This is a genomic window from Pseudomonas anuradhapurensis, assembly GCF_014269225.2.
Taxonomy (GTDB): domain Bacteria; phylum Pseudomonadota; class Gammaproteobacteria; order Pseudomonadales; family Pseudomonadaceae; genus Aquipseudomonas; species Aquipseudomonas anuradhapurensis.
Window position 1 is genome coordinate 2,557,593 of the sequence record NZ_CP077097.1, and the last position, 55,594, is coordinate 2,613,186.

At 64.6% G+C, this 55,594-nt stretch carries 52 protein-coding genes and 1 pseudogene (1 of these 53 running past the window's edge); 30 read left to right on the forward strand and 23 right to left on the reverse strand.

The annotated features are described in order from the left end of the window. Both HU763_RS11920 and HU763_RS11925 read left to right on the forward strand, forming a co-directional pair. On the forward strand, window positions 1–346 hold the final stretch of the coding sequence (locus tag HU763_RS11920; RefSeq protein WP_186685075.1) for a lipopolysaccharide biosynthesis protein. Its footprint begins 455 nt before the window's first position; 346 of the gene's 801 nt are visible here — the last part of the coding sequence; the start codon falls outside the window, past its left edge; it ends in the stop codon at window positions 344–346. A 71-nt stretch (window positions 347–417) separates the two neighbouring features. Further along, window positions 418–918, forward strand: a complete 501-nt coding sequence (locus HU763_RS11925; protein ID WP_186685035.1) for a methylated-DNA--[protein]-cysteine S-methyltransferase — start codon at window positions 418–420, stop codon at window positions 916–918. Window positions 919–922: 4 nt separating this feature from the next. Here the strand turns inward: HU763_RS11925 and HU763_RS11930 are convergent, their stop codons facing one another. Together HU763_RS11930 and HU763_RS11935 are read right to left on the reverse strand one after the other, a co-directional pair. Beyond that, window positions 923–1,162 (reverse strand): hypothetical protein, encoded by a 240-nt coding sequence (locus HU763_RS11930; protein WP_170030077.1) that lies wholly within the window; start codon window positions 1,160–1,162, stop codon window positions 923–925. After that, a complete protein-coding gene (locus HU763_RS11935; protein WP_186685037.1) occupies window positions 1,159–1,902 on the reverse strand; it encodes a carbon-nitrogen hydrolase family protein in 744 nt (247 codons plus the stop codon). The genes HU763_RS11930 and HU763_RS11935 overlap by 4 nt, the downstream gene beginning before the upstream one ends. Before the next feature lie 281 nt (window positions 1,903–2,183). On the opposite strand from HU763_RS11935, the gene HU763_RS11940 reads away from it, so the two are divergent. Next, the gene (locus HU763_RS11940) at window positions 2,184–2,909 is read left to right on the forward strand and encodes a metallophosphoesterase (protein WP_186685039.1); all 726 of its coding nucleotides are present in this window, start codon (window positions 2,184–2,186) and stop codon (window positions 2,907–2,909) included. Here the strand turns inward: HU763_RS11940 and HU763_RS11945 are convergent. Together HU763_RS11945 and HU763_RS11950 are read right to left on the reverse strand one after the other, a co-directional pair. Continuing rightward, window positions 2,857–3,471 (reverse strand): LysE family translocator, encoded by a 615-nt coding sequence (locus tag HU763_RS11945; RefSeq protein ID WP_186685041.1) that lies wholly within the window; start codon window positions 3,469–3,471, stop codon window positions 2,857–2,859. The two genes, HU763_RS11940 and HU763_RS11945, sit on opposite strands and share 53 nt — an antisense overlap. Before the next feature lie 99 nt (window positions 3,472–3,570). Further along, entirely contained in the window at window positions 3,571–4,395 is an 825-nt protein-coding gene (locus tag HU763_RS11950) for an AraC family transcriptional regulator (RefSeq protein WP_186685077.1), read from the reverse strand. Between the two features lie 130 nt (window positions 4,396–4,525). Here HU763_RS11950 and HU763_RS11955 point away from each other — a divergent pair, with 130 nt between their 5' ends. After that, window positions 4,526–5,149, forward strand: coding sequence for a LysE family translocator (locus tag HU763_RS11955; RefSeq protein WP_186685043.1), 624 nt, complete (start codon window positions 4,526–4,528; stop codon window positions 5,147–5,149). A gap of 7 nt (window positions 5,150–5,156) precedes the next feature. Here HU763_RS11955 and HU763_RS11960 read toward each other — a convergent pair whose 3' ends face one another. The 13 genes from HU763_RS11960 to HU763_RS12020 all read right to left on the reverse strand — a co-directional run bounded on the left by HU763_RS11960 (window position 5,157) and on the right by HU763_RS12020 (window position 19,985). Next, the gene (locus tag HU763_RS11960) at window positions 5,157–5,432 is read right to left on the reverse strand and encodes a peptidylprolyl isomerase (RefSeq protein WP_013972552.1); all 276 of its coding nucleotides are present in this window, start codon (window positions 5,430–5,432) and stop codon (window positions 5,157–5,159) included. A gap of 215 nt (window positions 5,433–5,647) precedes the next feature. Beyond that, on the reverse strand, window positions 5,648–7,600 hold the full coding sequence (locus HU763_RS11965; protein ID WP_186690775.1) for an acetoacetate--CoA ligase: 1,953 nt from the start codon (window positions 7,598–7,600) through the stop codon (window positions 5,648–5,650). Window positions 7,601–7,764: 164 nt separating this feature from the next. Then, window positions 7,765–8,244 (reverse strand): serine protease inhibitor ecotin, encoded by a 480-nt coding sequence (eco, locus tag HU763_RS11970; protein ID WP_186690378.1) that lies wholly within the window; start codon window positions 8,242–8,244, stop codon window positions 7,765–7,767. Between the two features lie 55 nt (window positions 8,245–8,299). Then, the gene (hbdH, locus tag HU763_RS11975) at window positions 8,300–9,070 is read right to left on the reverse strand and encodes a 3-hydroxybutyrate dehydrogenase (protein ID WP_186690377.1); all 771 of its coding nucleotides are present in this window, start codon (window positions 9,068–9,070) and stop codon (window positions 8,300–8,302) included. Between the two features lie 10 nt (window positions 9,071–9,080). Further along, the gene (locus HU763_RS11980) at window positions 9,081–10,472 is read right to left on the reverse strand and encodes a GntP family permease (protein WP_186690376.1); all 1,392 of its coding nucleotides are present in this window, start codon (window positions 10,470–10,472) and stop codon (window positions 9,081–9,083) included. A 269-nt stretch (window positions 10,473–10,741) separates the two neighbouring features. Beyond that, window positions 10,742–12,124 (reverse strand): sigma-54 interaction domain-containing protein, encoded by a 1,383-nt coding sequence (locus tag HU763_RS11985; protein WP_186690374.1) that lies wholly within the window; start codon window positions 12,122–12,124, stop codon window positions 10,742–10,744. Window positions 12,125–12,263: 139 nt separating this feature from the next. Beyond that, window positions 12,264–13,280 (reverse strand): ABC transporter permease, encoded by a 1,017-nt coding sequence (locus HU763_RS11990; RefSeq protein WP_186690372.1) that lies wholly within the window; start codon window positions 13,278–13,280, stop codon window positions 12,264–12,266. Continuing rightward, on the reverse strand, window positions 13,280–14,338 hold the full coding sequence (locus HU763_RS11995) for a microcin C ABC transporter permease YejB (RefSeq protein ID WP_186690370.1): 1,059 nt from the start codon (window positions 14,336–14,338) through the stop codon (window positions 13,280–13,282). Before HU763_RS11995 ends, HU763_RS11990 begins: the two co-directional genes overlap by 1 nt. Further along, the gene (locus HU763_RS12000; protein ID WP_186690368.1) at window positions 14,335–16,260 is read right to left on the reverse strand and encodes an extracellular solute-binding protein; all 1,926 of its coding nucleotides are present in this window, start codon (window positions 16,258–16,260) and stop codon (window positions 14,335–14,337) included. Before HU763_RS12000 ends, HU763_RS11995 begins: the two co-directional genes overlap by 4 nt. A gap of 13 nt (window positions 16,261–16,273) precedes the next feature. After that, on the reverse strand, window positions 16,274–16,555 hold the full coding sequence (locus tag HU763_RS12005) for a peptidylprolyl isomerase (protein WP_003258780.1): 282 nt from the start codon (window positions 16,553–16,555) through the stop codon (window positions 16,274–16,276). 78 nt (window positions 16,556–16,633) lie between these two features. Further along, the gene (locus HU763_RS12010; RefSeq protein ID WP_186690366.1) at window positions 16,634–17,698 is read right to left on the reverse strand and encodes a 3-deoxy-7-phosphoheptulonate synthase; all 1,065 of its coding nucleotides are present in this window, start codon (window positions 17,696–17,698) and stop codon (window positions 16,634–16,636) included. A 572-nt stretch (window positions 17,699–18,270) separates the two neighbouring features. Further along, complete coding sequence (locus HU763_RS12015; protein ID WP_186690364.1) at window positions 18,271–18,582, reverse strand: hypothetical protein; 312 nt, start codon at window positions 18,580–18,582, stop codon at window positions 18,271–18,273. A 107-nt stretch (window positions 18,583–18,689) separates the two neighbouring features. Beyond that, entirely contained in the window at window positions 18,690–19,985 is a 1,296-nt protein-coding gene (locus HU763_RS12020; RefSeq protein ID WP_186690362.1) for an MFS transporter, read from the reverse strand. 156 nt (window positions 19,986–20,141) lie between these two features. Here HU763_RS12020 and HU763_RS12025 point away from each other — a divergent pair, with 156 nt between their 5' ends. Next, window positions 20,142–21,017 carry an AEC family transporter gene (locus tag HU763_RS12025; protein WP_186690360.1) on the forward strand — a complete coding sequence of 292 codons (876 nt, stop codon included), beginning with the start codon at window positions 20,142–20,144 and terminating at the stop codon, window positions 21,015–21,017. Between the two features lie 130 nt (window positions 21,018–21,147). On the opposite strand, the gene HU763_RS12030 is transcribed toward HU763_RS12025, so the two are convergent. Next, window positions 21,148–21,804, reverse strand: coding sequence for an HAD family hydrolase (locus tag HU763_RS12030; RefSeq protein ID WP_186690358.1), 657 nt, complete (start codon window positions 21,802–21,804; stop codon window positions 21,148–21,150). Window positions 21,805–21,904: 100 nt separating this feature from the next. On the opposite strand from HU763_RS12030, the gene lexA reads away from it, so the two are divergent. The 4 genes from lexA to HU763_RS12050 are packed head-to-tail and all read left to right on the forward strand — an operon-like array spanning window position 21,905 to window position 27,635. Beyond that, window positions 21,905–22,513 (forward strand): transcriptional repressor LexA, encoded by a 609-nt coding sequence (lexA, locus tag HU763_RS12035; RefSeq protein ID WP_200625972.1) that lies wholly within the window; start codon window positions 21,905–21,907, stop codon window positions 22,511–22,513. After that, entirely contained in the window at window positions 22,513–23,133 is a 621-nt protein-coding gene (gene imuA / locus HU763_RS12040; protein WP_186690356.1) for a translesion DNA synthesis-associated protein ImuA, read from the forward strand. Before lexA ends, imuA begins: the two co-directional genes overlap by 1 nt. Window positions 23,134–23,139: 6 nt before the next feature. Beyond that, the gene (locus tag HU763_RS12045; RefSeq protein WP_186690354.1) at window positions 23,140–24,558 is read left to right on the forward strand and encodes a Y-family DNA polymerase; all 1,419 of its coding nucleotides are present in this window, start codon (window positions 23,140–23,142) and stop codon (window positions 24,556–24,558) included. After that, window positions 24,555–27,635 (forward strand): error-prone DNA polymerase, encoded by a 3,081-nt coding sequence (locus tag HU763_RS12050; RefSeq protein ID WP_186690352.1) that lies wholly within the window; start codon window positions 24,555–24,557, stop codon window positions 27,633–27,635. The genes HU763_RS12045 and HU763_RS12050 overlap by 4 nt, the downstream gene beginning before the upstream one ends. A 171-nt stretch (window positions 27,636–27,806) precedes the next feature. Here HU763_RS12050 and HU763_RS12055 read toward each other — a convergent pair whose 3' ends face one another. Then, window positions 27,807–28,628, reverse strand: a complete 822-nt coding sequence (locus HU763_RS12055) for an aldo/keto reductase (protein WP_186690350.1) — start codon at window positions 28,626–28,628, stop codon at window positions 27,807–27,809. Next, window positions 28,616–29,521: a LysR family transcriptional regulator gene (locus tag HU763_RS12060; RefSeq protein ID WP_186690348.1), complete on the reverse strand. Its 906-nt coding sequence runs from the start codon at window positions 29,519–29,521 to the stop codon at window positions 28,616–28,618. The genes HU763_RS12055 and HU763_RS12060 overlap by 13 nt, the downstream gene beginning before the upstream one ends. Window positions 29,522–29,662: 141 nt before the next feature. On the opposite strand from HU763_RS12060, the gene HU763_RS12065 reads away from it, so the two are divergent. The 9 genes from HU763_RS12065 (at window position 29,663) to HU763_RS12105 (ending at window position 38,063) form a co-directional block, all read left to right on the forward strand. Continuing rightward, window positions 29,663–30,361 carry a CoA transferase subunit A gene (locus HU763_RS12065; protein ID WP_170030045.1) on the forward strand — a complete coding sequence of 233 codons (699 nt, stop codon included), beginning with the start codon at window positions 29,663–29,665 and terminating at the stop codon, window positions 30,359–30,361. Between the two features lie 35 nt (window positions 30,362–30,396). Then, on the forward strand, window positions 30,397–31,053 hold the full coding sequence (locus HU763_RS12070) for a CoA transferase subunit B (protein ID WP_186690346.1): 657 nt from the start codon (window positions 30,397–30,399) through the stop codon (window positions 31,051–31,053). A 112-nt stretch (window positions 31,054–31,165) separates the two neighbouring features. Continuing rightward, window positions 31,166–32,584: a short-chain fatty acid transporter gene (locus HU763_RS12075; RefSeq protein WP_186690344.1), complete on the forward strand. Its 1,419-nt coding sequence runs from the start codon at window positions 31,166–31,168 to the stop codon at window positions 32,582–32,584. 184 nt (window positions 32,585–32,768) lie between these two features. Continuing rightward, the gene (locus HU763_RS12080; RefSeq protein ID WP_186690342.1) at window positions 32,769–33,311 is read left to right on the forward strand and encodes a helix-turn-helix domain-containing protein; all 543 of its coding nucleotides are present in this window, start codon (window positions 32,769–32,771) and stop codon (window positions 33,309–33,311) included. Window positions 33,312–33,561: 250 nt separating this feature from the next. Then, window positions 33,562–33,738 carry an EPS-associated small membrane protein EppA gene (gene eppA / locus HU763_RS12085; protein ID WP_186690340.1) on the forward strand — a complete coding sequence of 59 codons (177 nt, stop codon included), beginning with the start codon at window positions 33,562–33,564 and terminating at the stop codon, window positions 33,736–33,738. Window positions 33,739–33,968: 230 nt separating this feature from the next. Further along, entirely contained in the window at window positions 33,969–34,523 is a 555-nt protein-coding gene (locus HU763_RS12090) for a polysaccharide biosynthesis/export family protein (protein WP_186690339.1), read from the forward strand. A gap of 24 nt (window positions 34,524–34,547) precedes the next feature. After that, window positions 34,548–35,663: a hypothetical protein gene (locus HU763_RS12095; protein WP_186690337.1), complete on the forward strand. Its 1,116-nt coding sequence runs from the start codon at window positions 34,548–34,550 to the stop codon at window positions 35,661–35,663. 19 nt (window positions 35,664–35,682) lie between these two features. Beyond that, a complete protein-coding gene (locus HU763_RS12100) occupies window positions 35,683–37,245 on the forward strand; it encodes a GumC family protein (protein WP_186690335.1) in 1,563 nt (520 codons plus the stop codon). 11 nt (window positions 37,246–37,256) lie between these two features. Further along, window positions 37,257–38,063, forward strand: coding sequence for a CpsD/CapB family tyrosine-protein kinase (locus tag HU763_RS12105; RefSeq protein WP_186690333.1), 807 nt, complete (start codon window positions 37,257–37,259; stop codon window positions 38,061–38,063). A 60-nt stretch (window positions 38,064–38,123) separates the two neighbouring features. Here the strand turns inward: HU763_RS12105 and galE are convergent, their stop codons facing one another. The 3 genes from galE to HU763_RS12120 all read right to left on the reverse strand — a co-directional run bounded on the left by galE (window position 38,124) and on the right by HU763_RS12120 (window position 43,351). Next, window positions 38,124–39,098: a UDP-glucose 4-epimerase GalE gene (gene galE, locus HU763_RS12110; RefSeq protein WP_186690331.1), complete on the reverse strand. Its 975-nt coding sequence runs from the start codon at window positions 39,096–39,098 to the stop codon at window positions 38,124–38,126. 108 nt (window positions 39,099–39,206) lie between these two features. After that, a complete protein-coding gene (locus HU763_RS12115; RefSeq protein WP_420831044.1) occupies window positions 39,207–41,819 on the reverse strand; it encodes a cellulase family glycosylhydrolase in 2,613 nt (870 codons plus the stop codon). Window positions 41,820–41,824: 5 nt separating this feature from the next. Further along, on the reverse strand, window positions 41,825–43,351 hold the full coding sequence (locus HU763_RS12120; protein WP_186690326.1) for an O-antigen ligase family protein: 1,527 nt from the start codon (window positions 43,349–43,351) through the stop codon (window positions 41,825–41,827). A 92-nt stretch (window positions 43,352–43,443) separates the two neighbouring features. Between HU763_RS12120 and HU763_RS12125 the strand changes: the two genes are divergently transcribed. The 12 genes and pseudogenes from HU763_RS12125 to HU763_RS12180 all read left to right on the forward strand — a co-directional run bounded on the left by HU763_RS12125 (window position 43,444) and on the right by HU763_RS12180 (window position 55,520). Next, window positions 43,444–44,820 (forward strand): oligosaccharide flippase family protein, encoded by a 1,377-nt coding sequence (locus HU763_RS12125; protein WP_186690324.1) that lies wholly within the window; start codon window positions 43,444–43,446, stop codon window positions 44,818–44,820. Window positions 44,821–44,862: 42 nt separating this feature from the next. Continuing rightward, window positions 44,863–45,057 carry a hypothetical protein gene (locus HU763_RS12130; RefSeq protein WP_170030022.1) on the forward strand — a complete coding sequence of 65 codons (195 nt, stop codon included), beginning with the start codon at window positions 44,863–44,865 and terminating at the stop codon, window positions 45,055–45,057. Continuing rightward, window positions 45,054–46,520 carry an FAD-dependent oxidoreductase gene (locus HU763_RS12135; RefSeq protein WP_186690322.1) on the forward strand — a complete coding sequence of 489 codons (1,467 nt, stop codon included), beginning with the start codon at window positions 45,054–45,056 and terminating at the stop codon, window positions 46,518–46,520. Before HU763_RS12130 ends, HU763_RS12135 begins: the two co-directional genes overlap by 4 nt. A 105-nt stretch (window positions 46,521–46,625) precedes the next feature. Then, window positions 46,626–47,243: an acyltransferase gene (locus HU763_RS12140; protein ID WP_186690320.1), complete on the forward strand. Its 618-nt coding sequence runs from the start codon at window positions 46,626–46,628 to the stop codon at window positions 47,241–47,243. After that, on the forward strand, window positions 47,236–48,192 hold the full coding sequence (locus HU763_RS12145) for a glycosyltransferase family 2 protein (RefSeq protein ID WP_186690319.1): 957 nt from the start codon (window positions 47,236–47,238) through the stop codon (window positions 48,190–48,192). Before HU763_RS12140 ends, HU763_RS12145 begins: the two co-directional genes overlap by 8 nt. Before the next feature lie 8 nt (window positions 48,193–48,200). Next, window positions 48,201–48,725: a serine O-acetyltransferase gene (locus HU763_RS12150; RefSeq protein ID WP_186690317.1), complete on the forward strand. Its 525-nt coding sequence runs from the start codon at window positions 48,201–48,203 to the stop codon at window positions 48,723–48,725. A gap of 5 nt (window positions 48,726–48,730) precedes the next feature. Further along, window positions 48,731–49,705, forward strand: a pseudogene (locus HU763_RS12155) (glycosyltransferase family 2 protein); the annotation flags it as partial. A gap of 15 nt (window positions 49,706–49,720) precedes the next feature. Then, window positions 49,721–50,722, forward strand: a complete 1,002-nt coding sequence (locus HU763_RS12160; protein ID WP_186690379.1) for a VirK/YbjX family protein — start codon at window positions 49,721–49,723, stop codon at window positions 50,720–50,722. Between the two features lie 60 nt (window positions 50,723–50,782). Further along, window positions 50,783–51,985 (forward strand): glycosyltransferase family 4 protein, encoded by a 1,203-nt coding sequence (locus HU763_RS12165; protein ID WP_170034182.1) that lies wholly within the window; start codon window positions 50,783–50,785, stop codon window positions 51,983–51,985. Beyond that, the gene (locus HU763_RS12170) at window positions 51,982–53,169 is read left to right on the forward strand and encodes a glycosyltransferase family 2 protein (protein WP_186690315.1); all 1,188 of its coding nucleotides are present in this window, start codon (window positions 51,982–51,984) and stop codon (window positions 53,167–53,169) included. Before HU763_RS12165 ends, HU763_RS12170 begins: the two co-directional genes overlap by 4 nt. Then, entirely contained in the window at window positions 53,169–53,921 is a 753-nt protein-coding gene (locus HU763_RS12175; RefSeq protein WP_170030010.1) for a WecB/TagA/CpsF family glycosyltransferase, read from the forward strand. The genes HU763_RS12170 and HU763_RS12175 overlap by 1 nt, the downstream gene beginning before the upstream one ends. A gap of 177 nt (window positions 53,922–54,098) precedes the next feature. Then, entirely contained in the window at window positions 54,099–55,520 is a 1,422-nt protein-coding gene (locus HU763_RS12180; RefSeq protein WP_186690313.1) for an undecaprenyl-phosphate glucose phosphotransferase, read from the forward strand. Window positions 55,521–55,594 lie beyond the last annotated feature (74 nt).

Below are 55,594 nucleotides of genomic sequence, written 5' to 3' on the forward strand. Positions count from 1 at the left end.
CAGCAAGGACCTGGCCCAGGGCTTCTACGATGCCCGCACGGTGGCCTACGTCGCCTTGCAACTGGCCTATCACCTGGGCTTCGACAAGGTGCTGCTGGTCGGGGTGGACCTCGACCAGACCGCTGGCCGCTTCTATGAGAGCGGCCAGGGCCAGCGTTCGCCGTGCGGGCTGGACCAGCACTGGGACAGCCGCATCCTGCCGTCGCTGACGTTGATGGCCAGGGAGGTGGTCAACGAACACTTCCAGGTCTACAACCTGTCGGCAACTTCGCGCATTCCAGCCGAGCTGATCCCCAAGGTCGATCTCGAGCAGGCACGGCGCATCGCCGGCTGCGCGATTGCCTGAGCAAGAAAGCGGATGCAGGCAAGGCTGTGGATGCGTACAGTGAGCTGATCGCACCCTGGCAGGAGCCCGTCATGTCCAGCGCCTTCACCTTCATGCAATCTCCCGTCGGCACCTTGACCCTGGTGGCCCGTGGCGAGTGCCTGGCAGCCGTACTGTGGGAGGCGGAGCGGGAAAACCGTGTGCGTCTCGGCGCCTTGCACCGCGACGACCAGTGCCCGGTATTGCTGGAAACCGCCCGCCAGCTCGGTGAATACTTTGCCGGCAAGCGCCAGCGTTTCGACCTGGCGCTGGATTTTGCCGGCACCGAATTCCAGCGCCAGGTATGGGCCGCGCTGCTGGAGATACCCTTTGGTGAAACGCGCAGCTACAGCGACATTGCCCGGCACATCGGCAACCCTGCCGCGGTGCGTGCGGTCGGTGCTGCCAATGGCCGCAACCCGATCTCGATCATCGCCCCATGCCACCGCGTGATCGGCGCCTCGGGCAGCCTGACCGGGTTTGCCGGCGGCCTGGCGGCCAAGCAGTACCTGTTGGCGCTGGAGGGGCGGCAAAGCCTGGCGCTGGACCTGTAGCGGTTTAGAACCAGCTGGCGACCAGGCAGGCCAACACCGCCAGCAGCGAACCGGCCATCATGGTGTAGCGCCGCTGGGCCCGACGTGCATGGGACCTGACGGCGCGCAGGTATTCGCCAGGTGGCGGCGCATCGGGGCGCTGGCGCAAGCCCTCGGCAATATCGGCCAACTGTCCCTGGATCAGCAGGCCGGTCAGGTAATAGGTGCAGGCATAGCTCAGCACGGCCAGAAACACATAGCTCATGGCGAGTGCCGGCTCAGGGGTACAGCCATGGCACTGGCGGTGCTGGTGTCCAGCACTATCAACCCTTCGTTACGATCATCCAGGTTGGCCAGCAGGCGCCCTTGGCTGTCCCAGGCCGCCGAACCACCCGCGCCGATGAATGTGTCGGCCGGCCCTACGCAGTTGGCCAGCAACACCGGCATAGCCAGTTGCCGAGCCAGTTTGGGGTAGTGTGCGTAGCCCTCGCGAATGCCTTTGGCGGTTTTCGCCACGCTGACCAGGTAAAGGTCGGCACCTTGCTCCCGCGCGCTGGCCGCATGGGCCATGAACATCGATTCGTAACAGATTGCTGGCGCTATCCGGTGTGCCCCCAGTTGCAGCAGCAAGGCCTGGTCGCCCGGGGTGAACCAGGGCAGTTCATCGTCATGCAGCCGCTGCTTGGCATAAGCCTGGCGCGGTACACCGGGGCTGAAGATCGGCATGCCGATGCGGATACCCTCGGCTGCCGGCAGCGGCAGGCCCACGGCTACGCTGATGCCAAGCCGGTCACAGGCGGCCTGCAGCGGGTCGAGTTGCGCAGCATTGACGGCCAACGCGGTCTGTTGCGCAAGGGTTGGCTCATAGCCGCTCAGCGACAGTTCAGGGAACACTACCAGTTGCGCGCCAAGGGCGGCAGCCTGGTCGATGCAGGCCAGGTGGCGTTCGAGGTTGGCTGGCACATCGCCCTTGAGCGATGCCAGTTGTACGGCGCACAGCTTCATCAAACACCCTCCCTGGTCCAGGCCGAAACGCTGAGGATACGCTGCTCGGCAGAGTGCGATCCAGTGAAGTGTTTTTCAGGTAAGCGGGGGCGTGGCAAAGCGCGCAAACCCGTCGCCGGGCCGGGCCGTTGGGCGATCGAAGCGCACTTCATCTGCGCGGCCGGGGCGGCTTGTGCCATGCTGTGGCTTAACAGGGCCATGCGCATGGCCCTTCAGGGCGGTACGCAGGTGTTGGTGCCAGCAGTGGCTCGGGCGTGCCGCAGCAACAGAGGACGAGTGTAATGGAACGCTTTCGGCGGGTGGCTGCCAATACCCGCGGGCGGGACCTGGCGGTGGGCGATATCCACGGTCACTTCCAGCGCCTGCAGGCATGCCTTGAGGCGGTCGGGTTCGACCCGGCGGTGGACCGCCTGTTCAGTGTCGGTGACCTGGTCGACCGCGGGCCGCACAGCGAGGCAGTGCTGGACTGGCTGGCGCAGCCCTGGCTGCATGCGGTGCAGGGTAACCACGAAGCCTTGGCGATCACCCGCCTGCGCGGTGGGCGGCTCGACCTGGACATGTATCGCGCGGCCGGCGGCGGCTGGTTTCTCGACCTGCCGCCGGGGGAGCAGTTGCGTTTCGTCGAACGCTTCGAGCAACTGCCGATCGCCCTGGAGGTGGAAACCGCCAACGGCCCGGTTGGCCTGCTGCATGCCGACAGTCCGTTTGCCGACTGGGAGCTGTTGCGTACCTGGCTGGAGCTGGATGACGACCCCGAGGTGCTGGAGGTGTGCCAGTGGTCGCGGCGGCGCTTGAAGGAAGGCGACACCCGGCCGGTGAAGGGCTTGCGGGCCTTGCTGGTCGGCCACACGCCGGTATTGCGGGCGAAACAGCTGGGGAATGTCTGGCACCTGGATACCGGGGGTTGGGCCAGCGGCCATTTCAGCCTCATGGACCTGGCCACGCTGCAGCTGCTCAGCGCTGCGCCAGGTGCAGCAACAGCGCCATGGCCAACACCACCAGCATGACCCCCGAGGCCCGTTCCAGCCACGGCAGGCTGCGGGCGAAACGGCGCAACACCAAGGGGTTGCCGATGGCCACGGCCACCAGCAGGTCCCACAGCAGCACGATGCTGAACATCCACACGGCGCAGGCTGCTTTCCAGCCGGCACTGGCGCTGCTGAACATGCTGGCCAGGCTGGCATAGAACAACCCGTTCTTGGGGTTGAGCACGCCCGACAGAAAACCCGTGCCCAGGCTGCGCCACCAGCCTGCCACGGCCTGGTTACCGGCCACGCTGCCCAGGCTGGGTTGCCCGGCGTGGCGCAGGAACAGCACGCCGAGGTACAACAGGTAGCCGGCACCGGCCAGTTGCAGGGTGCTGAACAGCAGGCTGCCTTGCTGGAGCACCGACAGGCCGGTGAAGGCCACGACGATGAACATGCCATTGGCCAGGGCGATACCCAGGCAGGCGCCGCTGGCAACCCGCCAGCCACTGTTGATCGAGGTGCGCGCGACCAGGAAGAAGTCCGGGCCGGGGGAAAGCAGGGCGAGGAAGTGGGCGAGGGCGACGATCAGGAACGGCTGCATGGGTGGGCTGCTCTGGTGGAAAAGCCGAACTCTGCCCTGCGCCAGCCACCCCGTATTGAACAATATTGCAAACCCGATCAGCAGCGGCTGTCCGTATCGCTATTCAGCCCCTCGATATTGCCCTGGGGTCACCCCCACATGGGCCTTGAACACCCGCTGGAAATGGCTCTGGTCGGCAAAGCCCAGCCGGTAGGCGACCTCTGCCAGCGCCTGCCCTTCACCCAGCAGCGCCCGGCCACGGTTGACCCGTGCATTGACCAGGTAGGCATGCGGGGTAAAGCCAGTGGCCGCGCGAAAGGCGCGGATCAACTGATATCGGCCAACCCCGGCTTTTCGGGCCAGTGCATCGAGATTCAACTGTGCCGGGTCAAGGCCCTCTATAGCTGCGATCAACCCGCTCAAAGCATTCGCCCCCAGGGCGGGTGCCGGTGCCAGCGGTGGATGCGCGGTAAAATCCAGGTCACCCAGGAAGGCAACCAGCGCGGCATCCTTTTCGCCACTGCTGGCGCTGGAAAACAGTAACCGGTTCAGCTCGCAGAACTGTCGGTATACCTCAGGGTCGCGACAGATGCGTGCCGGTCCACCGGGGCCTTCACCGGGTTCTTCACCGGTCAGCGCCGACTCCTGGCGCAAACGGGCCAGCCAGTCGGCCGCTACATGCAGCATCTGGTAGCTCCAGGCCTGCCCGGGCTCGGGGTTGCAGGCATGCACACAGCGGGCCGGGACCATGACCAGCGTTCCGGGCGTAAGGCGTTCCTGCCCGTTACCAGCGCCGGTAAAGTGACTGACGCCAGCATCCACCGCACCGATGGAGAACGTCGGGTGGCTATGGGCCTTGTAGCAGGCCCGGCTATGGCAGGCGCGGCGGCTTTCGACATGCGGCAGGGCCGGGTCGCGCCACAGCGTGGCATGGGAACGGGGCATCATGGTAATCCTCGGCATGGCCGGCAGCTTATCAGGCGCGGCGCACCCATACAGTTTTTTCCGCTGGCTGTAACTTGACCGTCAGGCCCGTATCCGCCGCAATAGACGCCTGTTCGCCAGAGGAAAGACAATGGACCTTTCAAGCCTGCTGCTGTTCATCCCCGCCTGCTTTGCCTTGAACATGGCACCGGGGCCGAACAACCTGCTGTCGCTGCACAACGCCAGCCGCTACGGCCTGCGCACGGCATGTGTGGCCGGTGGCGGGCGCATCGTCGCCTTCAGCGGCATGATCGCCCTGGCTGCCATGGGCCTGGCCGTGGTGCTGCATACCAGCGAGTACCTGTTTCTGGCCATCAAGGTGCTCGGGGCAGGGTACCTGTTCTACATCGCCTGGCAGCTGTGGCGGGCGCCGGTGGGCGAAGCGCTGGTGGCCGCAGATCACCCGCGCGGCACCTGGCGCCTGGCGCGCCAGGAGTTCTGGGTAGCAGCCGGCAACCCCAAGGCGATTCTGATCTTCACCGCCTTCCTGCCGCAGTTCGTCTCGGTCGGCAGTGCCACGCCGGTGAGCGAGCAGTTCCTCTGGCTGGGGGTATTGTTCCTGCTGTTGGAGTGGGCCGCCATCGCCATCTACGCCGGCCTCGGTGCCTACCTGCAGCGCTGGTTCAGCCAGCCCGGCCCACGCCGGCTGTTCAACCGGATCAGCGCCTCCCTGCTGGGCTGTGCCGGCCTCGGCCTGCTGGCTGCGCGCCACTAGGCGGCCATCAGTCGCGATAGAAGGTTTGCACCAGGTGATAGCCGAACTTGCTCTTGATCGGCCCGTGGACCACGCGCAGGGGCTTCTTGAAAATCACCTGGTCGATGGCGCCGACCATCTGCCCTGGGCGGATCTCGCCCAGGTCACCGCCGCGCTTGCCTGAGGGGCAGGTCGAGAATTTTTTTGCCAGGACGTCGAAAGCCTCGCCATTGGCGATGCGCTGCTTGAGCTTTTCGGCTTCGTCAGCGGTCTTGACCAGGATGTGGCGGGCTTGGGCTTTCATGGCAGTACAGTACCTGTGCTTCGCGAGTGCAAAAGGCGCACATTATGCCCGACTTACCCCGCTTGAAGCCATTACGCATGCCCTGTAGGAGCGGCCTTGCGTCGCGATGGGCTGCGCAGCGGCCCCAGGTTTTCAGCTCCGCGGCACAGATTGACGGGGCTGCTGCGCAGCCCATCGCGACGCAAGGCCGCTCCTACAATTGCCAGGCATAAACGTCAGCTTTGCAATTCCTTGCGTCCGCGAAACTGCTCCAGTGCCTCCGGGTTGGCCAGGGCGTCGGTATTCTTCACTGGCAGGCCATGCACCACATTGCGCACCGCCAGCTCCACCACCTTGCCGCTGATGGTCCGCGGGATGTCATCGACCTGGGCGATCACCGCCGGCACATGGCGCGGCGTGGTGTACTGACGGATCACCTGACGGATCTGCTGGCGCAGGGCATCGTCCAGCTGCAGGCCGTCACGCAGGCGCACGAACAGCACCACCCGCACATCGCCGTTCCAGTCCTGGCCGATGGCCACGCTTTCCAGTACCTGCTCGACCTTTTCCACCTGGCGGTAGATCTCCGCCGTGCCAATGCGCACGCCACCGGGGTTGAGCACGGCATCGGAGCGGCCATGGATCACCAACCCACCGTCGGCGCGCTGTTCGGCGTAGTCGCCCTGGGCCCACACCCCGGGGAACTGGCTGAAATAGGCGTCGTGATAACGGCTGCCGTCCGGGTCATGCCAGAACCCCAGCGGCATTGACGGGAAATGGTGCGTGCACACCAGTTCGCCTTTTTCGCCCAGTACCGGCTGACCGTGCTCGTTCCACACTTCCACTGCCATGCCCAGGCCCTTGCACTGGATTTCGCCACGGCGCACCGGCAGGGTCGGGTTGCCCAGCACGAAGCAGGAGACAATGTCGGTGCCGCCGGACATGGACGCCAGGCACAGGTCGGCCTTGACCTTGCGGTACACGTAATCGTAGCTGTGTGGCGACAACGGCGAGCCGGTGGACAGCAACAGCCGCAAGCTGGTCAGGCGATGGCTTGCCGCCGGTTCCAGGCCTGCCTGCTCCAGCGCCGCCAGGTACTTGGCACTGGTACCGAAGGCCTGGATGCCCTCGGCGTCGATCAGGTCGAGCAGCCGTTCGGGGCCCGGGTGAAACGGCGAGCCGTCATACAGCACCAGCGTTGCACCCACGGCCAGGCCGCTGGCCAGCCAGTTCCACATCATCCAGCCGCAGGTGGTGTAGTAGAACAGCACATCATCGGCCTTCAGGTCGTTGTGCAGGCCGTGTTCCTTGAGGTGTTGCAACAACACCCCGCCCGCGCGGTGGACGATGCACTTGGGCGCGCCAGTGGTGCCGCTGGAATACAGGATGTACAGCGGATGATCGAACGGCAGTGGGGTGAAGCAGGGTTCGCCGCCAGGCTGGAAGTACTCGTCCCACAAGCTGACGTTGGCAGCCTGGAACTCGTCGCCACGCGTACCGCTGCGGGTATGGGGGACCACGATCAGCTGTTGCAGCCCGGGCAACTGCGCGCACACCTGGTTGACCTTGTCTACCTGGTCGATGTCCTTGCCGGCGTATTGGTAACCGGCACAGGCGATCAGCAGCCTGGGTTCGATCTGGCCGAAGCGATCGATGATGCCGTGTACACCGAACTCGGGCGACGAACTGGACCAGACGGCGCCGAGGCCAGTGCAGGCCAGCATGGCGACCAGAGTTTGCCAGGTATTGGGCATGATCGCGGCGACCCGGTCGCCGGGGCCGATGCCGGCTGCCTTGAAGGCTTTTTGCAACCCGCCCACCTGAGCTGCCAGCTGGGCATGGGTCAGTACCTGGCGTTGCCCGTCTTCACGCACGCTGACCAGGGCCGGGCGGTCATCACGGCGGCGCAGCAGGTGTTCGGCGAAGTTCAGTGTGGCCTGGTTGAACCAGCGGGCATCGGGCATTTGCGCACCTTCGCTGAGCACCTGGCTCGGCGGGGTATGCCAGTGAACGTGGAAATAGTCGGCGAGGGTTTGCCAGAAGGCCGGGCGCTGTTCGATGCTCCAGCGGTGCAGCGCGTGGTAGTCGTCGAGCTGCAGGTTGTAGCGCAGGTTGACCCAGCGGCGGAAAGCGTCCATCCGGCTGGCCGCGATCTGCGCCGTGGAGGGGCGCCAGAGCACATCGTTCATGCCGTACCTCCTGCTACTGCCAGATGTGGGCCTGAACCTGTAGGAGCGGCCTTGCGTCGCGATGGGCTGCGAAGCAGCCCCGACAATTTGTGCTGCGAAGCTGAAAATCCGGGCCTGCTTCGCAGCCCATCGCGACGCAAGGCCGCTCCTACAAGGAACGGTGTTTACTCTACTTTAGCCCTTTGCACGTCCTGCGATGCGCTCCAGATGCGGTAGCGCACTTCGACATCCTTGGGCACATACACCACCACCGGCAGTTTGCTGTTGTAGCGCAGCATGAAGCCTTCACCGACCACCGGCACGAAGGCCTCGGTGTGCTTGCCATCCGGGCAGGCCATCAGGGTGCTGGCCGGGCCGCTGACCTTGTCCAGGCGGTAGTAGCTGTAACCCCAGCCTTCCAGGGTACGTTCTTCCAGGCTGCCGCCCAGGCGTTGACGGTTGCAGTCCACCTGCAGGGTCTTGCCGGCGAGGATTTCCAGTTGGTAGGCCGATTCATCGGCCTGAGCCGGCAGGTGAATGACTTGCCGGGTGAAGCCTTTTTCCGCCTCGGGGTAGGGCGCGACATCTTTCAGGCTGGTAGCTGACGCTTGCGTGGCAGCCGCCAGGGTCAGGGTCAGGATTGCGGTCATCGGGGTTGGGCGCATAGGGCCTCCTTGCAGATAGACGAATGCCAGGCCAGCGCCAGGACCAGGCCGCCCGTCACTGGGCCAACCAGCCACCATCGACGTTCCACGCGGCACCGCGAACCTGGCTTGCGGCCTCGCTGCACAGGAATAGTACCAGCTCGCCCAGGTGCTCGGGGGTAACGAAGGCCAGTGAGGGTTGCTTTTCAGCCAGCAGATCATGTTGCGCTTGTAGCGGATCGCCGCCGTTGGCGGCACGATCGTCGATCTGCTTCTGCACCAGCGGGGTCAGCACCCAGCCTGGGCAGATGGCATTGCAGGTGACGTTGCTGGTGGCGGTTTCCAGGCCCACCACCTTGGTCAGGCCGACCACGCCGTGCTTGGCCGCCACATAGGCCGCCTTGCCGGTCGAGCCGACCAGGCCATGCACCGAAGCGATGTTGATGATGCGTCCCCAGTTGCGGGTGCGCATGCCAGGCAAGGCCAGCCGTGTACCGTGAAACACGGCTGACAGGTTGAGGGCGATGATCTTGTCCCAGCTTTCTGGCGGAAACTGCTCCACCGGCGCCACATGCTGGATCCCGGCGTTGTTGACGAGGATGTCGACGCCGCCGAACGCCTGCTCGGCCTGGGTGAACAGCGCCTCGATCTGGGCCACGTCCGACAGGTCGGCCGGGTGATGGACCCCCTTCACCCCGTACCGGGCGATCTCGGCCAGCGCCGCCGTCGGGTCGCCAAAGCCATTGAGCACGATGTTGGCGCCCGCGCGGGCCAGCACCTGGGCAATGCCCAGGCCGATGCCGCTGGTCGAACCGGTCACGAGTGCAGTCTTGCCGTTGAGGGTCATGCAATGCTCCTTAGACGATACCAGTGGCATAGAACGTGGCGATGACCACGAACACCGCCAGGGTCTTGATCAGGGTAATACCGAAAATATCCTTGTAAGCCTCGCGGTGGGTCAGCCCGGTCACCGCCAGCAAGGTGATGACTGCGCCATTGTGCGGCAGGGTGTCCATGCCGCCGCTGGCCATGGCCGCTACCCGGTGCAGCACTTCCAGCGGAATGTTGGCGGCATTGGCCGCGGCGATGAAACTGTCGCCCATGGCCGCCAGGGCGATGCTCATGCCGCCCGAGGCAGACCCGGTGATACCGGCCAGCAAGGTCACGGTGATGGCCTCGTTGACCAGCGGGTTGGGGATGCCGCGCAGGGCGTCGGCCAGTACCAGGAAGCCCGGCAGCGAGGCGATCACCGCACCAAAACCGTATTCCGAGGCGGTGTTCATGGCTGCCAGCAAGGCGCCGGCCACGGCACTCTTGCTGCCTTCGGCCAGGCGTGTGCGAATGGCGCCGAAGGCACACACCAAAACCATCAGGATGCCCACCAGCAAGGCCGCCTGCACCGCCCAGATCGCCGTCAGCTTGGCCACGTCGCTTTGCACCGGCGCGCTCATGCCGGGCAGCTGCAGGCTGTGGCTGGGGCCGTACCATTGCGGGATCCAGTGGGTGAAGAGCAGGTTCATAACGCCCACCAGCAGCAGCGGCGACAAGGCCAGCCAGGGGTTGGGCAAGGCCAGGTCGGCGGCGGTTTCCGGTTCGTTGCGCAAGTTGCTGCCGTAGCCTTCACCGGCACGTTGCGCCTTGTTGCGCTGGCGCTGCAGGTAGGCCATGCCCGCACAGAACACGAACAGCGTGCCGATCAGGCCCAGCCAGGGCGCGGCCCAGGCAGTGGTGTTGAAGAAGGTGCTGGGGATGATGTTCTGGATCTGCGGGGTGCCGGGCAGGGCGTCCATGGTGAACGAGAATGCGCCCAGGGCGATGGTGGCCGGAATCAGTCGTTTGGGGATGTTGCTCTGGCGGAACATCTCGGCGGCGAACGGGTACACCGCGAACACCACCACGAATAGCGAAACACCGCCGTAGGTGAGCAGGGCGCAGACCAGCACGATCACCAGCATCGCCTGGCGGGTGCCGAGCACGCGGATGGCCGCGGCGACGATCGAGCGGGAGAAGCCCGACAGCTCGATCAGCTTGCCGAACACCGCCCCCAGCAGGAACACCGGGAAGTAGAGTTTGATGAAACCGACCATTTTTTCCATGAACACCCCGGTGAAAGCAGGCGCTACGGCAGACGGGTCGGTGAGCAGCACGGCGCCGAGGGCGGCGATCGGGGCGAAGAGGATTACGCTGTAGCCACGGTAGGCGGCGAGCATCAGCAGGGCCAAGGCGGCGAGGGCGATGAGCACGGTCATCGGGGTGGGTCTCCTGGGTGAGTCTTGTTTTTATCGGTGCCCAGGCATTAGCGGGAATCGTGCCAGTTTCTAAGTTATTGAATTTTATGGTTAATTTGTTTTTAACTTGGTTTTTGTCTCTGATTTGAGATTTTTCTGACCGCTTTGCGGCCATCGCGACGCAAGGCCGCTCCTACACAGACACCGCGATAACCTGTAGGGGCGGCCTCATGTCGCGATCGTGGGCGCAGCTTTCGCAGCAATCTCCAGATAGAAAAGAAAGTCTCAAATTAGAGACCAAGCGCTACCATCTTCTTGTACAAGGTCGATCGACCCAGCCCCAACGCGGCTGCAGCCTCTGGCACATTTCCTTCATGCTCGGCCAGTGCCCTGGCAATCAACTCGCGCTCGAACTGCGCACAGGCCTCACGATAGCTCTGGCGCACGGGCGCCTCCGCCGCCGGGCACAACGGCCCCAACGCCGTACGCAGGTCGCCAGCCCCGAGCCGCGGCTGGTCTGCCAGCAAGGCGGCCCGCTCCAGCACATTGCGCAATTCGCGGATATTCCCCGGCCAGGCATGTCGCGCCAGCAGTTGCTGCGCTTCAGGCTCCAGCTCGTACTGGCTGCCGAGCTCGCTGAGGATGGCCTCGCACAGTGCCGGCAGGTCCTCCAGCCGTTGTCGCAGCGGTGGCACCTCGATCGGTAGCACGTTGAGCCGGTAATACAGGTCGGCACGGAACGCGCCGCGGGCGATGGCGGCCTGCAGGTCGATCGAGGTGGCGGCTATGATGCGCACGTCGCTGCGCAGCATCTGGTTGGAACCAACCGGTTCGTATTCCTTCTCCTGCAGCACGCGCAACAGCTTGCTTTGCAGCGCCAGCGGCATGTCACCGATCTCGTCGAGAAACAGCGTGCCGCCTTCGGCCAGTTGCAGCTTGCCACTGCGGCCCTTGCGGTCGGCGCCAGTGAAGGCGCCGGGGGCGGTACCGAAGAATTCGGCCTCCAGCAGCGTTTCCGGGATCGCTGCGCTGTTGATGCTGACAAAGGCCTTGTGCGCGCGCGCCGATGCTGCGTGGATGGCGTGGGCCAGCAGCTCCTTGCCGGTGCCGGTTTCGCCCAGCAGCAACACCGGCGAATCACTGCTGGCGCCACGCCGGGCGCGGCGCTTGGCCTCCAGGCTGGCAGCGCTGCTGCCAACGAACTGGGCGAAGCTGTATTTGGCCTGGCGGGCGCGTAGCTGCGAGCGGGTCGAGGCCAGTTCCTGCTGCATGCTGGAGTAGCGTTTGAGCAGGGGCGACAAGCTGCGCAGTTGATCGAACAGGGCAAAGCCGATGGCACCGATCAGCGTGCCCTGGTCATCGTGGATGGGCAGGCGCATGACCACCAGCGGCTCGTTGGAGGTATCGAGCATGTCGAGCAGGATCGGCCGGCCATTGTTCACCACCTCGCGCATCAGGCTACCCGGTATCACTGCCTCGCACGGCTGGCCGATGGCGCCGGCGGCATCGGCCAGGCCAAAACGCCGGGCATAGCGTTCGTTCATCCACACGATGCGTGCCTGGCGGTCGACGATCACCGTGCCTTCGCTGGACTGTTCGATGATCTCGAACAGCGAGCGGATCGCCAGTTGCCGTACCTGGGGGTAGTCCTTGAGGCTGTCGCTGTCGTGCATGGGTCAAGTTCCGAATCATGTAAAAGCAGTGCCGGCCTGTTCACGGGTAAACCCGTTCCCGCCGGCTCAACGTGAAGGCTGAATTCCGTGGGATACCTGTGGCAGCGGGTTTACCCGCGAACAGGCCAGGCTTGAAAGCCTACCCTCTGGGGTCGAACGCCTCGCGCAAGGCATCGCCGATAAACACCAGCAACGACAGGATCACCGCCAGTGCAAAGAACGCGGTAAAGCCCAGCCACGGCGCCTCCAGGTGTTGCTTGCCCTGGGTCACCAGCTCACCCAGCGAAGCGCTCCCGGCCGGCATGCCGAAGCCGAGAAAATCCAGTGCCGTCAGGGTCGTGATCGCCCCGGTCAGCATGAACGGTACATAGGTGAGCGTGGCGTTCATCGCATTGGGCAGTATGTGCCGCAGCATCACCTGGTTGTCCGGCAACCCCAGCGCCCGAGCCGCCTTGACGTATTCCAGGTTGCGCCCGCGCAGGAACTCGGCGCGCACCACATCGACCAGGGTCAGCCAGGAAAACAGCGCCATGATCCCCAGCAACCACCAGAAGTCCGGTTCGACAAAGCCGCTGAGGATGATCAGCAGGTACAGCACCGGCAGCCCCGACCATACCTCCAGCAGGCGCTGCCCGAGCAGGTCGACCCAGCCGCCGTGGTAGCCCTGCAGGGCGCCGGCCGCCACGCCGATGAGGACGCTGACCACGGTCAGGGCAAAGGCGAACAGCAACGATACCCGAGTGCCATACAACACACGGGCCAGCACGTCGCGGCCCTGGTCGTCGGTGCCCAGCCAGTTGCTGGGGCTGGGCGGGCTGGGCGTGGGTACCTGCAAGTCGTAGTTGGGCGTATCGGCACTGAACGGGATGGGCGCGAACAGCATCCAGCCGCCCTGGTCGGCGATCAGTTGGCGCACGTAGGCGCTGCGGTAATCCGGCTGGAACGGCAGCTGGCCGCCGAACTGCTGTTCGCTGTAGCGCTTGAGCGCCGGCACGTACAATTCACCCTTGTAGCCCAGCAGCAGCGGCTTGTCGTTGGCCACCAGTTCGGCACCCAGGCTCAGTAGCAGCAGGCAGGCGAACAGCCACAGCGAGACCCAGCCAAGGCGGTTGCGGCGAAAGCGTTGCAGGCGACGGCGCGATACCGGTGAAAGCATCAGTGCGCCCTCGTGTCGAAGTCGATACGCGGGTCGAGCAAGGTATACGACAGGTCGCCGATCAGGCGGATCAACAGGCCCGCCAGGGTAAAGATGAACAGCGTGCCGAACACCACCGGGTAATCGCGCGATAGCGCCGCGTCATAGCTCATGCGGCCCAGGCCATCGAGCGAGAAGATCACCTCGATCAGCAACGAGCCGGCGAAGAACACCGTGATCAACGCCTGCGGCAACCCGGCCACTACCAGCAGCATGGCATTGCGCAGCACATGGCCATACAGCACCCGGCGCTCGCTCAGGCCCTTGGCGCGGGCGGTGACCACGTATTGCCGGGCAATCTCGTCGAGGAAGGCGTTCTTGGTCAGCAGGGTCAGGGTGGCGAAGCCGCCGATGACCAAGGCGCCGACCGGTAGCACCAGGTGCCAGAAGTAGTCTGCCACCTGGCCCAGCAGGCTGAGTTCGTCGAAGTTGTCCGAAACCAGGCCGCGCACCGGGAACCAGTTGAGCGAGGTGCCGCCGGCGAACACCACGATCAGCAGCAGGGCGAACAGGAACGAGGGCAGGGCGTAGCCGACCACGATCAGCGCGCTGCTCCAGGCATCGAAGCGGCTGCCATGGCGTACCGCCTTGCGGATGCCCAGCGGGATCGAGACCAGGTAGGTGATCAGCGTGGCCCACAAGCCCAGCGACAGGGTAACCGGCAGCTTGTCGAGGATCAGCTGGGTGACCTTGGCGCCGCGGAAGAAGCTGTTGCCGAAGTCCAGCCGGGCGTATTGGCCGAGCATCAGCCACAGGCGCTCGGGGGCGCTCTTGTCGAAGCCGTATTGGCGCTTGATCTCTTCGATCAGTTTCGGGTCCAGGCCGCGGCTGGCGCGGGACTCGCCATGCACCACCTCGGCGCGGGCAGCGGGCGCACCGGCGCCAAGGCCTTGCAGGCGCGCCACCGCCTGTTCCACCGGGCCGCCCGGTGCCGCCTGGACGATGGCGAAGTTGACCAGCAGGATCGCCAACAACGTCGGGATGATCAGCAACAGGCGCCGCAGAATGTAGCTGGTCATGGCGAAGCCTTCAGGCGCTCGGCCATCTGCGCATTGGTCAGCGCGCTGGGGCTGACCTCCCACCAGGTGTCCAGGCCTTCGTCATAGGCCGCCTGGACCTTGGGCCGGCCGAAGCGGTTCCACCACACGGTGGAGCTGCCCGGCGGGTAATAGTTGGGGATCCAGTAGTAGTTCCATTGCAGCACCCGGTCCAGGGCGCGGGCATGCTGCAGCATGTCGGCCTGGCTGGCGGCGCGCACCAGGCCGTCGACCAGGCGGTCCACGGCAGGGTCCTGAAGCACCATCAGGTTGTTGGAACCGGGGTCATGGGCCGCTGCCGAGCCAAAGTAGTTGTACAGCTCGGCGCCAGGCGACAGGGTGACCGGGTAGCCGGTGACGATCATGTCGTAATCGCGGGCCATCAGGCGGTTGACGTACTGGGCCGAGTCGACATTGCGGATGTTCAGGGTGATGCCGATCTGCGCCAGGTTGCGCTTCCACGGCAGCAGCAGGCGCTCCATGCCCGCCTGGCCATTGAGAAAGGTGAACGCCAACGGCGTGCCTTGGCGGTCGACCAGGCGGTCGCCCTGCGGGTGCCAGCCGGCCTGCTCGAGCAGGGCCAGGGCCTGCAACTGCTGCTGGCGAATGATCCCTGAGCCATCGGTGACCGGCGCGCTGAATACCTTGCTGAAGACCTCGTCCGGCACCTGGCCACGCAGCGGCTCGAGCAGTTGCAGCTCACCGGCATCGGGTAACTGGCGGGCGGCCAGCGGGGTGTTGGAAAACACGCTTTGCTGGCGAATGTACAGGTTGCGCATCATCTGCCGGTTGCTCCATTCGAAATCCCACAGCATGCCCAGCGCCTGGCGCACGCGGCGGTCCTTGAACGGCGGCTGGTCGAGATTGAACACGAAGCCCTGGGCAACCTGCGGCTTGGCCGGGCCCAGGTGAGCGCGCTGCAGACGCCCGTCATCCAGTTGCGCGCCGGCGTAGCCCAGTGTGTAGGCGGTGGCGGAGAATTCGCGATTGTAGTCGTAGCCCCCGCCCTTGAGCACCTGCCGCGCCACTTCGGTGTCGCCGAAGTACTCGATGCGCAACTTGTCGAAATTGTAGCGGCCACGGCTGACCGGCAGGTCCCGCGCCCACCAGTTGGGGTCACGCTCGAAGGTGATGCTGCGGCCATTGTCGATGCGCCCGATACGGTACGGCCCGCTGCCCACCGGCTTGTCGAAGCCGGCGCCGTTGGCGAAATCGCGCTGTTGCCAATCGTGCTCGGGCAGCACCGGCAGGCTGGCGAGGTCCAGTGCCAGGGTGCGGCCATGCCCGGGCTTGAGGTCGAAACGCACACGCTGCGGGCCTTCCACGGTTACCCCGGCCACATCGGCGAACTGGGTGCGGTACTTGAGGCTGCCCTTGTTCATCAGCAGCTCGAAGGTGAAGCGTACGTCTGCGGCACGTACCGGCTGGCCATCGGCGAAGGTTGCGCGCGGGTCGATCTCGAAACGCAGCCAGGCGTCATCCGGGCCGCGCTCCATGCGCCGGGCAATCAGGCCATAGACGGTATAGGGTTCATCGAACGAACGCATGGCCAAGGGTGCATAGAGCAGGCCATCGACCTCGCTGACGCCGATGCCTTTGTCGATGTACGGCAGGATATGGTCGAACTGGCCGATCTCGATCGCCGAGCGGCGCAGGATGCCGCCCTTGGGAGCGTCGGGGTTGACGTAGTCGAAGTGCTGGAAGCTGGCGGCGTAGCGGGGGGCTTCGCCGTAGACGGTGAGGGCGTGGGTGGGGGTGGCGTGGGCGTTGAAGGCAAGACCAAGCAGGAGCAGACAACGCAACCACCGTGGCAGCGGGTTCACCCGCGAATGCGCCCGTGCAGGCAATCTTGTTGCCTGAACTGACACATTCGCGGGTGAACCCGCTGCTACCGGGGCCTTCATCGCCTGCGAGGGCTTAGTCCTGGCGGCTGGTCACTTCCAGCAGGTGGTAGCCGAACTGGGTCTTCACCGGGCCTTGCACGGTGTTGACCGGGGCGCTGAAGACCACGGTGTCGAACTCCTTGACCATCTGGCCCGGGCCGAACGAGCCCAGGTCACCGCCCTGGCGGCTGGACGGGCAGGTGGAGTTGGCCTTGGCGATTTCAGCGAAGTCGGCACCGGCTTCGATCTGCGCTTTCAGTTCGTTGCATTTCTCTTCGCTGCTGACCAGGATGTGGCGGGCGGTTGCACGGGCCATGGGTACTGCTCCTTGGGGGTAAAAAAGGCAAGCCTAGCGCACTTGTCCGGGGTATGTCTCGCCAGGCTTGCAAGCGGCCTACCGGAGTTTTTCCGCCGCCTGGCGCAACAGGGTCTCGGTCGACGCCCAGCCCAGGCAGCCGTCGGTGATCGACACGCCGTATGCCAGTGGGCCCTTGCCCAGCGCCTGGCAGCCATCGAACAGGTGGCCCTCGAGCATGACCCCGACGATCGAGCGGTCGCCGGTCAGGCGCTGGGCCAGCACGTTGTCGAACACGGCAGGTTGGCGCGCGGGGTCCTTGCCGCTGTTGGCGTGGCTGCAGTCGACCATGATGCGCGCCTGCAACCCGGCCTTGGCCAATGCCTGGCGGGCCATGGCGATGCTCTCGGCATCGTGGTTCGGGCCGGTGTGGCCGCCACGCAGCACCAGGTGGGTATCCGGGTTGCCCAGGGTTTCGATGATGGCCGGGTAGCCCTGCGCATCCATGCCGAAGTGGCGGTGCGGATGGGCGGCGCTGCGCATCGCGTCGCTGGCGATGGCGATGCCGCCGTCGGTACCGTTCTTGAAGCCTACCGGCAGCTCCAGGCCACTGACCAGTTCGCGGTGGATCTGCGATTCGGTGGTACGCGCGCCAATCGCGGCCCAGGCCAGCAGGTCATCGAAGTAGCCGGCGGCCATCGGTTGCAGCAACTCGGTGGCAATCGGCAGGCCGCGTTCGAGCATGTTCAGCATCAACCCGCGGGACAGGGCGATGCCGGCATGCATGTCGTCGCTACCGTCGAGGTGCGGGTCGTAGGCCAGGCCTTTCCAGCCGACCGTGGTACGGGGTTTTTCGACGTAGGCGCGCATCACCAGCAGCAGCTGGTCGTCGACTTCGCGGCTGAGGGCGGCAAGGCGATCGGCGTATTCCAGGGCCGAGCGTGGGTCGTGGATCGAGCATGGGCCGACGATCACCAGCAGGCGCTGGTCGTGGCCGTCGAGGATATCGCGGATGGCCTGGCGGTGGGCATGGACTTGCTGGGCCAGTGCGCTGGACAGCGGCATTTGCTGCTTGAGCAGGTGCGGGCTGGGCAGGCGCTGGCTGACGCTGGTATTGGCCGCTTGCGGCTGGGTCAGGGGCAGGGCGAGGCTGGAAGCTTGCATGGCGTTTTTCCCTGGGCGGACGGCGGGTTGTGGCCCGCGCTGTCGGCCCTATCGAGGTGTTCGACAGATCGTTGAATTGCTATTGGCTGTTGCATTGCCACCTGTGCAAGACCGAACGGAGGCGGCAGGCTGGCCCGAACGGGATTGGCTAAATCGCCAGGCGTAGGTGTTGGCGGAGTAATAAGTGGCGTAGTTCATGAATCGGTCCTCAATGTGAATCGGTGTTGTGCAAAAGGCCGGAAAAGCAAAACCCCCGGTCGGGAGGCCGACCGGGGGTTTGAGTATGCTCATGTTCGGCGGCCCCTCGAAGGTGGGCGCCGCATGGGTATCGGCGCCTAGTGGCTAAACCAATACCCGAAGTAATAGCTGGCAGGTGCCACGCAGCCGGCAACAGCCAGCACAGGGCGCAGGGTGCGACCGGTGTGGTTGGCGTGGTTGCGGTTGTGTTTCGGCATGCTGCTCTCCAATGAATGAGCCCGAGCTTACTTCAGTTCGGCTGGGCCATTCAATGGATAAATGCCATCGCGGTGATCATTTGTTTTCTACGGCATGGCGCAAAGCCCCGGTCCACCTCAATGGCTGTCCTGGTCTTCGGCATTGCCACCGGTATGGCCCGCGCCCGAGCCAGTGGCTTCGCCGGTGCTGTTGGAGCCGCCCGCGGCGCCGTCGGCTGCATCGCTGTTACTGCCAGTGTCGCTGCTGTCGTTGTCGGTGCTGCTGCCAGGGCTGTTGACGCTGCTGCCTTCACCGGCGGTCTTGCCACCGCTCTGGTCGGTTTGCGGATGGGTGTCGGTGTGGGTGCTTTCGGTGGCAGCGAAGCTGGTACCGGCCAGGGCGGCCAAGGCCAGGGCGAGGGACAGCGAGAGAGGGCGAATGCGGATCATGGCAAAACTCCTGGGTGGATGATCTGTCATTCGTTGGGCTGGGGGAGCGAGGCGCGGTGCCTTCCGCGCGACGAGTGGTAACGGGGCTGCGCAGCAGCCCCCCAGGCTCAGTGGGTTTCGCTGTGGTTAGCCGCTACGGGCTCGGCGGGCGTCAGCGGCGGGTGCTCCTGTGCTGCATGCATCAGGTCTTCAGTCACCCGCAGCTCGGCACCGGTCGGCGAGAAGGTGGTCGAAGCGGTGAACGGCGCCGGGTGCTCGGCCGCCGGGCGCTTGCCACGGCGCCACATGAAGAAGCACACCATGGCCAGGTTGACCACGGCAAAGGCCCAGAACAACCCGGCCTCGCCAAATTCGGTCATCACCGGCGAGATCGCCACCGGTGCCATGGCCGAGCCCAGCGAGTTGATCAGCAGCAGGCCCTGAATCATCGGCACCAGTGCATCGGACGGCGCCCGGTCGGCTGCATGGCTGACCGCCACCGGGTACAGGGTGAATACGCCGCCGCCCAGCAGGAACAACATGGCCGGCAGCAGGGCCGAGTCCGACGGCAGGAACACCGTCACCAGCGACAGCAGCATGCACAGCGCAGCCAAGGCGATCAGTACATCCTGGCGGTCCTTGCGGTCGGACCAACGCCCGACCGGGTATTGCAGCAGCATGGCGCCGAGGATCACCCAGGCCATCATGTTGCCGACCTCGCCTACATCCAGGCCGATGCGTTGCAGGTACAGCGGCAGCAGGGTGTAGATGCCGGCAATGGCCACACCCGAACCAAAGCAGCCGACCAGGCCCGATGGTGCCACGCCCAGCAATTGCCGCGGCTTGAGCGGTTCGACCTGGTCCAGCAGCGGCGATACCCGTGGCAGGATCACGATCGGCAGCACCGACAGCGCGGCCAGCACGCCAGCCAGCATGAACGGCGCGGTGTCACCCAGGTGGGTGATTTCGCCCAGGCCCGCCTGGGCGATCACCCCCGCCCCGTAGAAGGCGATCATGTATAGCGCCAGGAGGCGGCCACGGATCTTGGCGTCACCGGCCAGCAACAGCCAGCTTTCGATCACCAGGAACACGCCCACCGCTGCCCAGCCGTTGATCAGGCGTAGCAGCGACCACCAGGTGACCTCGTAGAACAGGCCTTGCAGCAGGATGGTCACCGCGATCAGCGCGGCGAAGCTGGTGTAGGCGCGGATATGGCCGATGCGCAGGATCAGCCGGTCGTTGAAGATGGCGCCCAGGGTCAGGCCGATGAAATAGGTCGACGAGACGATACCGATGGTGGTGGCCGATTCGCCGGCAGCGCCCAGGCGCAGGGTGGTCAGGGAAGACATGAAGCCGTTGCCCAGGGCGATGATGAACAGCCCGAGCAGGGGCGCCAGCGCCATGGCCAGCAAACGCGGAGACATAGGTACCTCGAGTGGGATCGGCCCGCCAGGGCGGCAGGCGAAAAGGACGCGCGATTCTAAGGGCTTCGCAGGTTTTGCCCAAGGGGGCCGAGCATGCGACGAGACGCCGCAGCCTGCGGCATAATGCTGCCCCCATCCCCAAGCAAGGCAGGCCCCATGTTCGCCTCGTTGTTCGCAGTCCTGGCCCCGGTTTTCGTGGTTGCCGGCATCGGCTATGGCTGGGCCCGCAAGGGCCTGGACTACCCCACCGAATTCATCGCCCGGGTGGTGATGAGCATTGGCACGCCGTCCTTGGTACTGTCTACCCTGAGCCGTACCGAACTGCAGCCGAGCGCCTTCGCCAGCATGGCCATGGCCTGCCTGCTGTGCACCCTGGGCATGGCCCTGGCCGGCTGGCTGGTGTGCCGCGTTACGGGCCGACACTGGCGGGTGCTGTTGCCGGCGTTCATGTTCCCCAACACTGGCAACATGGGCCTGCCAATCAGCCTGTATGCCTTCGGCGAACATGGCCTGGCCCTGGCCGTGGCGTTCTTCCTGACATTGTCGATCGTGCAGTTCACCCTCGGCATGGCGATTTCAGGTACGGCTGCTTCGTTCAAGGCATTGCTGCGCAACCCCATCGTGATCAGCCTGGCCGGGGCCATGCCGATCATCTTTCTCGACTTTGAACTGCCCCGTTGGCTGGCCAATACCGTCAACCTGCTGGGCGGCATGACCATCCCCCTGATGTTGCTCACCCTGGGTGTGTCGCTGGCCAGCATCCGCCTGCGCCAGGTGGGCAGCGGCTTGCTGCTGGGTGGCTTGCGCATTGGCCTGGGGGCTGCGGTGGGCTGGGCGGTGGGCGTGGCGCTGGGCCTGGACGACCTGGCGCGCGCGGTGCTGGTGGTGCAATCGGCGATGCCGGTGGCGGTGTTCAACTACCTGATGGCAGTACGCGCCAACCGCGAGCCGGAGCAGGTGGCGAACCTGGTGATGTGCTCGACGGTACTGTCGTTTGCCTGGCTGCCAGTGGTGCTGGCCTGGTGGATGTAGAACGCAGACGCGGAAGTTCTCCTGAGGGTCTGTTCTTTGTCGATGTGCATGGGGGGCGGCATCGGGTTTATGGTGGCGTTGAGATCGAGCGCCGCGCGGGCGGCGCTCGATCTCGAACACACCACACATCTCAAACCCTGCGCTCGATCAACGCCCACAATCGCGGATCATTGAAATCATCGACCACCAACCCAGCCCCCGCCGCCAGCAACCGTTCCGGCGTCTGGGTCGTGGCCACGCCCACGGTGAAGATCCCCGCGCCGCTCGCCGCCGCCACCCCTGGCAGCGAGTCCTCGAAGGCCAGTGCCTGCCCGGCCTCGGCACCCAGCCGCTGCAGCCCGGTCAGGTAGGGCAGCGGGTCCGGCTTGGGCCGCGCCAGTTCCTCGGCCACCAGCACGTGCTCGAAATGCCGGCCCAGGCCCATGGCGCCCAGCATGTGTTCGGCATTGAGCCGCGGTGCGTTGGTCACCACGCACAGGCCCAGGGCATGAGCGCGGGCATGTTCCAGCAGGCGCAGCAGGCCGGGCATCGGCTCCAGGCTGGGCGACAGGGCGCGGAACAGCGCCTCCTTGCGCTCGGCCAGTGCCCGGCATTGCTCGGCACTGGCGCCGACAAACAGCTCGGCGAACAGCTCGCCATTGGCGCGGCCGCTGACCTGGGCCTCGAACTGTGCCTGGCTCAGTTCGCGGCCGTCATGCTCGTGCAGCAGCTGGCGAAACGCCTGCAGGTGCAGGGTGTCGGTGTCGGTGAGGGTTCCGTCGAGGTCGAACAGCAGGGCAGTCAGCATTGGGTATCCAGATAAAAAACCACGCGCCTGGGCATGATAGCGAAAGCTGACGACGAAGGGGGCTGTTCAGCGTGCTCCGAAAAGAGTACAAATGTGCTCCATGGATACTCTGACCCCCAAACGCCGCGCGATCTTCGACTTCATCCGCGAGCGCATCGCCGACCACGGCCAGCCACCGAGCCTGGCCGATATCGCCACGCGCTTCGGTTTTGCCTCGCGCAGCGTCGCCCGCAAGCACATCACCGCCCTGTGCCAGGCCGGCTACATCGACGTCACGCCGAACCAGGCGCGCGGCATTCGCCTGGCCGAACCGCTGCGCCGGCCGGAAATCCTCGAAGTACCGGTGCTCGGCCAGGTGGCGGCAGGTGCCCCCATCGGCCCGGACCTCGACATCCACGAGCAGCTGCTGCTCGACCCCAGCCTGTTTCGCCGCACCCCCGACTACCTGCTGAAAGTGCGTGGCGACTCGATGATCGACGACGGCATCTTCGACGGCGACCTGGTCGGCATCCTGCAGCAGGCCGACGCCCGCGACGGGCAGATCGTGGTCGCGCGCCTGGATGGCGAAGTGACCATCAAGCGCCTGCAGCGCCAGGGCAGCGGTTATCGGCTGTTGCCGCGCAACCCGGCCTATGCGCCCATCGATGTGCGGCCTGAACAGGAGTTCTTCATCGAAGGCGTATTCTGCGGCTTGCTGAGGCGTGACTGATGGGCGCGGTGGTCGATCTCGACAGGCTGCTCGACCAGCGCCGGGTATGGCGCGGCCGGCAGGCCCAGGCGCGGCCACTCGGGCTGCAGCCCACCGGCCATGCCGCGCTCGACGAACGCCTGCCGGAAGGTGGTTGGCCGGCAGCGGCCCTCAGTGAGCTGTTGCTGGCCAGCCCTGGCTGTGGCGAATTGCACTTGCTGTGGCCAACGCTGGCCCGCTTGAGTGCTGACGCTGGCCGGGTGGTGCTGGTGGCGCCGCCCTTCATCCCGTACGCCCCGGCCTGGCAGGCTGCCGGGGTGGACCTGCGCTGGCTGGTGCAGGTGGATGCCGAACCCGCCGATGCCTTGTGGGCCGCCGAACAGTGCCTGCGCTCCGGCAGTTGCGCGGCGGTACTGTGCTGGCCGGAACGTGCCGACGACCGCGCCCTGCGGCGCCTGCAGGTGGCCGCCGAAACCGGCCAGGCGCTGGCCTTTGCCTGTCGGCCGCAACAGGCGGCGCACAACCCTTCACCCGCCGCGCTGCGCATTGCCGTCGATACCCGCCCGGCACAATGGCGTGTGCTGAAAAGCCGTGGCGGCATGCCACCGGCGCTGCCTATCGCCTGCCCACGGCTGGGCTGATGCACCATGCTCTGGGCCTGCATCCTGTTTCCGCAGCTGGCGCTGGACACGGTCCTGCGTGAGCGTGACGACCCCGATACCCCCTTGGTGCTACTTGGTGGGCCGAGCCAACGGCGGGTGCTGCAGGCGGTCAACTCGGCAGCGGCCTCACTCGGCCTGCGGGCCGGGCAAACCCTGACCGCCGCGCGTGCCCTGGCCGAGGGGTTCAGCTGTGTCGAAGCCGACCCCAGGCGCATCGACCAGGTGCAACAGTTGCTGGCGGCCTGGGCCTACCGCTTCAGTGCCCAGGTCAGCCTGCACTACCCACGCGCGTTGTTGCTGGAGGTGGGCTCCAGCCTGCAACTGTTCGGTCCCTGGCCGGTGTTCGAGGCACGCCTGCGCCAGGAACTGGCGGAGCTGGGGCTGCGCCAGCGTATCGTCCTGGCCAGCAATCCGGTGGCGGCGCGCATCCTCGCCAACCGCCACGACGGCCTGGCCGCAGGTGATGCCGAGGCCACCCGAGTGGCGCTGCTGGGCATGCCCATCGAGCGTATCGGCCTGCCTGCGCAGGCTGCCGAGGCCTTTGCGCGCATGGGCCTGCGACAGTTGGGCCAGGTCCTGGCCTTGCCTCGCGACACCTTGGCCAGACGCTTTGCGGCCCAGGTGCAGCTGCACCTTGACCAGTTGCTTGGCCTGCGCAACCTGGGGCTGGCCTTCTACCAACCCCCGGACCGTTTCGAAACCCGCCTGGAGCTGAACTTCGATGTCGAATCACACCAGGCCCTGCTGTTCCCGTTGCGGCGCATGCTCAACGACCTTGCCGCATTCCTCGCCGGGCGTGATTGCGGCGTGCAGCGGTTCTGCCTGTACCTGGAGCACGCCGACGGGCCGGATACCTTGCTCAAAGTGGGCCTGCTAGCCGCCGAACGCGATGCCGCGAGGCTGTTCGAGCTGGCCCGCGGGCGCCTGGAGTCGCTACGCATTCCCGCCCCGGTGCGTAACCTGCGGCTGGTAGCCGAGGACCTGCCACCTTTCGTCCCACAGCACCAGGCATTGTTCGACCCGCGGGCGCAACAGGCGCAGCCCTGGGAGCAACTGCGTGAACGGCTGCGCGCGCGCCTGGGCGACGAGGCGGTCAAGAGCCTGAGCGTAGCCGCCGACCACCGCCCCGAATACGCTTGGCAGCCGGTAGCGCAGGGCGGGCAGGGCAACCTGCCGGTGGCCCCTGGCAGCCGCCCGGGCTGGTTGCTGCCGGCGCCGATGAGGCTGGACGAAACCGGCTACCGCGTGCAAGGCCATGCCGAGCGCATCGAGTCGGGTTGGTGGGATGGCAGCGACGTGCGCCGTGACTACTACCGTATCGAAACCCGCGACGGTCTGCGCGGCTGGGCCTACCGCGACCTGAGCCAGGCCGGCCCGTTGTGGCTGCAAGGCTGGTTTGCATGAACGCCCCGGGTTATGCCGAGCTGCATTGCCTGTCCAACTTCAGCTTCCAGCGCGGCGCGTCGAGTGCCGACGAGCTGTTCCGGCGTGCCCGCGAGCAGGGCTACCAGGCCCTGGCGATCACCGACGAGTGCACCCTGGCCGGCATCGTCCGGGCTTGGCAGGCGGCAAAGGAACACCAGCTGCAGTTGATCGTGGGCAGTGAAGTCCAGCTGCAGGACGGCCCCAAGCTGGTGCTGCTGGTGCAGGACCTGGCGGGCTACCAGAACCTCTGCGCGCTGATCACCCGGGCCCGGCGGCGCGCACAGAAGGGCGAGTACCAGCTGTTTCGCGATGACCTGCAGCAGCACCACCAGGGCCTGCTGGCCCTGTGGGTGGCCGATGACAGCGGCGATAGCGCTGCGGGGCAGTGGCTGTACAGCGTGTTCGCTGAGCGCCTGTGGCTGGCGGTGCACCTGCACCGGGGCAGTGACGATGCCGTGCGTCTCGAGCGCCTGCGCAGCCTGGCAGCCAGGGTCGGTATTCGTGCCGTGGCCTGCGGCGACGTGCACATGCACATACGCGGCCGCCGCGCCCTGCAGGATTGCATGGCCGCCATCCGCCAGCATTGCCAGGTGGCGGAAGCCGGGTACTTTCTGTTTGCCAACGGCGAACGTCACCTGCGCAGCCAGGCGCAACTGGGCGAACTCTATCCAGCCGACCTGCTGGCCGAGACCTTGGCCATCGCTGCGCGCTGCCGCTTCGAGCTGAGCGAGTTGAAATACCAGTACCCACGCGAACTGGTGCCCGAGGGGCATACCCCGGCGAGCTGGCTGCGGGCGCTGTGCGAGCAGGGGTTGCCGTCGCGCTGGCCGGGCGGGGCGAGTGGCAAGGTGCGGGAAGTGCTGGCCAAGGAATTGGCGCTGATCGAGGAGCTGGGCTACGAGAGCTATTTCCTGACCGTGCACGACATCGTCGCCTTCGCCCGCAGGCAGGGGATTCTTTGCCAGGGCCGCGGGTCGGCTGCCAACTCGGTGGTGTGTTTCGTCCTCGGCATCACCGAACTCGACCCCATGGAACACCGCCTGCTGTTCGAGCGCTTTCTCTCGCGCGAGCGCAACGAGCCGCCGGATATCGATGTGGACTTCGAGCACGATCGCCGCGAAGAAGTGATCCAGTATGTGTTTCGCCGCTACGGTCGGCACCGAGCGGCGCTTACCGCGGTGGTCAACACCTATCATGCCGCCGGTGCGGTGCGGGATGTGGCGCGGGTGCTGGGGTTGCCCGCCGACCAGGTGGATGCACTGGCCAAATGCTGTGGCCGCTGGAGCGATCGCATACCCGATGACCAGCGCCTGGCCGAGGCCGGTTTCGAGCCGGGCAGCCCTTCGCTGCGGCGGGTGCTGGTGCTGGCCGGTGAGTTGATCGGTTTCCCCCGGCACCTGTCGCAGCACCCGGGCGGCTTCGTCATTTCGCAGCAACCGCTGGACGAACTGGTGCCGGTGGAAAATGCCGCGATGCCGGAACGCACGGTAATCCAGTGGGACAAGGACGACCTGGACATGGTCGGCCTGCTCAAGGTCGACGTGCTGGCGCTGGGCATGCTCAGTGCCCTGCGCCGTTGCTTCGACCTGCTGTACCGCCACCGCGGCCGGCACTTGACCCTGGCGACCATCCCCGCTGAAGACCCGGCCACCTACGCGATGATCAGCCGTGCCGAGACCATGGGCGTGTTCCAGATCGAGTCGCGCGCGCAAATGGCCATGCTGCCTCGGCTGCGCCCGGTAACCTTCTATGACCTGGTCATCGAGGTGGCCATTGTCCGCCCTGGGCCGATCCAGGGGGACATGGTCCATCCTTACCTGCGCCGGCGCCTGAAGCAGGAGCCAGTGACCTACCCCTCGCCGCAGCTCAAGGCCGTGTTCGAGCGCACCCTGGGGGTGCCGTTGTTCCAGGAGCAGGTGATGGAGTTGGCCATGGTCGCAGCCGACTACAGCCCCGGCGAGGCTGACCAGTTGCGCCGCAGCATGGCTGCCTGGAAGCGCCACGGCGGCCTGGAGCCGCACCGCCAGCGGCTGGTACAGGGTATGTTGCGCAATGGTTACGAGCTGGCATTTGCCGAGCGCATCTTCGAGCAGATCAAGGGCTTTGGCAGTTATGGCTTCCCGGAATCGCACGCGGCCAGCTTTGCCTTGCTGTGTTATGCCAGCAGTTGGCTCAAGTGCCATGAACCGGCGATCTTTACCTGTGCGCTGGTCAACAGCTGGCCCATGGGTTTTTACAGCCCCGACCAGTTGCTGCAAGAGGCTCGACGCCAGGGCATCGAGGTCAGGCCAGTGGATGTCTGCCACAGTGACTGGGACTGCACGCTTGAGCCTGACGCGGGCGCGGCCCTGGCCATCCGCATGGGGTTGCGTCTGGTGCGTGGTTTTGCCGAGGCCGATGCCAGGCGCCTGATGCAGGCGAGGGCGCAGCGGGCATGGCGTGATGTCGAGGACGTGTGCCTGCGCGCAGGGCTCGACGCGCGTGCCCGCGCCCAGCTGGCCGATGCTGGCGCGCTGCGCGCCTTGGCTCGTGATCGCCATCAGGCGCGCTGGCAGGTGGCGGCGGTGCAGCCGCAGCTGCCGTTGTTCGCCGACGTGGAAGCTGTGCCGGAAGACACCGTTGAACTGCCTGTCCCCAGTGTGGCGGAGAACCTGATGGCCGATTACCAGACCCTGGGCACCACGCTTGGGCCGCATCCGCTGGCCTTGTTGCGTTCACGGCTGAGGGCGCTGGGCTGTCGCAGTTCGGCCGAACTGCAAGGTGTCGAGCATGGCGACAACATTGCCGTGGCCGGGCTGGTGGTGGGCCGCCAGCGGCCACAGACGGCCAGTGGCGTGACCTTCGTCACCCTGGAGGATGAGCACGGCATGCTCAATGTCGTGGTGTGGCGCGACCTGGCCGAGCGGCAGCGACGGGCACTGGTGGGGGCGCAGTTGCTCAAGGTCGGCGGGCGGCTGGAGCAGGCCGACGGCGTGCGTCACTTGATTGCGCGACGGCTGGAAGATGTCAGCCAGTTGCTGCAGGGGCTGGATGTGCGCAGCCGCGATTTCCATTAGGCCCAGGCCCCAGTACGCCATGCCTGCGAGGTCCCTTGTAGGAGCGGCCTTGTGTCGCGAAAGGGGTGCGAAGCGCCCCCAAGGCTGTGCATCACCGCAAGATTGCCGGGGCCGCTCTGCGGCCCTTTCGCGACACAAGGCCGCTCCTACAAGTAAGCCTGGTGTTGCCCGTCAGACCATCGCCAGGCGCTGCTTGCGCGTCGGCGGCGGGAACGCGCGGTCGATTGCCCGCAGGTCCTCGCTGGTCAAGGTCAGCGAACCCGCCGCCGCATTCAGCCGCACATGCTCGGGCGCCACGGCCTTGGGGATGGCGATCACCCCGTCGTTACGGGTCACCCAGGCCAGGCTGACCTGGGCTGCTGTGGCGCCGTGCCGTTCACCGATTTGCGCCAGCACCGGGTGCTGCAACAGGCGCCCAGCCTGGGCCAGCGGGCAATAAGCCATGGTCGGCAGGGCGCGCTGTTCGCACCACGGCAACAAGTCGAACTCGATGCCCCGCTGCGCCGGGTTGTACAACACCTGGTTGGTCGCGCAATCGGGGTTGTGCAATTCGCGCAAGTCGTCGACGTCGAAATTGGAAACGCCCCAACGCCTGATCTTGCCTTGCTCGCGCAAGCGCTCGAAGGCTTCGACGGTTTCTTCCAGCGGGTGCTGGCCTCGCCAGTGCAGCAAATACAGGTCGATGCAATCGGTGCCCAGGCGCGTAAGGCTGCGCTCGCAGGCAGCCGCCATACCGCGCCGGCTGGCATTGTGTGGGTACACCTTGCTGACCAGGAACACCTGGTCGCGGCGCCCGGCAATGGCCTGGCCAACCACTTCTTCCGCACCACCTTCGGCATACATCTCGGCGGTATCGATCAGGCTCAGGCCAAGCTCGATGCCTTGTTGCAGGGCCGCCACCTCGGCTGCCCGGCGGCCTGGATCTTCACCCATGTACCAGGTGCCTTGGCCGATGGCCGGAACGCTCGAACCTGCCAGTGTCACGTAACGCATGTCACCTCCGGAATGCGGGTATTGGAAAGCAGCACCTCGAGCAGCGCCTGCGCCGCCGTGGAAAGCTTGTGTTCGCTAAGGGCAATCACGCCGATGCGGCGCTCGACCGTGGGCTCGACCAGGGCCACGCAGCGGGCGCCAAGCTCCTGCATCTGGTTGATACACAACGCCGGCACGGCACTGACCCCCAGGCCACTGGCGACCATGCGGCCGATGGTGGAAAGCTGGTGGCTCTCGAACGCCACCGCCAGTTTGCCGTGCCGTGCGGCAACGTTCTGCTCCATCAGCAGGCGCACCGCCGAAGGGCGCTGCAAGGCCACGAAGTCTTCGCCCAGCAGTTGCGCCCAGCTGACCTGGGGCAATCGGGCCAGCGGTGAATCGGCCGGCACCACAGCAACGAAACGGTCCATGTACAGGGGGTGGAAGTCCAGGCCATCGATGTTTTCCGGTTCGAAGCCGATGCCCAGTTCGACGCGCCGATGGCGCACCAGTTCCAGTACCTGCTCGTTGATCACATCGTGCACGGTGACGTTGACCTTCGGGTAGCGCTGGCGAAACACCTTGAGCGCATGTGGCAACAGGTTGCCGGCGAAGGACGGCATGGCCGCTACCGAAACCCGGCCCAGTTGCAGGGTGAAGCGCTGGCGCAGCAGCTCTTCGGTGTCGTCCCAGTCGGCCAGCAGGCGCCGAGCCAACGGCAGCAGCACCTCACCTTCGGCGGTCAGGCTGACGCTGCGGGTGGTACGGCTGAGCAGGGCGCCCCCCAGGTTCTCCTCCAGGGCCTTGATGGTCAGGCTCAGGGCCGGTTGCGAGACATGCAGGTGCTCACCGGCCTGGGCGAAGCTCTGGTACTTGGCCACGGCGACAAAGGCGCGCAGTTGCTTGACATTCATGACGGGCCTGCTGGTTGTTTTGTAAAAATTATCAATCGATGACGAAAACAAAATTAACAAATCAGTCGCTTGCGGTGAAGATGTCCTCCACACGCTCACCGACAGCCTCGTCGGTTAAACAACTACAAAAGGCGGATCAGCATGGCCGGACTGGACAAGCGCGTTGCAACCTATGAACAGGCCCTCGAAGGCCTGACCGACAACATGACGGTACTGGCAGGCGGTTTTGGCCTGTGCGGCATTCCGGAAAACCTCATCAACGAAATCAAGCGGCGTGGCGTCAAGGGCCTGACCGTGGTCTCCAACAACTGCGGTGTCGATGGCTTCGGCCTTGGCGTGCTGCTGGAAGACCGGCAGATCCGCAAGATGGTCGCCTCGTACGTGGGCGAAAACGCCGAATTCGAGCGCCAGTTGCTCAGCGGCGAGCTGGAAGTGGAACTGACCCCGCAGGGCACCCTCGCCGAGAAGATGCGCGCTGGCGGTGCCGGCATCCCGGCCTTCTACACGGCCACCGGCTACGGTACCCCGGTAGCCGAAGGCAAGGAAGTGCGCGAGTTCAACGGCCGCAAGTACATCCTCGAAGAATCCATCACCGGTGATTTCGCCATCGTCAAGGGCTGGAAGGCCGACCACTACGGTAACGTGGTGTACCGCAACACGGCACAAAACTTCAACCCGCTGGCGGCCACCGCCGGCAAGATCACCGTGGTCGAAGTGGAAGAAATCGTCGAGCCCGGCGTACTGCTGCCCAGTGAAATCCATACCCCGGGCATCTACGTCGACCGCGTCATCGTCGGCACTTTCGAGAAGCGTATCGAAAAGCGCACCGTCAAGGCCTGAGCGCCATCCATCAGAACAACAAAGAGACCCTGACCATGGCACTGACCCGCGAACAGATGGCGCAACGCGTCGCCCGTGAATTGAAAGACGGCTATTACGTCAACCTCGGTATCGGCATTCCGACCCTGGTGGCCAACTATGTACCCGCCGACATGGATGTGATGCTGCAATCGGAAAACGGCCTGCTCGGCATGGGCGAGTTCCCCACCGAGAGCACCCTGGATGCCGACATGATCAACGCCGGCAAACAGACCGTCACCGCCCGTCGTGGCGCCTCGATCTTCGACTCGGCGCAATCCTTCGCCATGATCCGTGGCGGCCACGTCGACCTGACCGTGCTGGGCGCGTTCGAGGTGGACGTGCACGGCAACATTGCCTCGTGGATGATCCCCGGCAAGCTGGTGAAGGGCATGGGCGGCGCCATGGACCTGGTGGCCGGTGCCGAGAACATCATCGTCACCATGACCCACGCCTCCAAGGATGGCGAGTCCAAGCTGCTGCCGCAGTGCAGCTTGCCGCTGACCGGTGCCGGCTGCATTCGCAAGGTGCTGACCGACCTGGCCTACCTGGAAATCGCAGATGGCGCCTTCATCCTGCGTGAGACCGCGCCCGGGGTGAGCGTTGAAGAAATCATCGAGAAGACCGCCGGCAAGCTGATCGTGCCGGATGATGTGAAGGAAATGACCTTCTAATCATTCGCCGCAAACTGCCCCCGTAGGAACGCCCTTTCGCGACACAAGGCCGTTCCTACGGGTTTTTTGCGTTGCTGTTGTATCCAATAAAACCAATAAAAGGAATTGAACCGTGGCCGCTGAAATTCAAGACAGCCGCTCCGCCCGCTTTGCCTTGCGCTGCTCCAACTGGGCCGAACGCTGGTTCCCTGACTCCTGGGTATTCGCTGCCCTGGCGGTGATGCTGGTGGGCATCGGCGCCCTGGCCATGGGCGCCAAGCCGACCGACACTGCCAAGGCGTTTGGCGATGGCTTCTGGAGCCTGATCCCGTTCACCATGCAAATGGCCTTCGTGGTCATCGGCGGCTACGTGGTGGCCAGTTCGCCGCCCGCCGCGCGGCTGATCGATCGTCTGGCGCGCATTCCCGGCAATGGCCGCTCGGCGGTGTGCTGGGTGGCACTCATCTCGATGCTGGCGTCGTTGCTCAACTGGGGCCTGTCGCTGGTGTTCGGCGGCCTGCTGGTGCGCGCGCTGGCGCGGCGTACCGAGCTGCAGATGGACTACCGCGCCGCCGGTGCCGCTGCCTACCTGGGCCTGGGCGCCGTCTGGGCGCTGGGGCTGTCGTCGTCGGCGGCGCAGCTGCAGGCCAACCCGGCCAGCCTGCCACCGTCAATCCTGTCGATAACCGGGGTGATCCCGTTCACCGAAACCATCTTCCTCTGGCAGTCCGGGGTGATGCTGGCCGCGCTGGTAGTGGTCTCGCTGGTGATCGCCTACGCCACCGCGCCTGGCCCGAACAGCGCGCGCAGTGCCCAGGACTGTGGGGTCGACCCCAGTTTCAGCGCGCCACCGGCACCCCAGCGCACCCGCCCGGGCGAGTGGCTGGAGCACAGCCCGATCCTGATCCTGCTGCTGGTCGCGCTGGCTGCCGGCTGGCTGTACCAGGAGTTCGCCACCAAGCCGGCAATTACCGCCATTTCCGGGCTGAACACCTACAACCTGCTGTTCCTCATGCTCGGTGCCTTGCTGCACTGGCGCCCACGCAGCTTCCTGGATGCAGTAGCCCGTGCGGTCCCGACCACCACCGGGGTGCTGATCCAGTTCCCCTTGTATGGTTCGATCGCGGCCATCCTCACCCAGGTGAAGGGGGTCGATGAACAGACCCTGGCCCATCATATTTCCTTGTTCTTCACCCAGATCGCAACCCATGACACCTACGCCGTACTGATGGGGGTGTATTCGGCAGTACTGGGCTTCTTCATCCCCTCGGGGGGCGGCAAGTGGATCATCGAGGCCCCTTACGTGATGCTGGTGGCCAACGACCTGCAGTACCACCTGGGCTGGGCGGTACAGATCTACAACGCCGCCGAAGCCCTGCCGAACCTGATCAATCCGTTCTACATGCTGCCACTGCTGGGCGTGCTGGGACTGAAGGCGCGCGACCTGATCGGCTTCTCGTTCGTGCAGTTGCTGGTGCATGTGCCGCTGGTGCTGGTGCTGCTGTGGGCACTGGGTACCACACTGCAGTATGTGCCGCCGGTAATGCCCTGAAGCCGGGGGCGCTTCGCGCCCCGGCGCGCCAAACCGGCTCCCACTTTGGCCGCATCGATCTCAAGCCATGCGCAGCCACTGTGGGAGCCGGCTTGCCGGCGATGGCCTGCGCAGTAGCCCCAGCATTTCCTTGGCAGTCCACGTATCATTGCCCGGCTGCTTTCGCCTGGGAATCCGCGTTTATATGTCTATCCGATTGAAACTGCTGCGCAAGAAACTGGGGATGACCCTGGAAACGCTGGCCGAAAAGACCGCCATGACCAAAAGCTACCTGTCCAAGGTCGAGCGTGGCCTGAACACACCGTCGATCGCCGCCGCGCTGAAACTGGCGCGGGCGCTGAACGTCAATGTCGAAGAGCTGTTCGCCGAAGAACAGGCCGGCCAACACCGTTACAGCCTGGTGCGCCATGCCCAGCGCCAAGCCCTGGTGGGTGACGGGGCAGGGCCGGGGTACGCGGCCTTGACCAGCCAGGTCGGGCAACGCAGCCTGTTGCCATTCCTGATCCAGCCCCCGCTCGAGTTCAGCGACCCCACCTTCAAGGAACACCTTGGCGAGGAGTTCTTGTTCGTCCACGCCGGCCAGGTAGAAGTGGACTTCATGAACGAACGGGTGCTGCTGGAGCAAGGCGATGCCCTGCATTTCAACGCCCAGACACCGCATCGGTTGCGCTCGGTGGGGCCGTTGCCAGCGCAGTTGCTGGTGGTGGTGCACCACGCCGATGAATGAAGCCACGGAGCCGTAGTGCCCCGGCCGTTGCCTTTCTCAGCGATGAAACGCTATCAGCGCCGACGGAGCACGGGCATGCACAATTTGTCTGTCGTTTTTTTGACGAATCGCTCGGGCGCCTATTGAATTTTATTATTGTGTCGAATCATTGACGCATTGCCATTGTGCTCATAAGCTCAATTCAACAGCGAACAACTCCTGCACTACCACGCCAATAACTTATTGATTTTCCTCTTTAAAGGAGGGGCGTATGCGCACGGCTCTGATAATCAAATCGATGTCTTTGCTGGCGCTGTTAAGTGGCGCGGCGCGCGCAGCGGATTTATATATCAACCAGAACAGTGTCATCCCCGTGTCAACCGCAGGTTGGCTGTTTGCCTTTGCCGTCGTTGGTTTTGTGGCAGTTGCCAATAGAAGGAAGATCTGAGCGGCTGCGGCCGCGCCTTCCTTGTCAATTTGCCATCCGTTGCTATATTGCCAGTAGCCCTTGAAGGTCCACGGTTGCTGGCAGCGTAGCCCAGGCTGCACAGCGTCAAGGTGAAGGCCTCCAGGCAGGTGAGGCGGTCGCGGCGGGCGTATGCCGCAATGCGGAGCGAGCGTTGGTGGGCTGTTCTCATTCAGTGCTCTTCGTCGGGCCTTTGGGCCGGAGGGACCCTCATGGTGCGTTCAATGTTTGCCGCGTTCTGCCTGTTGATGCTGGGGGCCGGTGCCAGCAATGCCGAACCGAACAGTACCTACCTGCTCAGCCCCGGCGATGTGGTGATGGTTTCGGTGTGGCAGGAAGACAGCCTGCGTCAGGAAGCCACGGTACTGCCCGATGGCAGTATTACCTTTCCCCTGGCCGGGCGTATCGAAGTTGCCGGGCTGGATGTAACGGCGGTGGAAAAACAAGTGGCCGCCAAACTCGAGAAATTCCTCCCCGACCCGAACGTCAGTGTGGTCGTCAAGAGCATCGCCGGCAACCTGGTTTATGTTCAGGGCAAAGTGATCAAGCCCGGGCCGGTACAAATGGCCGGCCCTACTGCAGTGCTGCAGGCCCTGAGCATGTCCGGCGGCCTGGACAAGTTTGCCGATGAAAGCGAAATCAAAGTCGTGCGGGGTGCCGGCGCTTCCCAAAAAATCCTGCCTGTGCGATATAAAGACCTGGTGTCGGGCAGGGACATGTCCACCAACATCCAACTTAAGGCTGGCGATACGCTGGTCGTTCCTTGATCTTGCCTTTAATAAGAACACTTAATGCCTCTTCTTAGAACAACTCGCATTGCAACGGCAATCTTGGTCTTGCCATTTACCGACGCCGCCCTGGCGGCAAATTGGCAGTCGACGGTGGTAGTACCGACCTCCGTCGAATACGACAGCAACCCTTTGCTGCTGTCGTCGGATGAAAAGGGCATAACGCGCACGATCATCGCGCCCGATTACACCCTGATCGGCACTTTCGACCGTGATGAATTGCGCTTGGGGCTGGGCATGCATGTCATGCGTTCGTCCGACACGGCCGTGGTGGACAACCGTGAGGACCCGGATGTGAGCCTGGGCTGGCAACGCCAGACCGAACGTGGGCGCTTTGGCCTGCTGGCGCGCTACAACGAAAGTTCGACGCTGTCGGGGACAGTGCTGGATACCGGTGTGGTCACCACCGATGGCACGCAGAAGCTCTATACCCTGACCGGCAACTGGAGCCAGGCAGTCACCGAACGTAGCACCTTGAGCAACGAGACCACCTACAACCGGGCGCGTTATGACATCAGCACGCTGACCGGTTACGACGAACTGGGCAACGTGTTCACCTGGACCTACGCCTGGAGCGAGCGGGCCGATGTGTACAGCCGCTTTGACGTGCGCCGCTACGAGCCCGAGCAGGACCAGACGGCAACGGCTTCGAACAGTTACAGCCCGGCGATTGGCGTCAAGTATCAGTTGTCCGAACGCCTCAGCGCCGATGTCCACGTCGGTGCCACTGAAGTCTCCGGTAACGAAGGCGGTGGGCGTGGCGAGGGCGGTGTGGCGCTGCTGTACACCGGTGCGCGTGCCCTTGCCAGCTTCACTGCCGAGCGCAGCACGGTGGCCAGCGCCGAGGGCGGCTTCGCCCAGCTGGACCAGGTGCGCGGTGTATGGAGTTACGCGGTCAGCGAGCTGACCCGGGTGGGGGCGGACGCCGCCTGGCAGGACAGCAAAGGGCAGACACCCAACACCCTGCAGACCTACAGCGTGTGGGCCAGCCGCGAGTTTTCGCCGTACTGGGACCTGCGCCTGTCGCTGATGTACAAGCAACGGCAGCAGGATCGCGAAGCCGATGCGAGCGCTACGATCGTGGGTTTGACGTTGACGTACAGGTACCCCGACATCTGAACTTCAGGCAGGTGGCCCCATGAAGTCTGACTACGAACTGTCCCTCAGAGATTACATCGCCATTATCAAGGACCGTGCCCTGTTATTGGTGGTGAGTATCGTAGTCATTCTGGCGGCGACCGTCGCAGTCGCGGTGATGGTGCCACCGATCTATCAGTCGGCCGGCACCATCCTGGTGGAGTCGCAGCAGATTTCCCCCGAGCTGGTGTCGACCAACAACACCAGCTTTGCCGACGAACGCATCGAGGTGATTCGCCAACGAGTGATGACCCGCGAGAACCTGCTACGCATCATCGACAAGTACAACCTGTTCGCCGACGAGCGTTTCAGCGAAAGCGACAGGATCGACCAGATGCGCAGTGCCATCGTGGTCCAGCCGCTTACCACCTATGTACGCGGGCGGGGGGAAGCGACCGTGGCGTTCAATGTGTCGTTCGAGCACAGGCAAGCGCAAGTGGCCAAGCAAGTCGCTGATGACCTGGTCACGCTGTTCCTCGACGAGAACCTCAAGCAGCGCACCGAGCGCGCCAACGAAACCACCGAGTTCCTGACCCAGGAAGCGAACAAGCTGGGGGCCGAACTGGCCAGCCTGGAGAACCAGCTGGCAGACTTCAAGCAGGCCCATGCCAACGCCTTGCCCGAGCACCAGACCCTGCGCATGAACATGCTGTCGCGCTCGGAGCTGGAATTCCGCGAAGTCGACCGCGACTACAAGGCCGCCCAGGAAGAGCTGCGTTACCTGGAGCTGGAATTGTCCGCGGCCAATGCCGGGCTGGCCACCAAGGTTGGCGAGGGCCCGCGGGCGACGACTGCCGACGAGCCCCAGGACCTGCCAAGCCTGAAGGCCGAGTATGCCCGGCTGCTGAGCCGCTACAAGGAAGCCCACCCCGACGTGGTGGCGGTCAAGCGCAAGATCCAGGCACTCCAGGCCAGCGGCAACGCAACAGCGGCGGTTTCCACCGGCAACCTCGATGCCGCGCGCGTGCGGGCCAAGATCAGCGCGGCACAGGAGCGCATCGCGTCGCTGGCCGAGCAAAAACGCGAACTGACCAGGAAGATGGAAGGCTACGAGGCCGAGATTCTCGAGGCGCCGCAGGTCGAGCGTGGCCTGGTGACCTTGATGCGTGACCATGACAACGCGCGCAAGAAGTACGAGGAAATCCGTGCCAAGGAGATGGGCGCGAAGATCACCGAGAGCCTCGAGCAGGAAAACAAGGCCGAGCGCTTTGTGCTGCTGGAACCACCGCTGCTGCCCGAGAAGCCGATCAAGCCCAACCGCAAGAAGATCGCCGCCCTGGGCCTGGTGCTGGCACCGGCCGGGGGTGGTGCGCTGGTGATGCTGCTGGAAATGTTCAACCAGCGTATTCGCGGCGTCGGCGCCCTGGAGAACCTGCTGGGCAGACGCGTGCTGGTGGCGCTGCCATACATCGATACCAAGGCCGACGTGGCCCGGCGCAAGCGTTGGCGCAACTGGCTGTTGCTGGCGGCGCTGGTACTGGTGGCTATCCTGATGGTGCTGGTGCACGTGTTCTACCTGCCACTGGATGTGCTGTTGTTCAAAGTCATGTCTCGGTTTGCATAAGGAAAGCAGCGATGGACGGGACCAAGCCGGCTGTTGGCCACACGCTTCACCCGGTGACCCCGGGTACCCCGCAGGCATTGTCTCCAGCCCCTGGCACGGCGCTGAGGGAAATGCCTGGCGAGTTCGACTACGTCAACACCAAGGTGGTGCCGCTGCGCGCCGAGCACCTGGAGCGTCACCGCATCGTCGCGTACAACAAGAACTCCAGCATGAACGGGCCGATCGACCTGCTGCGCACGCAAGTGCTCAGGGCGATGGACGAGAATGGCTGGCGCACCCTGGCCATCACCTCGCCAACGCCTGAAGCGGGCAAGACCGTGCTGGCCATCAACCTGGCCATGAGTATCGCCCACCACACCACCAGGACTGCATTGCTGGTGGACTTCGACCTGCGTCGGCCCAAGGTCGGCAGCAGCCTGGGCCTGCCCATGGAGCAGTCATTGAACGAGTTCCTGAGCGACCAGGCCGAGTTGCAGGACTGCCTGGTCAACCCGACGCTGCCACGCTTCGTGGTACTGCCCACGCGGGTGCCGGTGCCGATGTCCACCGAAATGCTGTCGTCGCCCAAGGTGAGCAACCTGGTCAGCGACCTGCGCAACCGCTATGAGTCGCGCATCTGCATTTTCGATTTGCCACCGTTGCTCAGCTCTGACGATGCGATCACCGTGATACCCAAGTTCGATTGTGTATTGCTGGTGGTGGCCAACGGCATGAACAACAAGAAGGAAATCGAGGATTGCCTGCACCACCTGGCCAGGGTGAACCTGGTCGGCACGGTGTTGAACAAGGCAGACGAGCAACCGCGAACCTATTACTGAACCATTTGCTGCCAGGCAGGCATAGCGCATACCCGCTGCCACAGGTGTGCCCGGCGTGCCCTAGCGCTGGCGCATCAGCCATGGATACTGCAACTCCCACTGCCACGCATGCCGCACGATCTGTTCCAGCTCGGCAAACTGCGGGCGCCAGCCCAGTACACGCATGGCCTTGCCAGCATCCGCCACCAGCCGCGGCGGGTCGCCCGCACGGCGCGGGGCATCGAGGCTGCGAATCCGTCGGCCGGTCACGCCACCGGCGGTATCGATAACCTGCTGCACCGAGAAGCCCAGCCCATTGCCCAGGTTGAACGCGGTGCGTTCGCCACCTGCCAGCAGGTAATCCACCGCCAGCGCATGGGCCGTCGCCAGGTCGGCCACATGCACGTAGTCGCGGATGCAGGTGCCATCCGGCGTGTCGTAGTCGCGGCCAAACACCGTGATCGCTTCACGCCGGCCCGAAGCGGCCTGCAGGATCAGCGGGATCAGGTGGGTTTCCGGGTCATGGCATTCCCCCAACTGGCCCTGCGGGTCAGCGCCGGCGGCGTTGAAATAGCGCAGGCACACCGACTTCAGGCCGTAGGCGCGGTCGAAGTCCTCGAGAATCTGTTCGACCATCCACTTGCTCAGCCCATAGGGGTTGATCGGCCCCTTGGCATGCGCTTCGTCGATCGGCACATACTGCGGGTTACCGTAGACGGCAGCGCTGGAAGAAAACACCAGGTGCCGTATGCCGGCATTGACCATGGCCTGCAGCAGGCTGAGGGTCGCCGCGACATTGTTCTGGTAGTACTTGCCGGGCACGCTGACCGACTCGCCCACCTGGATGTACGAGGCAAAGTGGAACACCGCATCGAAGCGGCAAACAGCGAACAGCACATCCAGGGCCGGCTCGTCGGCGATGTCCAGTTTCGCCCACTGCACACCAGGGCTGGGTGAGACCAGATCGGCCACTACCACCTCATGGCCAGTACCGAGCAGATGCTTGACCATGTGCGAGCCAATGTAGCCTGCGCCACCGACAACCAGAAACTTCATCCAAGCCTCCTGGACTCTGCTGTTGTTCAGCCGCAGTGAATCATCCCTGGTCAAGACCGGGCGGGCGCTTCAGCTACAGGTCTGTTTGAGGGTAGATGGCCATATGCCCTATTTCAAGAACAGCCAATTGGACATGTACTGGCCATCGAAGGTGATGCGGTAATGCCCATCCTGGTAGGCCACGGGCAAGGCCTTGAGTTGTGCCGCTGGCTCCCGGGCGTACAGTTTCAGGCCAGCAGGCGCCTTGATGTTCAAGGTGCCGGCAAGCGGCTCGACGTTGAACGCTGTGTTGGCATCGGCTTTGGGCATGGCCCGGGTGCCCAGCGACACCAGCAGCTCGCGCGACTGGCCCAAGGGGCGACCGTCCAGGCTTTGCACCACGACGCTGGCATAGGGTGTCTGTGCCTGCACCTGGATGGCGTCAAGGCTGATCGAGCGGCCACCCAGCCAACCGCTGGCGGCTTGGGTCAGCGCGGTGTCGATGGTGTAGATGCCTTGTTGCCAGTTGCGTTTGAGTTCACCCGTGTCGGTAACTGCCTCGTTGGCGTTGGCCGCCAGCAAGGCTTGCCCCGGGTCGTTCAGCACCTGCGCATCGGCCGGGATGGCGGCAGGTTTCAGCCAGGGCAGTTCCGGCGTTTGCGGCAGGGCGATCTGCAATTGGCCCTTTTCCATGGCCGTGCGCAGCAGCACGGAATTGCGCGGGGTGATTTCCTGGCCGTACAGCGTGGCAGGCGTCGGTGCGAACACGTAACGGGTGGTGGCCGGGTGCACGTCCGCACGGCGGTAGAGCAGGGCGGCAGCGGGCAGGGTAGCGAGCATCGCCGGGTCGTTGTAGGCGTGCCAGTTGTCCGCCGTGCGCCAGCCTGGATTGAAGGCTTGCTGGCTGTAGGCATACTGCAGCATGGCGTCCCAGCCCTGGTGGCTGGCGGTAGCGGCCACATACAGCGGCAACGAATGACGATCGGGCAGCGGGAAGGGCTCGGCGTTCCACTCGCTGACGGTCATCGGCTTGCCGACCACCTGGGCGGCAGCGAGCCAGTCGATCATGCCGTCGCTGGTCAGTGGGTTCTTCTCCAGCTGGCCATTGGCGCCGTAGCTGTGGGCATCGATTACATCGCCTGCGCTCAGCGCTGGCAGCGCACTCAGGCCATTGCCGCCCCAGGTGCTGGTGGTAGCGATCGGTACTTTCACGCCGAGGTTGCGCAGGTGCGCAATCATGTCGGCATTGAAACGTTGTTCCAGGTCGTTGAGGAACAGCTTCGACGGGCCATGCTCCCAGGCATGCCAGGTAAGGTCGCTCGGCAGCCCATGCTGGCGGGCGAACGCCTTGGCAGCGTCCATGTAGCGTGCGCTGTGGCGGGGCACGTCCTTGTCTGGCAGCAAGGCGTTGCCGTAGTGCTGGGTGAGGTCGTCCTCGTTGGTGATCAGCACCGCGGCAATCGCCGGGTCATCCTTGTAGGCCAGGCCGGTGTACGGGTTCACATGGCCCAGGTACTGCTCGGCAAAGCGCTTCATGGCCTGCTGGATGCTGCGGTTGACATAGGCGTAGCCCTTCAGGTCGACATGATCCTGGCCCTTGGCGATCTCCTGGAAGTCGTCAATGTCGTCGTTGGCGGTAAGCGCGCGCTGGACGTGCATGTCCAGCCAGACGTAGATGCCTTCGTCCTTTAGCGCCTTGATCCACAGGTCGAGCTTGCGCATCGACTCGGCATCGAGTTGGCGGGTATCGCGTACCACGGTGGCGTCGCCGAACACGTTCGGGCTGACCCACGGCGAGTCGTGGTGGTGCAGGCGTACCAGGTTGAAGCCCAGCGCCGACAGGCGCTTGGCCTGGTGGCGGATTTCTTCGTCCGGGCTTTTGAACAATGCATAGGCGGACAGGTTGGTACCCCAGAAGCGCGCCGGGGTGTTGTCCTCGAACAGCAGCTGTTCGCCGACAGCCCTGACGAAGCCGCGCTTGCCCGCGGGCTTTTCCGCAGCGTTGAGGAACGACAGGTCGACCGGCGAGGTGCGCCAGTCCAGATGGTCATCCGGCCAACGGTTGGGGTCGGTCAGGCCGAAGCGTTCGCTGGGCGTAGGCCCCAGCTCGATGTCACCGCTGACGTTCAGTACCGCCTTGATCTGCTGCTGGCCGGCGTTGATCGGGTCGCCGTAGAGAAACGCACGCAATTCGGACGGGTTGCCGCGCTCGAAATACACCTTGGCCAGCGGCGGGTCGAAGCGCATCTCGATGCGTCGACCCTGCTCAGCCTTGCCCCACGACCAGCCACGGTTGCCGGGCAGCAACTGCGGCGCCCCCATGCCCCCGGCAATTTGCCCCGGGTCGAACTGGAACACCATGCCACCGCCCATCACCCCGGCCTGGCGACTGTGCGCGGCAAGGTCGAAAACCCAGCTCAGGGTTTGCGCCTGCTCCTTGCGTATATCCGCCGCCAGGTCGAAATCCAGCGCCTTGTTGCTGCCCTGCAGCGTGTAGTGGTAGGGGCCATTGACCTTGACCGCGGTGTCGAAGCCGGTCCAGCTCCAGTTGGCCGCCCAGAAGTCGAACTTGGCTTTCATCACCGGCCCGCCGCCGAGGGTCACCATGGGCAGGCCATTCTGTTCATCGACACTGACTTGCCACGCCGATGCCCAGCCGCCAGATGGCAGCAGGGCCAGGCCGGCCAGGGCCGAAACGCGCAGGGTTTGCATGGCCGAGCGGCGCAGCAGAAGCAGGTTCATAGGCATTACCCGGTTTGAAGGGCTGAGCCGGCCAGCTCGCTGACCTGGCTGTCGTGAAGCCGCCGTACCATCTGGCTATAGCCCACGCCCAGCCCGGCGATCGTCCAGTACACCACTGGGATGAAGGTGATGCTGCTGACGGTGAAGATGATCACCAGGATGCCGGCCAGCGTCGCCAGCAACGCTCGGCCGAGCTGGCGTCGCTCGTCGTCCTTGTCGGGGAAACTGCGCATGGCCTTGCGCAGGCCGAGCAGCACGCTGGCGAAGAACGCCAGGAACAGGCCGAGCCCGACCAGCCCGACCCGCAGCGCCACATTGATGTAGGTGTTGACGATGTCGATGATGCCTTCACCCTGGATCATCGATTGCATTTCCGGGGTATTGCGGAAATCGAACGAGCCGAACAGCGGGTTGCGCTGGATGACGATCCACGCATTGTCCATCAGCCGCTCGCGGTAGGTGATGTTGTCCTTGTCCACGTTGCCGATGTACGGCAGCAGGTCCAGGACCTTGTCGCCACCGGGCACGGCGGTCAGCAGGGGCAGGGCCAGCATGCCGGCCGCAGCCAGCAGTGCCAGGCGCCTGAGCGCACCTTTGCCGAGGGCGACGAATACCACAACGATGACCATGGCCCCGATCCACGGGCCGCGCGACAGCGGCGCGAACAGCCCGGCGGCCAGCAGCAGGGCTCCCATCAAACGCTGCCAGGGGCGGCGTACGTAACCCTGGACGAAGAGGAACAGGCCAATGGCCACGCTCATCACATAACCCAGCACAATGGCCTGCCCGGTGGTGACACTGGCGCGCAGCGAACCGCCGCGGTCCAGGTAGCCGGACATGCTCCATGGCACGCCCATGGCGTCGACCAGGGCACTGTACAGCAGCCAGTGGCGCACATACTCGGCGACACCGATCAGGGCCAGCAGGAAGGAGGCGAGCACGAAGGCCAGCAGGGTGTCCTTGAAATCGCTGATCTGGCGCAGGCCACGGCTGGCCACGTAGTACGGCAGGAGCACGTCGATATACAGGTAAAACGTCTGGCGCAGGGTGTCGGTCAGGGTGGTTTCGCGCAGGTACAGCACGCTCATCAGCAGCAGCTCCGCCGCCAGCAGCCTGTCGGGCCAGGTGCGGCCGAAGCGCAGGGTGTCGCCTTGGCGGCGCAGGGCCAGCGCTGCCGGCAACAGCACGCACACGCTCAACAGGCGGATATGGTTGAGTTCGACCAGGAAGTTGACCAGGCCGAACCCCGGCACCTGCAGCGAAGCCGGCGGGATCAGGAACAGCAGCAGGTAGAACAGCGCCATGGGGTTGTGCTCGCGGCGCCCGGCGATGTACAGGATGACTGCGCCTGCGCCCAGGTACAGCCAGAAACTGTGCGAGAAGAAGGCCAGCAGGGTCAGCAGGAACCACAGGTTGCGCCGGCGCTTGAAGTCGCGCAGCGGGATAAGGTCGCAGGCAGGCCGCCGGGCCAGCAGAAAGACCACGCTAGCCAGGAACAGGATGACGATCAACGCACGCAAATGTTCAGGCATCGGCTATGGGCACCTTTCCCTCGGTGGGCAACGGCTAGCATCGTGGCTAATTGAAACTATAGTGACTTTTTAGTCAGTCAGAGATTGATGTCATGCCGTCGATTGATGTGTCAGCCGCCGCGAGCCTGCGCAAGCGGGCCCTCAAGGCCGGGTCGTGGAACCTGGTCTCGCAGGTGGCGTCACAAGCGATGCGCCTTGGCGGCAATCTGCTCATGGCCCGCCTGCTGGTGCCGGAAATGTTCGGGGTGATGGTCATTGCCAACACCGTTTCGGTACTCCTGCATCTGTTGTCCGATGTCGGCCTGCGGCAGAACATCGTGCAGAGCCAGCGCGGCGATGACCCGCAGTTTCTCAATACCGCCTGGACGGTGCAGATCATCCGCGGCCTGGTGCTGTTCGTCCTGACCGTACTGCTGGCCCTGGCGGCCTGGCTTGCCCAGCGCGCCGAGGTGTGGCCGGCAGATTCCACCTATGCCGAACCCGAGCTGCCGATGGTGCTGGCGGCCACCGCGCTGTCGGCGGTGATCTGGGGTTTCCAGTCCACCAAGATAGATGTGGCTGTGCGCACTTTCCAACAGAAGCGCGTGGCGCTGGTCGACCTGGCCTCGCAAGTGGTCGGCCTGGTGGTGATGCTGGTGCTGGGTTACCTGACCCACTCGGTCTGGGCACTGGTCATCGCCGGCCTGGTGTCGGCCCTGGCCTGGACCCTGTTCGGCCATACTGTTCTCGAGGGGCCGCGCAACCGCCTGCAGTGGGACCGCAGTGCGTTGAACGAATTGATCGTGTTTGGCCGCTGGATCCTGTTGTCGTCGATGGTGGGTGTGCTGGCCATGTACGGTGACCGCATCTGGTTCGGTGCCAGCATGACGACGGCGCAACTGGGGGTCTATTCGATTGCCGTACTCATCCTGGGTGCGGTGCAGACCGCACTGATGAAGATTTTCGGGGCGGTGGCGCTCCCCGCCTTCAGCGAGGCAGCCCGGGCCGGCGACCAGGAGCGCCTGAAGGCGTTGTATCACCGCTTCCGCCTGCTGGTCGACCTGCTGGTACTGTTCATCTGTGGCGGGTTCCTCACTGCCAGCCCGTTGCTGATCGGCTGGATGTACGACGACCGCTACCGTGAAGCTGGCCCGATGCTGGCTATTCTTTCGCTGTCGTTCCTCACATTGCGCTATACCTTGGCACACCAGGTGTGGATTGCCCTGGGCCTGACCAAGTACCAGGCCATCGACAACATCATCCGCCTGGTCTCGCTGTGGGGGCTGCTGCCGTTGTTGCTGATGCTTGGTGGCGTGGACTGGGCGATCTGGGGGGTGGCACTGCACACCCTGCCGACGCTGGTGCTGATCGTGTACGTGAATTGCAAGCTGGATATCTTCAGCCTCAAACGTGAGCTGATGGTGCTGCCGATGCTACTGATCGGCGCGCTTTGCGGGGCGCTGCTGACAGCCTTTTTCAACTGGCTGTGATGCGGCTTGCCGAAAGAGACTTTCAAGGGCACAGGCCGGGCCATGGACAAGTTGACTTTTTGTGCTGGGCAGTTGGGGCGCAGGGGCTTTATCCAGAGTTGTGTCTTGCTGGGCGTCGGCGGGGCAGTGTTCGCTACTGCTACAGCCATTGCCAGCGAACGTGGCGGCAAGCGCGGGCACGTGCTGATCAATGGCTGGGTGTTGCCGTCCCGTTACTTCCGGAACGAGCAAGCATGATCAAGGATTACCAACAGCAGAAGACCCTGCGCGACAGCTACGACGTCTGCATCATCGGCGCTGGCCCGGCCGGCATCACCCTGGCCCTGCGCCTGGCTGCCGCTGGCTGGCGCGTGCTGCTTGCCGAAGGGGGCGGGCGCGAGTATTCATCGCTTTCGCAAGACCTGTATGCCTGCAAGTCCACCGGCCTGGAGCTGTATGCCAAGGAGTCCCGCCTGCGTTACCTGGGTGGCACCTCCAACCACTGGGCAGGCCGTTGCAGGCCGTTCACTGCCTCGGATTTCGCCCTTCCGCCGATCGGTGGCTTGCCTGGCTGGCCGATCCCCTATGCGGAAATTGCCAGCTACCTGCCTGCCGCCATGGACATCGTCGACTTGCCACCTGGGTCGGATTTCGAGGCAATCAACAGCGGGCTCGGTGGCGACGAATTCGAACCGGACCGCTTCCTGCTCAGCCCGCCCACGCGGTTTGCGCAGAAATACGCCGCCGCCCTTGAGCAGACCGACGGCCTGGACGTGTTCATCAACTGCAATTGCGTGGACCTGGAGTACGACGAGGCCACCGGCAGCCTGGCTGCGGTGGTCCTGTCCGATTACCAGCGCAACCGCCAGCGCCTGGTGGCGAGAACCTTCGTGCTGGCCACCGGCGGCATCGAGAATGCCAGGCAACTGCTCAACAGCGAATCGTTGCTGAGTGCGGGCATCGTGAGCAAGGATGGGCTGGTCGGGAGCTGTTTCATGGAGCACCTGAACATCGACCTGGGCACCTTCATCCTCAAGTCGGGGCTGGCCCCGGAGCCACGCGAGTACTTCACCACCGATACCTTCATTGACGCGTACAAGGCCGGCAAGGGCAATGTCAGGGCCGCCCTGTTGGCCGAAGTGCAGACCTACGGGCGCACGGCCGAGGTCAAGAACTTTCTGGAAAACCTGGCCTGCGACATGGGGGTCGCCAGCAAGATCGCCTTCGTCGCCCGGTTCAGTTGCCCCGGCGACGGCCTCATCAGCACCCTGATCGAACAGTTCCCCAACCTGCACAGCCGCATTTCGCTGCTGGACGAGAGGGACGCGCTCGGTGTCGCCAAGGTCAACGTCAACTGGGCCCTGACCGCTGATGACCGGCACACCATCAAGTGCATTGGCAGTGAACTGGCCAAGCAATGGGCCGACACCGACCTGGGTTTCATCAAGCTCAATGACTATGTCTATGACACCTCGATACCGCTGAGGATGTCGCCACATGCCCACCACATGGGCACCACGCGCATGGCGTCCTCCGCACAAACCGGTGTCGTCGACCGCGATTGCAAGGTGTTCGGGATTGCCAACCTGTACATCGCTGGCAGCAGCATCTTCGCAACCGGCGGTGCCTCCAATCCGACCTTGCCGTTGCTGCAGTTTGCCTTGCGCCTGGCCGACCACCTGGATGCCAGGATGAGCGCGGCCAGGGATGCTATGGGGTGATAAACGTTGTGAACGGGTTGAGTGCGTTGCGGTCAGCACCCACAAGAACGAGACCGGATGCGCCTCAGGAACAGTCCAGATTGCTTAGAGTGCGAGGCTGGCAGCATGAAGGGATGGATACGCAAGGCCGTGGCGCAGTTTGTCCATGCAACCGGGCGCGGCAGCTCGTTCTACCGCAGGTTTTGCAGGCCCACAGCGCTCGAGTGGGGCGCGTACCTCAGCCGCTGGGGCAACTTTCATTCGGTGGGCAGCCACTTTCACGCCAACCCAGGCAGCAAGTTCCTCGACCCTTCATTGGTGCGTATCGGCAACAGTGTGGGCCTGGCCGACTGCACACTGATCGGTCATGACGGGGTGGTATTGCTGATCGAGCACCGCTTCGGCAAGCACCTGGATTCGGTCGGCTATATCGACATCAAGGACAACTGCTTCATCGGCCATGGCGCGATCATCATGCCGCGCGTGACCATCGGGCCGGAGTCGATCGTCGCCGCCGGCGCGGTTGTGACCAAGGACGTGCCGCCAGGCACGGTGTTTGGTGGCAACCCGGCAGAATTCATCTGTACCACCGAAGAGTTGATCAAACGGGTCGAGGCACGTTGCGAAGCCTACCCGTGGATCGACCTGGTCAAGCAGCGCAACGGCGCCTATGACCCCGAGCTGGAGCCGCTGCTGATGGCGCAACGGCGCCAGTACTTCTTCGGGGATGGCAGCAATGGCTAGCAAACCGGTCGATGTCCTGGTGGTCAACTTCAACACGGCCGGGCTGCTGCAGCCGATGTTCGATGCGCTGCGCCGGGCCGACGGCGAACGGCTGGCCAACTACCTGGTGGTGGACAACGCCTCGGTGGATGACTCGCTGCAGCGCATGGCCACGGTGTGCCCGCAGGCGCTGTTGCTGAGCAACAAGCACAACGTGGGTTTCGGCCGGGCCAACAACCAGCTGCTGGCGCACCTGCAGGGCAAGTACGCCTTGCTGCTGAACACCGACGCCTTCGTGGCTGCCGACTCCTTGCAGAAGACCCTCGAGTACATGGAGGCGCACCCCGAGTGCGGCGTGCTGGGTGTGCGCCTGGAGGGCCGCGACGGCGATCTGCAGCCCAGTTGCCGCTACTTTCCGACACCGCTCAACGTGTTTGTCGGGCGCACCGGGCTGGGGCGCTTGTTCCCGGGGCTGAAGATGGTCGACGAGATGGACTGGGACCACGCATCGGTGCGCGAATGCGACTGGCTGCCTGGCTGCTTCTACCTGGTGCGCCGCGAAGTGCTCGACCAGGTGGGGCTGTTCGACCCGCGCTACTTTCTCTATTACGAAGAGGTCGACCACTGCAAGCGGGTGAAGGCGGCGGGCTGGAAGGTGGTGTTCTACCCGCACACCACAGTGGTGCACATCGGTGGCGAGAGCTCGCGCTCGGTCGCCGAACTGGAGGCAGCCAGCCGGCAGATCTCGGCGTACCAGATCGAAAGCGAACTGCTGTACTTTCGCAAGCACCACGGCTTGGCCGGGCTGGCCCTGCACATGCTGCTGGTGACCCTCGGCGACCTGGTGCTGGCACTCAAGGCGCTGTTGAAACGACGCGGCTGGGGCGCGATAAGCGCCTGTTGGCGTCACTGCCGGGCGACCTGGTCACTGTTGTTCAAGACCCGGTACGCCAGCCAACCGACAAGGTAGGTGGAGCCATGTTCGAAAATGTACGTGCCGACCTGCGGGCCCATGGGGGCGACTGGGGTGCCCAGGGCTTCTGGGTATTGCTGGTGTACCGCTTCGGCCGCTGGCGCTATGGCGTGCGCCCGGCACCGCTGCGCAAGCTGTTTTCGCTGCTGTACAAAGTGTTGTTCAAATGCGTGCAAATCCTCACCGGCGTGGAGTTGCCGTGCGAAGTGGTGATTGGCCGCAACTTCGTCATCGACCATTTTGGCGGCATCGTGATCAGCGGCTATGCCCGGTTTGGCGATGACTGTCGCATCCGCAACGGCGTGGTGGTGGGCCTGAAGAACGTCAGCGAGCCGATTGCACCGGTGTTCGGCAACAATGTCGATATCGGCAGTGGGGCCAAGGTGCTGGGCAGCATCCGCATTGGCAACAACGTGGTGATCGGTGCCAATGCCGTGGTGCTGGTGGATGTGCCGGACAACTCGCTGGCGGTAGGGGTGCCGGCCACCATCAAGGCCCGGCAAGTGGCCAGCACGGTGCCGGTCGAGTGAAACCCATGGCGAGCGGGATCGGCGTGGTGGTGATTGGCCGCAACGAAGGCCAGCGCCTCGAGCGTTGCTTGCGTTCGCTGATGCATGGCGCGGACCAGGTGCTGTACGTCGACTCGGGGTCTTGCGACGGCTCACCGCAACTGGCTCGCAGCCTGGGGGTGGAGGTGCTGGCGCTGGACATGGGCCAGCCGTTCACCGCCGCCCGCGCGCGCAACGAAGGCTTTGCCGCCTTGCAACAGCTGCTGCCGTCGCTGCGCCTGGTGCAGTTCGTCGACGGCGATTGCGAGGTCGCCGCTGGCTGGCTGGCGGTGGCGCAGGCGTTTCTCGACAGCCACCCCGACGTGGCGGTGGTGTGTGGCCGGCGACGTGAGCGTTTCCCCGAGCGTTCGGTATACAACCTGTTGTGCGAGCTGGAATGGGATACCCCGATCGGTGAGGCCAAGGCCTGTGGTGGCGATGCCCTGATGCGGGCAGATGCGTTTGCCGCTGCCGGCGGCTTCTGCGCCGGGCTGATCGCTGGCGAAGAGCCTGAGCTGTGCGTCCGCCTGCGCGCCCAGGGGTGGAAAATCTGGCGTCTGGACGCCGAGATGACCCTGCACGACGCCGCCATCAGCCGTTTCAGTCAATGGTGGCGGCGCAGCCTGCGCGCCGGCCATGCCTACGCAGAAGGGGCTTACCTGCATGGGCGGGCGCCCGAGCGGCACTGGCTGCGCGAATCGCGCCGCGCCTGGGTCTGGGGCCTGGGCATCCCCGTGGCGACGTTGCTGGCCTGCCTGGCATTGGGCAGCTGGGGCCTGCTGTTGCTGCTGGTCTACCCGCTGCAGGTCGTGCGCCTGGCCCGCCGCGGTGGCAGGTCGGCGCGGCAGAACTGGCTGCAGGCAGTGTTCCTGGTGTTGGGCAAGTTCCCGGAAATGCTCGGGCAGCTGCGGTTCCTGCAGCAGCGCTTCGTGGCCGGCACGCCGGCCTTGATCGAATACAAGCAAGAGGGACCATGGATGCTTGGCACGATCGTGAAAAGCGTGTTCACCCTGCAACCGGGCTACTCGTTGCGGGCGTTGAACAACAAGTACCGGTTGATGGGTCAGATTGCCCGGCAATGGCCGCAACTGAACGCCTTTGTGCAGCGCATGAGGTTGGCCCTGGGCGAGGCGCGCTGGCGACGGCTGGGCGTGGATTGCATCGGCGTGGTGCAGTGGCCCTACATCAGCAGATGCTGGGAAGCACCCCAGCGCCTGGAGGTGGTGGCCTCGCACTTCGAGGTGGTGGCCGGGCAGTTTCCGGCCCTGTTGCTGCTGGAACGGACAGCCAGCCAGGTAGTGTGCGAGCTGTCCAATTATTCCCCCGGCTGCCGCCTGGTGCTCGACCGGCCGATCTGGTTCAAGCGGGAAGGCGAGTTGGTGCTGAACCTGTTCCGCAACGACCTGCGCGTCGCCTCCCTGGCATTCACCTTGTGCCGCAGCCAGGGCGAGCTGTGCCTGTTCATCGGTGCCGTGCAGGGCATTCACAAGGGCGTCGACAGCGCAACCTCGCTGGCCATCTACCGCGACCTGACCAAGGACTTCGAGGGGCTGCGCCCGCGCAGCCTGCTGCTCGAAGCGCTGAAGTGCCTGGCCAGGACCTTGTGCGTGGTGCATCTGTATGCCGTCCGGGATGCCTGCCGCCACCACCGGCACGCGTATTTCGGCCATGACAAGGGCGAGGACCTGGTCGCCAACTATGATGCGATCTGGCAGGAGCACGGCGCCATTGCCAGCGAGCGTGCAGATTTTTTTGCCCTGCCAATGGCTCCGGCACAACGGGCGAACGAGGACATCCCGAGCAAGAAACGGGCGATGTACCGCCGTCGCCAGGTACTGCTCGAGGATGTTTTCGCGCGTTTGCAGGCGGCTTTGGCAGGCAACGGTCACAACCTTGGGCTACAAGAGAAGCAGGGGGATGCACCTGACCAAGGGGCATCGGCGGGGCGCCAGCCGCCGGTAGTCGACAGCCTGGAGTGACAGCTGAGGCTACTGCGGCGGGTCAGAAGGTTCATCATGCGGGTCTTGATCTGGATTTCTATGCGCATTGCCTATTTCATCAACCAGTACCCGAAAGTCAGCCACAGTTTCATCCGTCGCGAGATCCTCGCGCTGGAGCGGCAGGGGCTTACGGTGCAACGTATTGCCTTGCGCGGCTGGGACGCCGAGCTGCAGGACGCCGAAGACGCGATGGAACGTAGCAACACCCGCTATGTGTTGCAAAGCGGCATCAAGGGTTTGCTGCAACCCACCTGGCAAGTGCTGCGCAGGCAGCCACGGCGCTTCTGCCGCGCGCTGTGGCTGGCCATGCGCCTGGGCTTGCGGGCCGATCGCGGCTGGCCCTACCACCTGGTCTACCTGGCCGAGGCCTGCCAGCTGCTGCAATGGTTGCATGCCGGCGAGGCGCAACATGTGCACGCGCATTTCGGTACCAACTCCACCGAGGTGGTGATGCTGGCCCATGTATTGGGCGGGCCGGCCTACAGCTTTACCGTGCACGGCCCGGAAGAATTCGACAAAGCACAGTTGCTGCACCTCGGCGAGAAGGTGCAGCGCGCCGCTTTTGTCGTGGCGGTCAGTTCGTACGGGCGCAGCCAGCTGTTCCGCTGGGTGGCACACGACCAGTGGGCCAAGGTGAAGGTGGTGCATTGTGGCCTCGAGCGCAGTTTCCACGATGTGGCGCCAGCCAGCGTACCGGCGGCGCTGCGCCTGGTGTGCGTAGGGCGCTTGTGTGAACAGAAAGGCCAGTTGTTGTTGCTTGAAGCAGCACGGCTACTGGCGGCACGGCCAATCAGCTTCGAGCTGGTGCTGGCCGGTGACGGCGACATGCGCGGGCAGATCGAGGCATTGATTGCCCGCTACGGCTTGCAGCAGCACGTGCGTATCACCGGCTGGATCAGCAGCGCGCAGGTGCGTGGGGAAATCCTGGCCGCCCGCGCGTTGGTGCTGCCCAGCTTCGCCGAGGGTTTGCCGGTGGTGATCATGGAAGCCATGGCGTTGCGCCGGCCGGTGCTGACCACCTATGTGGCAGGCATTCCCGAGCTGGTGCAGCCGGGCGAGAATGGCTGGTTGTTTCCCGCCGGCGCGGTGGACGAACTGGCGACAGCCATGGCCGAGTGCCTGGCGCAACCTGTCGAAGTGCTGCAGCGGATGGGCGAGGCGGCCCGCCAACGTGTGCTGCAACGGCATGATATCGACACCGAGGCGGCCCGGCTGGCCAGCTATTTCAAGGCATCCGCATGATAAGTGTATTGGCTTGGTTTCTCGGCCTGCTGGCGATCATCGTCCTGCTACCGGTGCTGTTGCTGTTGCTGCAAGTGCTGCTGGCTTGCCTGCCCAGGCCGGTACAGCCGTTCGCCAGCAGCAGGCGTGCGCAGGTGGCTGTACTGGTGCCAGCCCATGACGAAGCTTCGATCATCCGCGCCACGCTGGCGAGCATCACCCCACAATTGCAGCCTGGCGACCGCCTGCTGGTGGTGGCCGACAACTGTACCGACGATACCGCGCAACTGGCGCGCGAGGCCGGCGCCGAGGTCGTGGAGCGGCACGATCTGCACCTGCGTGGCAAGGGTTACGCCTTGGACTTTGGCGTGCGGCACCTGGCGCGCCAGCCGCCCGAGGTAGTGATCGTGGTGGATGCCGATTGCCGGGTGGGCGAGGGTGCGATCGAACGCCTGGCGCTGCGCTGCCAGCAAGTCGCCCGCCCGGTCCAGGCGTTGTACCTGACCCATGCCCCGGCGGGGGCCGGGCCGAAAGTGCAAGTCGCTGAATTCGCCTGGCGGGTCAAGAACCTGGTCCGCCCACGTGGCTGGTCCCGGTTGGGCCTGCCGTGCCAGTTGATGGGCGCCGGCATGGCGTTCGGCTGGCATGACCTGGCCCTGGTCGACCTGGCCAATGGTCACCTGGTGGAGGATGTGAAGCTGGGCCTGGACCTGTGCCAGCAAGGCAAGCCGCCGATCTTCTGCCCCGAGGCCTTGGTCACCAGCCAGTTCCCAGCTAACGAGCAAGGCCTGAACAGCCAGCGCACCCGCTGGGAGCATGGCCACCTGGGGCTGATGCTGAGCGATGCGCCCAGGCGCGCGCTGGCCGCCCTCAAGCACGGTAACGGCAGCTTGCTGGCCATGACCCTGGACTTGCTGGTGCCGCCCTTGGCCTTGCTGGTGCTGGCTCTGGTCGCGGTCAACCTGCTGGCCTGGCTGGCCTACCTGCTGTTCGGCGTGGCGGCACCGGCATGGATCGCCCTGTGCGGGTTGGCCTTGCTCGGCCTGGCGGTCGCGCTGGCGTGGGCGCGTTTCTGTCGCGAACTGATCCCGTTTTCCGTGCTGCTGTACGCGCCGTTCTACGCGGCAAGGAAAGTCCCCATGTACCTCGGGTTCCTGATCAAGCGCCAGGTTGACTGGGTTCGTTCGAAACGGGATGACGACTGATGGCCGCCTGGCTGACACGCTGGGACAGCATCATCGGCAAGCTTGAAACGGTGGCCGACGACGCTGCAACGCAGCGCCTGCTCGAGCGCCTCGCCGTTGCGCAAGCGCCAACGGTGCTGGGTTTCGTCAATGCCCATGCGATGAACCTGGTGGTACGCGATCGCGCCTACAGCCAGGCATTGTCGGCGGCCGACGTGCTGCTGCGCGACGGTGCCGGCATGGCGATGCTGTATCGTCACCTCGGCCTCGAGCCCGGCCGCAACATGAATGGCACCGACTTTATTCCCCAGCTGATGGCTGCCTACCGCGGGCGGCGGGTGGCCTTCTGGGGGACCCGGCAACCGTACCTGGACCAGGCCGTGCAACGCTGCGCGGCATTGTTCGGGGTGCTGCCGGTGTCGGTTCACGATGGCTTTGCCAGCATCGAAACCTATCTGCAACTGGCCAGGGAGCGGCAACCGGAGTTGATCGTGCTGGGCATGGGCATGCCCAGGCAGGAGGCCGTGGCGGCGCGGCTGGTGGCCACTGGCGGGCCGTGCCTGATCGTCTGCGGCGGGGCCATCCTGGACTTTCTCGGTGGCAAGGTCAGCCGCGCACCGAAGTGGCTGCGAGGGTTGGGGGGGGAGTGGCTGTACCGGCTGTCGCGTGAACCCAAGCGCCTGTTCACCCGTTATGTGGTGGGCAACCCGTTGTTCCTGCTGCGTACCCTGCTGTACCGCCGCAGCAAAGGCGCAGGCAGGCTCGCCCGGTAGGCCGGCTGGAAGGTACGCCAGCGGCGTTGCCGGCACACTGGTGGCGGTTGGCTGCTACAGTGAGAGCAAGGGTCGTGGGCGGCACGATCCTGTTTCGCTGGCTTTGCATATGGGCCGTTTTCAAGGCTTGCGGTTGGATCAAAGGCACTTGCTGCGCTCGAATTGAAGAGGTCTGAAATGGTCTTCGAACCCAGGAGCAGTCGTTCCTTGCTTCAGCGAAGAAGCAGCGTCAGCAACGCCATCCAGGCCGGCCTCGATGGCATCGCAGTCACCGGCATCGCCTGGTATCTGATCTACGACCAGTTTGGCTATATCACCTCCGACTACGTGATCATGCTGCTGTTGCTGGTTGGCGCGCTGGCAGTCATCTACGACCACTATGCGATCTACCGCACCAACGTCGGGCTTTCCATCAAGGCTTTCCGGCTGTTCAAGGCGTGGTCGGCGACCTTTTGCTTCCTGGTGGTCATGGCCTTCCTGACCAAACAGAGCGAAACCTATTCGCGGCTGCTGGTCGTGCAGCTGTTCATCATCGGCTACATCGCCCAGCTGTTTCTGCACTTTGCCGTGCGCGAGCTGCAAAAGCGCTTTAGCGCGCATGCACGCCTGGACAATGCCCTGATCATCGGCGCCGGTGACCTGGCCAACTTTCTCTACCAGAAAATCAGCAACAACCCCTGGTTCGGCGAACGTGTGCTGGGTTGCGTGCTGATCGACAAACTCGACGAGCCGGGGCGCGAGGGTGCCGAAGGCAAGCCACGCCTGCCGGTGCTGGGGCAGATTGCCGAGCTGGACGAGATCGTCGCCCGGCACGCCATCCGCACGGTGTACCTGGTGACGCCGCTAGGCGGTTCCGAGGTGATCAACGATGTGTACTTCAAGCTGCTCGACAAGTGCATTGCGGTGAACTGGGTGCCGGATATCTTCTCCTTGCGCCTGATCAACCACAGCGTGCGGGAAATCGCCGGCATCCCGGTGCTGACCTTGTCGGAAACCCCCTTGACCGGCATGAGCCTGTTCCTGAAGAACCTCGAAGACCGGGTGTTGGCGGCGCTGATCCTGCTGCTGGCATCGCCGTTGCTGCTTGCCGTGGCGCTGGCGATCAAGCTCGATAGCCGCGGCCCGGTGTTCTTTCGCCAGGAGCGCACCGGCTGGACCGGGGAAGCGTTCCGTATCTGGAAGTTCAGGAGCATGCACGTGCACCAGCCGGAGCAGGGCGTGATCCGCCAGGCGCAGCGCAATGACCCGCGGCTGACACGGGTCGGTGCCTTTATCCGCCGCACCAGCCTGGATGAGTTGCCGCAGTTGTTCAATGTGCTGACCGGCGAAATGTCGCTGGTCGGGCCACGGCCGCATGCCTTGCAACATGACACGCTGTATTCGCAGGACATCGTCGATTACTTCGCCCGCCACAACATCAAGCCAGGCATGACCGGCCTGGCCCAGGTGCGCGGGTTCCGCGGCGAGACCAAGGATATCGAGCAGATGATCCAGCGGGTCGACTCGGACATCGAATACATCAACAACTGGTCGCTGTGGCTGGATTTCGTGATCCTGGTACGCACGCTGAACGCGTTTACCGGCAAGCAGGCTTATTGAGCTGGCTTGTTGTAGGAGCGGCCTTGTGTCGCGATGGGGCGCGCAGCGGCCCCGGTGATTTCGGCGTCGACGCA

What these genes read in the sequence shown, in the direction of transcription:
- HU763_RS11925 (WP_186685035.1), top strand. Translation starts at nt 418, where the DNA reads ATGTCCAGCGCCTTCACCTTCATGCAATCTCCCGTCGGCACCTTGACC.
- HU763_RS11930 (WP_170030077.1), bottom strand. Translation starts at nt 1,162, where the DNA reads ATGAGCTATGTGTTTCTGGCCGTGCTGAGCTATGCCTGCACCTATTAC.
- HU763_RS11935 (WP_186685037.1), bottom strand. Translation starts at nt 1,902, where the DNA reads ATGAAGCTGTGCGCCGTACAACTGGCATCGCTCAAGGGCGATGTGCCA.
- HU763_RS11940 (WP_186685039.1), top strand. Translation starts at nt 2,184, where the DNA reads ATGGAACGCTTTCGGCGGGTGGCTGCCAATACCCGCGGGCGGGACCTG.
- HU763_RS11945 (WP_186685041.1), bottom strand. Translation starts at nt 3,471, where the DNA reads ATGCAGCCGTTCCTGATCGTCGCCCTCGCCCACTTCCTCGCCCTGCTT.
- HU763_RS11950 (WP_186685077.1), bottom strand. Translation starts at nt 4,395, where the DNA reads ATGCCCCGTTCCCATGCCACGCTGTGGCGCGACCCGGCCCTGCCGCAT.
- HU763_RS11955 (WP_186685043.1), top strand. Translation starts at nt 4,526, where the DNA reads ATGGACCTTTCAAGCCTGCTGCTGTTCATCCCCGCCTGCTTTGCCTTG.
- HU763_RS11960 (WP_013972552.1), bottom strand. Translation starts at nt 5,432, where the DNA reads ATGAAAGCCCAAGCCCGCCACATCCTGGTCAAGACCGCTGACGAAGCC.
- HU763_RS11965 (WP_186690775.1), bottom strand. Translation starts at nt 7,600, where the DNA reads ATGAACGATGTGCTCTGGCGCCCCTCCACGGCGCAGATCGCGGCCAGC.
- eco (WP_186690378.1), bottom strand. Translation starts at nt 8,244, where the DNA reads ATGCGCCCAACCCCGATGACCGCAATCCTGACCCTGACCCTGGCGGCT.
- hbdH (WP_186690377.1), bottom strand. Translation starts at nt 9,070, where the DNA reads ATGACCCTCAACGGCAAGACTGCACTCGTGACCGGTTCGACCAGCGGC.
- HU763_RS11980 (WP_186690376.1), bottom strand. Translation starts at nt 10,472, where the DNA reads ATGACCGTGCTCATCGCCCTCGCCGCCTTGGCCCTGCTGATGCTCGCC.
- HU763_RS11985 (WP_186690374.1), bottom strand. Translation starts at nt 12,124, where the DNA reads ATGCACGACAGCGACAGCCTCAAGGACTACCCCCAGGTACGGCAACTG.
- HU763_RS11990 (WP_186690372.1), bottom strand. Translation starts at nt 13,280, where the DNA reads ATGCTTTCACCGGTATCGCGCCGTCGCCTGCAACGCTTTCGCCGCAAC.
- HU763_RS11995 (WP_186690370.1), bottom strand. Translation starts at nt 14,338, where the DNA reads ATGACCAGCTACATTCTGCGGCGCCTGTTGCTGATCATCCCGACGTTG.
- HU763_RS12000 (WP_186690368.1), bottom strand. Translation starts at nt 16,260, where the DNA reads ATGAAGGCCCCGGTAGCAGCGGGTTCACCCGCGAATGTGTCAGTTCAG.
- HU763_RS12005 (WP_003258780.1), bottom strand. Translation starts at nt 16,555, where the DNA reads ATGGCCCGTGCAACCGCCCGCCACATCCTGGTCAGCAGCGAAGAGAAA.
- HU763_RS12010 (WP_186690366.1), bottom strand. Translation starts at nt 17,698, where the DNA reads ATGCAAGCTTCCAGCCTCGCCCTGCCCCTGACCCAGCCGCAAGCGGCC.
- HU763_RS12015 (WP_186690364.1), bottom strand. Translation starts at nt 18,582, where the DNA reads ATGATCCGCATTCGCCCTCTCTCGCTGTCCCTCGCCCTGGCCTTGGCC.
- HU763_RS12020 (WP_186690362.1), bottom strand. Translation starts at nt 19,985, where the DNA reads ATGTCTCCGCGTTTGCTGGCCATGGCGCTGGCGCCCCTGCTCGGGCTG.
- HU763_RS12025 (WP_186690360.1), top strand. Translation starts at nt 20,142, where the DNA reads ATGTTCGCCTCGTTGTTCGCAGTCCTGGCCCCGGTTTTCGTGGTTGCC.
- HU763_RS12030 (WP_186690358.1), bottom strand. Translation starts at nt 21,804, where the DNA reads ATGCTGACTGCCCTGCTGTTCGACCTCGACGGAACCCTCACCGACACC.
- lexA (WP_200625972.1), top strand. Translation starts at nt 21,905, where the DNA reads ATGGATACTCTGACCCCCAAACGCCGCGCGATCTTCGACTTCATCCGC.
- imuA (WP_186690356.1), top strand. Translation starts at nt 22,513, where the DNA reads ATGGGCGCGGTGGTCGATCTCGACAGGCTGCTCGACCAGCGCCGGGTA.
- HU763_RS12045 (WP_186690354.1), top strand. Translation starts at nt 23,140, where the DNA reads ATGCTCTGGGCCTGCATCCTGTTTCCGCAGCTGGCGCTGGACACGGTC.
- HU763_RS12050 (WP_186690352.1), top strand. Translation starts at nt 24,555, where the DNA reads ATGAACGCCCCGGGTTATGCCGAGCTGCATTGCCTGTCCAACTTCAGC.
- HU763_RS12055 (WP_186690350.1), bottom strand. Translation starts at nt 28,628, where the DNA reads ATGCGTTACGTGACACTGGCAGGTTCGAGCGTTCCGGCCATCGGCCAA.
- HU763_RS12060 (WP_186690348.1), bottom strand. Translation starts at nt 29,521, where the DNA reads ATGAATGTCAAGCAACTGCGCGCCTTTGTCGCCGTGGCCAAGTACCAG.
- HU763_RS12065 (WP_170030045.1), top strand. Translation starts at nt 29,663, where the DNA reads ATGGCCGGACTGGACAAGCGCGTTGCAACCTATGAACAGGCCCTCGAA.
- HU763_RS12070 (WP_186690346.1), top strand. Translation starts at nt 30,397, where the DNA reads ATGGCACTGACCCGCGAACAGATGGCGCAACGCGTCGCCCGTGAATTG.
- HU763_RS12080 (WP_186690342.1), top strand. Translation starts at nt 32,769, where the DNA reads ATGTCTATCCGATTGAAACTGCTGCGCAAGAAACTGGGGATGACCCTG.
- eppA (WP_186690340.1), top strand. Translation starts at nt 33,562, where the DNA reads ATGCGCACGGCTCTGATAATCAAATCGATGTCTTTGCTGGCGCTGTTA.
- HU763_RS12090 (WP_186690339.1), top strand. Translation starts at nt 33,969, where the DNA reads ATGGTGCGTTCAATGTTTGCCGCGTTCTGCCTGTTGATGCTGGGGGCC.
- HU763_RS12095 (WP_186690337.1), top strand. Translation starts at nt 34,548, where the DNA reads ATGCCTCTTCTTAGAACAACTCGCATTGCAACGGCAATCTTGGTCTTG.
- HU763_RS12100 (WP_186690335.1), top strand. Translation starts at nt 35,683, where the DNA reads ATGAAGTCTGACTACGAACTGTCCCTCAGAGATTACATCGCCATTATC.
- HU763_RS12105 (WP_186690333.1), top strand. Translation starts at nt 37,257, where the DNA reads ATGGACGGGACCAAGCCGGCTGTTGGCCACACGCTTCACCCGGTGACC.
- galE (WP_186690331.1), bottom strand. Translation starts at nt 39,098, where the DNA reads ATGAAGTTTCTGGTTGTCGGTGGCGCAGGCTACATTGGCTCGCACATG.
- HU763_RS12115 (WP_420831044.1), bottom strand. Translation starts at nt 41,819, where the DNA reads ATGAACCTGCTTCTGCTGCGCCGCTCGGCCATGCAAACCCTGCGCGTT.
- HU763_RS12120 (WP_186690326.1), bottom strand. Translation starts at nt 43,351, where the DNA reads ATGCCTGAACATTTGCGTGCGTTGATCGTCATCCTGTTCCTGGCTAGC.
- HU763_RS12125 (WP_186690324.1), top strand. Translation starts at nt 43,444, where the DNA reads ATGCCGTCGATTGATGTGTCAGCCGCCGCGAGCCTGCGCAAGCGGGCC.
- HU763_RS12130 (WP_170030022.1), top strand. Translation starts at nt 44,863, where the DNA reads ATGGACAAGTTGACTTTTTGTGCTGGGCAGTTGGGGCGCAGGGGCTTT.
- HU763_RS12135 (WP_186690322.1), top strand. Translation starts at nt 45,054, where the DNA reads ATGATCAAGGATTACCAACAGCAGAAGACCCTGCGCGACAGCTACGAC.
- HU763_RS12140 (WP_186690320.1), top strand. Translation starts at nt 46,626, where the DNA reads ATGAAGGGATGGATACGCAAGGCCGTGGCGCAGTTTGTCCATGCAACC.
- HU763_RS12145 (WP_186690319.1), top strand. Translation starts at nt 47,236, where the DNA reads ATGGCTAGCAAACCGGTCGATGTCCTGGTGGTCAACTTCAACACGGCC.
- HU763_RS12150 (WP_186690317.1), top strand. Translation starts at nt 48,201, where the DNA reads ATGTTCGAAAATGTACGTGCCGACCTGCGGGCCCATGGGGGCGACTGG.
- HU763_RS12160 (WP_186690379.1), top strand. Translation starts at nt 49,721, where the DNA reads ATGCTTGGCACGATCGTGAAAAGCGTGTTCACCCTGCAACCGGGCTAC.
- HU763_RS12165 (WP_170034182.1), top strand. Translation starts at nt 50,783, where the DNA reads ATGCGCATTGCCTATTTCATCAACCAGTACCCGAAAGTCAGCCACAGT.
- HU763_RS12170 (WP_186690315.1), top strand. Translation starts at nt 51,982, where the DNA reads ATGATAAGTGTATTGGCTTGGTTTCTCGGCCTGCTGGCGATCATCGTC.
- HU763_RS12175 (WP_170030010.1), top strand. Translation starts at nt 53,169, where the DNA reads ATGGCCGCCTGGCTGACACGCTGGGACAGCATCATCGGCAAGCTTGAA.
- HU763_RS12180 (WP_186690313.1), top strand. Translation starts at nt 54,099, where the DNA reads ATGGTCTTCGAACCCAGGAGCAGTCGTTCCTTGCTTCAGCGAAGAAGC.